We start from the raw sequence: 55,724 nt of genomic DNA on the forward strand, positions 1-55,724 counted from the left end.
CGGCGTCGATCCCGGCCGGCGCGCCTACCGCACCGGCCTGCGCTCGCGCCCCGGCCACCACCGCCGCCACCGCCCCCGTCACCACCGCTGAGGCGCGCTGCGGCGCCCGGCCCGGACGCCTCGCGACCGGGCCGCGCTCAGTCAGCTCAGCCGGAAGCGCAGCTCCCCGAGGCCTTCGAGGCTGGAGACGATCTCGTCCCCGGCCTTCAGCCACGCGCGCTCTGCGCGCGGGATCTTCTCGCCGAAGATCACTCCCTGCGGCGTGCCGGTGTAGAAGATGTCGCCCGGCTTGAGGGTCATCACCTTCGAGGCGAAGCTGATCAGCTGCCGGCAGTTGAAGATCATGTCGTTGGTGTTCCAGTCCTGGCGGATCTTGCCGTTCACCACGGTCGTAAGCTTAAGGTTGTTCGGGTCGGGCACGCGGTCGGCGGTGACGAGATAGGGCCCGAGCGGCGCGAAGCCGTCCGAGGTCTTCCCGATCATGAACTGCGAGGTGAGCGTCTGCAGGTCGCGGGCGCTGAAATCGTTCCCGGTGCTGTAGCCGGCGACGTAGTCGAGCGCCTCCGCCTCCGAAACGTCGCGGCATTCGCGGCCGATCACCATCACCAGCTCGGTCTCGTAATCGAATTCCCGGGCCGCCTGCACCGGCAGCTTGATCGTGCCGCCGTGGTGGTTCAGCGCGTTGTTGTACTTGTTGAACAGCGGTGGATTCTTCGGGATCGGCGTCCCGGTCTCCTCGGCATGGTGCTTGTAGTTGAAGCCCATCATGATGATCTTTTCGGGCCGTGTGACCACCGGCGCGAAGTCGATCTTCGCTTCGTCGAGCATCAGGCGCGGGTCGGGCGCCGCGTCCACCGCGTCGACGAGGGCGCGCAGCATCGGGCCGCGCCCGTTCTGGAGAAGGTCGTCCATGTCGGCGGGGACGGGCAGGCCGAGGGCCGTGCCGGCGGCCGAGACGTCGAGGACGCCCTCCTTCCGCTTCACGCCGAGGCCGTAGCCCGCGCCCCGGCGCAGGTTGATCAGGACCATATCCCGCGGCATCGCGAAGGGCTGGGGCGTCGCACCGCGCGGCCGCTCGGCGGCTTGGGCGCCCCCCGCCATCGCGGCCAGCCCCGCGGCCGTCATCGCCAGGAAATCGCGTCGATCACCGGTCATCGTTTCCTCCTGCGGCAGCGCTGGCCGATCATCGCTGCCGGCCTCACGTGCGCCCCGCCATGAAACCCGGCCGCGCGCGAAACGTCGACTGACAGGAGGGGCCCGGCGTCAACCTGTCCAAACCGTCATGTTCCGCAAACCTTCCCACAAGGCGCGGCGGGCCTAGATCGGCGAACGGTCAAGGTGCCGCCGTCGCGGCGCCGGCCGTACGGACAACAGGAGGAACCCGCCGATGTCCAAACGGACGATTCTCGGCCTCGCCGCCGCCCTGACGCTCGGTAGCCTCGGCGCCGTCACCACGGTGCAGGCCGCTCCCCTCGGCGCCGGCTCGGCCGCGAGCGTCGCCGGCACGGCTCCGATCGAGACGGTGGCGCAGGGCTGCGGTCCCGGCTGGGGTCGTGGCGCCTACGGCCGATGCCGTCCCTTCGCCGGGCCGCCGCGCGGCTATGGTCGCCGCTGCTTCTTCCGGCCGACCCCCTATGGGCCGCGCCGGGTCTGCCGCTGGTAGGCGTTCAGGCCGAACGGTCGCCGAGGCCCCAGGCCTCGGCGATCAGCCCGTAGGAGCGGCGCCGCGCCGCCTGATCGTGGACCACCGACACGATCATGATCTCGTCGGCCTCGGTCTCCGCCGCGGCCGCCAGGAGCTTGGCCCGCAGCGTCGCGGGCGAGCCGACATGCAGCCGCGCGCGGCCCTGCTCCATCCGCATCCGCTCCGAGGCGCTGTAGGGGTAGGTCTCGGCCTCCTCCAGGCTCGGAACCGGCCCGTAGGCGCCGCGCTCCCGGCGCAAGGTCGCGAGCCTGGCGCTCATCGCGAGCCGCTCGGCCTCCGCGTCCGTCTCCGCGCAGACCGCCGCCAGCGCCAGGATCGCGTGGGGCCGCTCACCCCAGCGCGAGGGCTGGAACTGCCGTCGGTAGCTCCGCAGGGCCTCGCCCGCGTCGTGGCTCGCGAAATGCTGCGCGAAGGCGAAGCCGGTTCCGATCTGCGCCGAGAGCGCCGCGCTGTAATCGGACGAGCCGAGCAGGAAGAGCGGCGGCAACGGCACGCCCGCCGGCATCACCGCGATCGTGCGGAAGGGATGGCCTTCGGGGAAGGCGCCCGTCTCCCACAGCATCAGTTCCTGCAGGCGCTCGAGGAAGTCGTCGCCGGCCCGCGGCGCCTCGCGCCGCCTCAAAGCCTGCGCGGTGATCCCATCGGTGCCGGGCGCCCGGCCGAGGCCGAGGTCGATCCGGCCCGGGAACAGCGCCTCGAGAAGCTTGAAGCGTTCGGCCACCATCAGCGGCGCGTGGTTCGGCAGCATGATGCCGCCCGAGCCGACCCGCAGCCGCGTCGTCTCCGCGGCGATCCGTCCGATCATGATCTCCGGCGCCGGGCTGGCGACGGAGGGCAGCGCGTGGTGCTCGGCGAGCCAGTAGCGATGGTAGCCGAGCCCATCCACGTGGCGGGCCAGCGCGAGGCTGTCCTGAAGGGCGTCGGCCGGCGTCGCGCCGGCATTGACGAAGGAGAGGTCGAGGACGGAGAGCGGCAGCATCGTGCTCAGATGAGGATCCCGGGGCCTTTCCGTCAGGGCGTGGCCGGCGCGGGAGCCCTGCGCCCCAGGCGTGACAGGATCTCGGGCACCGTCCCGTGGCCACCTTGCCGGCTCCGAACCGGACGCCTAGGGTCCCGCCGCCGCGCCGCGGCCGACTCTTCTACAAGACTTCCGGAGCATCTCCCCATGGGCTTTCTGGCCGACGCCCTGTCCCGCGTGAAGCCGTCCGCGACCATCGCGATGACGCAGAAGGCGCGCGAGCTGAAAGCCTCCGGCATGGACGTGATCAGCCTGTCCGTCGGCGAGCCGGACTTCGACACGCCGGACCACATCAAGGAGGCGGCGATCGACGCGATCCGCCGCGGCGAGACCAAGTACCCGCCGGTCTCCGGCATCGTGCCCCTGCGCGAGGCCATCGTCCGGAAGTTCAAGCGCGAGAACGGCCTCGACTACAAGCCGAGCCAGACCATCGTCGGCACCGGCGGCAAGCACGTGATCTACAATGCGCTGCTCGCCACCCTGAACCCGGGCGACGAGGTGGTGATTCCCCGTCCCTACTGGGTCTCCTATCCGGAGATGGTGGCGCTCGCCGGCGGCACCGCGGTCTTCGCCGAGACCGACATGGCGAACGCCTTCAAGCTCCAGCCCGAGGAGCTTGAGCGGGTCATCACCCCGAAGACCAAGTGGATCATCCTCAACTCGCCCTCGAATCCCTCGGGCGCCGCCTACAGCCATGCCGAGCTGAAGGCGCTCACCGACGTGCTGATGCGCCATCCGCACGTGTGGGTGCTGACCGACGACATGTACGAGCACCTGACCTACGGCGACTTCGCATTCGTCACGCCGGCCCAGGTGGAGCCCGGCCTCTACGAGCGCACGCTCACGATGAACGGCGTCTCGAAGGCCTATGCCATGACCGGCTGGCGGATCGGCTACGCCGCGGGTCCCGAGCACCTGATCAAGGCCATGGACTTCATCCAGGGCCAGCAGACCTCGGGCGCGACCACCATCGCGCAATGGGCGGCGGTCGCCGCGCTCGACGGCACGCAGGAGCATCTCGCGCGCTTCCGCGCCGCCTTCCAGGAGCGGCGCGATCTCGTCGTCTCGATGCTGAACCAGGCGACGGGCCTCAAATGCCCGATGCCGGAGGGCGCCTTCTACGTCTATCCGTCCTGCGCCGCCCTGATCGGCCGCAAGACCGAGGCTGGCAAGACCATCGAGACGGACGAGGATTTCGTCACCGAGCTGCTGCAGACCGAGGGCGTGGCCGCGGTCCACGGGTCCGCCTTCGGCCTCGGCCCGAACCTGCGCATCTCCTACGCGACCTCGAACACGGCGCTGGAAGAGGCCTGCACCCGCATCCAGCGCTTCTGCGCCTCGCTGCGCTGAGCGAAGCTGGGGCTCCCGGAACACCGGGAGCCGCGCCGGAACGCCGTCAGGTCTCGCACAGTTTCTCCCGGCGTCCAGTCGGGAGAAACATCATGCGGATCGTTGCCACGGCGTCGGCCATCGCACTCATGACGCTCGCGAGCATCGGTGCGGCAGAGGCGAAGGGTTGCATCAAGGGGGCCATCATCGGCGGCGTCGCCGGCCATTACCTGGCCGAGCGCGGGGTCGTCGGTGCCGTCGCAGGCTGCCTCGCCGGCCGCGCGCTCGCCAATCGGCGCGCTCAGCGGGAGATCGATTACGGCTCCCGCGTCCGCGCGCCCGATTCCGGGTACGGTGCGCCGCGCGGCTATCCCCGCCGCGATTACAGCTACTGACGGCCCGGACCGGTTCAGCGGCCGGATGACGGGCTGACCGAGCCCGTCATCACCGGTTCCGGCGCGGCTTGCGCGCGGCGGGCGATGTCCCGCCGGTCGTGATCGAGCTTGTCCGCCGAGATCAGCGCCGCGGCGATCATCGCCCCGAGCGCGAGGGTCACCTTGGCCGCCTGCCAGATCCGTCCGAGCATCGCCGCAACTCTTCAGCCGAACCGGGGCGCCTCCTGCGCCACGGGCGGATTGTGCGGCGCACCCCTTCCCAAAGGTTTACGCGGACAGGTCCAATCCACCGGTCTGTGTCTTTCGCGGAACACCCGCGGCGACGCTCGCAGCCGCGTGCGGTCCCGCGGATTGCTGAATCCCTGAGGCGCAATCAGTCCGCGGCCTGCTCGGCGAGAGCCCGGAACACGAGGGCGTGCCGGCGGGCGAGCGCGTCGATGTCATGGGTGTAGCCGCCGCCGATCACCGCGACGAGCGGGATGCCGCGCGCCCGCGCCTCGGCGACGACCAGGCGGTCGCGCGCCAGGAGGCCGTCGTCGCTGAGGCACAGGCGGCCGAGCCGGTCGTCCCGGTGCGGATCGACCCCGGCATTGTAGAAGACGAGGTCCGGCCGCAACCCGTCGAGGAGCGGCGGCAGCCGCGCGGCGAGCAGGTCGAGATAGGCGGCATCCTCCAGCCCGTCCGCGAGGCCGATATCGAGGTCGCCCGCGATCTTGCGCGTCGGATAGTTCCGCTCGCCGTGGATCGACAGGGTGAACAGGTCGGGGTCGTAGGCGAGGCAATCGGCGGTGCCGTCGCCCTGATGCACGTCGAGATCGACCACGAGGGCGCGGCTGATCGCGCCGTCGGCCCGGAGGGCGCGGGCGGCCACCGCCACGTCGTTGAAGACGCAGAAGCCCGCCCCCTGCTCGCGCCGCGCATGGTGGCTGCCGCCGGCGGTGCTGCCGGCAAGCCCTTCGGAGAGCGCGAGGCGCGCGGCGAGCAGCGTGCCGCCGACCGAGGCGCGGGAGCGGCGCACCACCGTCTCCGACACCGGCAGGCCGATATCGCGCTCGATCGCCCGGGGCACGGCCTGCGCGAGCACCGCCTCGACATAGGCGCGGCTATGGGCCTGGGCGAGGAGGTCGGCGGAGGCCGGCTCCGGCGTCACGAAACCGAGGGGCGCGAGGCCATCCTCGGCGACGATCTCGGCGAGCCGCCCGTATTTCCGCATGGGAAAGCGGTGCCCGTCCGGCAGGCTGGCCTCGTAGGCCGGGTGGAACACGATGGGCGGGATCATACGGGTTCGGCTCGGCGCGGTGCCAGCGTCAACGTCATACGACTGATACAGCGCCACTGTTAGGGGGCTGCGGAACGGCGCGGCGGCAGGTCGCGCCCGCGACCGAAGCCGGGGACAGGGCCGCATGATCGAGGCGAACGCGACCGTGCTGGCCTTGGGTGTCTGCGGCCTCCTGACCCTCGTGAACCTCGTGAGCCTCGGGCTCACCGCCCGGCGCATCGGGCGTGTGCGCGGCCCCTCCGCCTTCTCGGCCGGCGCGCCGGTCTCGCTGGTGCGCCCGGTCTGCGGACTGGAGCCCTTCAGCGAGGAGACGCTCGGCCGCAGCTTCCGCCTCGCCTACCCCGCCTACGAGATCCTCTTCTGCGTGGCGAGCGCGCAGGACCCCGTCCTACCGCTGGTGCGCCGGCTGATCGCGGCGCATCCCCAGGTGCCGGCTCAGGTCATCGTCGGCGACGAGCGCGTGAGCGACAACCCGAAGCTCAACAATTGCGTGCGCGGCTGGGAGGCAGCGCGCCACGACTGGGTCGTGCTCGCCGATTCGAACGTGCTGATGCCGCCCGACTACCTGCAGCAGATGCAGGCGGCCTGGCGGCCCGAGACGGGCCTCGTCTGCTCGACGCCGGTCGGCGCGCGGCCGGGCAGCTTCTGGGCCGAGGTGGAATGCGCCTTCCTCAACACGCTTCAGGCGCGCTGGCAGTATACGGGCGAGACGCTGGGTCTCGGCTTTGCCCAGGGCAAGAGCATGCTCTGGCACCGGCCCTTCCTCGAGGCGCAAGGCGGCATCCGGGCGCTCGCCGCCGAGATCGCCGAGGACGCGGCGGCGACGAAGCTCGTCCGCGCGGCTGGTCGGCGCGTCCACCTCGTGCCGGCGCCGTTCGAGCAGCCGCTCGGGCCCCGCCGCTGGCGCGAGGTCTGGGCCCGGCAACTGCGCTGGGCGCGGCTGCGGCGGGTCACCTTTCCGCTCTTCTTCGCGCCCGAGATCGCGAGCGGCCTGTTGCTCCCCGCCGCGCTGGCCGGATGGCTCGCCGGCACGGCGGAGGCCGGGCTCGGCCTCGCGGCGATGCTCGCGGCGTTCTACGGCGCCGAGTACGCGCTCGCCGCGCGCCTCGGCTGGCACCGCTCCCCGACCCTCCTGCTCGCCTTCCTCGTGCGGGACCTGATGATCCCGCTGCTCTGGGCCCGCGCCTGGATGCGCGATGCGGTGGTTTGGCGCGGCAACGCCATGGACATCCGTCCGAAGCAGACGCGGCGCTTGCCTGTGGAGGCCGGCGCGGCCTAACCCGGCCTCCTCGGTTTCAGGACAGGCAGGCGCGGGTGAAGATCGCCATTCTCGAGACGGGCCGGCCGCCGGCGCGGCTCTCCGGCTTTCCCGGCTACGGGCGGATGTCGGCGGATCTGATCGGACCGGCGCATGCCTGCACGAGCTTCGACGTCCAGGCCGGATCCTGGCCGGACCCGTCCGCCTTCGATGCCGTGCTCGTCACCGGCTCGGCCGCGGGCGTCTACGATCCCCTGCCCTGGATCGCGTCGCTGATCGGGTTCCTGCGTGCGCTGCCGCCCGACAGAAAGCTGATCGGCCTCTGCTTCGGTCACCAGATCATGGCCGAGGCCTATGGCGGCCGGGCGGAGAAGTCCGAGCGGGGCTGGGGCCTCGGCCTGCACCGCTACGACATCCACGCCCCCGCGCCCTTCATGGACGACCCGGCGCCGATCGCGGTTCCGGTGAGCCATCAGGATCAGGTCACGCGGCTGCCGGCGGCGGCGCGGGTGATCGGCGGCAACGCGCATTGTCCGAACGGCGTGCTCGCCTACGCCGACCGCGCCGCGCTCTCGTTCCAGTGCCACCCGGAATTCGCGCCCGACTACGCGCGCGCCCTCGTCCGGGATCACCGCGCGGCGCTGGACGATCCCGGCCTCGCGGACCGCGCGCTCGCGAGCCTCGACGCGCCGCACGACAGCGCCCGCGTGGGCGGCTGGATCCGTCGCTTTCTGGAGATGCCGTAAGGGCGGTGGTGCGGGTAGAGGGAATCGAACCCCCACGCCTTGCGGCTGGCGATTTTGAGTCGCCCGCGTCTACCAGTTCCGCCATACCCGCGCGGCGAGCCTCATCGCACAGGTCGCGCGCCGCCACCAGCCCCTTCGGAGACGCTCGCCCGCGCCTGTCGCGTCCAAGCTGGTCAGCGGCGCGCAGCTGTGCTCAAAGGGCGCGCCCTCCCCACGCACGCGACTGTGGTTCATGATCCGCCGCCTCTACGAGTGGATACTCGCGCTCAGCGGCAAGCCGTCGGCGCCCTGGGCCCTCGGCGCCGTCGCCTTCGCCGAGAGCTCGTTCTTCCCCGTTCCCCCCGACGTGATGCTGGTGCCGATGGCGGTGAGCCGGCCGGACCGGGTCTGGTTCTACGCGACCATCACCACGGTCGCCTCGGTGCTCGGCGGCCTCGTCGGCTACGCGATCGGCGCGCTGCTGTTCGATTCCCTCGGGCAGTGGCTGATCAGGCTCTACGGCTTGCAGAACTCGGCGGCGACCTTCCAGGAGTCCTATGCCGCCTACGGCCACTGGGTGATCCTGCTCAAGGGGCTGACGCCGATCCCCTACAAGCTCGTCACCATCACCTCGGGCTTCGCCCATTACAGCCTGTTCTGGTTCACCGTGCTCTCGGTGGTCACGCGCGGGGCGCGCTTCTTCCTGCTGGCGGCCCTGCTCGGCCGCTACGGCGTCCAGATCCGCGGCGTGCTCGACCGGCACCTCAACGCCGTCGCCGCGATCTCGGTGGCGGTGATCGTCCTCGGCTTCGTCCTGTTCAAGGTGATCCTGTGATCAACGAGACCGCTCTCCTGCGCCTCAAGCGCGCGGCCCTCGCCGTCCTGATCGGCTCCGTGCTGACGGTCGGCGCCGCCCTGGTCCTGGAGCACGGCTACGGCTACGCGCCGTGCAAGCTCTGCCTGACCGAGCGCCTGCCCTACTACGCCGCGATCCCCCTGGCGCTCGGCGGGCTCCTCCTGCCGGAGCGTCTGGCGCGTCTGGCGCTCGGCCTCGCGGCGGCGGGCCTGCTCTACGGGGCCGGTCTCGGCGTCTACCATGCGGGCGCGGAATGGGGCTTCTGGCCGGGCCCGTCCGATTGCGGCGGCGGCACCGGTGCGAATCCGCGCGAGGTCGGCGCCTTCCTCGACGCGCTGCAGAGCGTGAAGGTGGTCGATTGCTCCACCGCGGCGCTGCGCGTGCTCGGGATCTCGCTGGCGGGCTGGAACGCGGTGATCGCCTTCGTGCTCGCCGCCATCGCCGGGACGAGCGCCGTCAAGGGATAGGGCACGCGGCCAGACGCGCTCTCGTTCGCCGAACCGGTCTCCACGTCGTCGGAGAGCGGCCCTAGAGCATTTTCTATGATCCTTGGATCACGGAAAATGCTCTATCTGTTTGATTGTGCCGCATTTTCTTTCGCGGAACCGGCGACCACTTCCGCGGAAAATGCTCTAGTTGCGGTCGTCCGGCAGGACCGGCAGGGGCGCCACGTCGATGCCCTCCTCGATCAGGGCGCGGGCCTCCTCCGCGCTCGCCTGGCCGTAGATCGAGCGCTCCTCGCTCTCGCCGTAATGGATCTTGCGCGCCTCCTCGGGGAAACGCGCGCCGACATGCTCGGAATTCGCCATCACCTGCTCGCGCACCGCACGCAGCAGGGCGCGCATCTGGCGCGCCGGCTCGGCGATCATCGGGACGGGCTGGGGGGTGGGCGGGGCGGCCGCCGGAGCGGGCGCCGCCGCTTCGCCCCGATCGGTGCGCGCCACGCGCGGCGCCATCATCGCCTTCGACACGGCCCTGGACTCGCAGACCGGGCAGGTCACGAGACCGCGGGCGGCCTGCGCGTCGTAGGAGTCGGAGGACGGGAACCAGCTCTCGAAGGTGTGGCCGGCCTCGCAGGCGAGCGCGTAGCGGATCATGATCAGGGTTTCAGATGCTCAGGCGCCGGGTTCGACCGCCGCGGAGGAGATATAGGGGCGCCGCCGCCTCACTGCGACGGCGCGCCGACGCGCTCGACCCGGAACGGCCGGGCATGGGCGAGGGCCGGGATGCGCTGGCGCGCATCCGCGACCTTGGCGAGGTCGATCTCGGCCAGGATGATTCCGGGCTCGTTGCCGCCCGCATCGGCGAGCACCCGGCCCCAGGGGTCGATGATGACCGAATGGCCGAACGTGTCGCGTCCGTCCTCGTGCCGGCCGCCCTGGGCGGCGGAGATCATGAACGAGCCGGTCTCGATGGCGCGCGCCCGCTGAAGCACGTGCCAGTGGGCCTCCCCGGTCTGCTGCGTGAAGCAGGCCGGCGCCGTCAGCACGGCGGCGCCGGCTTCCGCGAGCGCCCGGAACAGGGCCGGGAAGCGCAGATCGTAGCAGATGCCGAGGCCGATCGGGGCGAGCGCCGTCTCGGCCACCACGGCGCAGGCGCCACCGGTATAGGTCGCGGATTCGCGCCAGGACTCGCCGTTGGGCAGGTCGACATCGTAGAGGTGGAGCTTGTCGTAGGAGGCGAGGATCTCGCCGTCGGCGTCGATCAGGAAGGCGCGGTTGGCCACCTTGTCGCCGTTCCGCACGGCGAGGGAGCCGACCTGCACCACGGTGCCCGTCTCCCGCGCCACCTCGCGCAGGGCTGCGAGCACCGGATCATCCGCCTCGGCCGTCACCAGCTCGAACAGGCGGGTGCGGCTGCGCTCGACGAGCGAGGTCATCTCCGGGGTCTGAACATACTGCGCGCCCGCCTTCGCCGCCTCGCGCACGCCGGCCACCGCCGCATCCCGGTTCGCCAGCAGGTCGCGGCCCGAGCGCATCTGCACGCAGGCGGCGACGAAGGCCGAGGTCGGCTCAGGCATCGGCGGCATCCTTCAGCAGCGGGTCGAGCTTGCCGCTGCGGTCGAGGGCGTAGAGGTCGTCGCAGCCGCCGACATGCCTGTCGCCCACGAAGATCTGCGGCACGCTGGTCCGCCCGCCGGCCCACTGGACCATGGTCGCCCGGGCGCCGGCCGTCTTCTCGACGTCGATTTCCTGGAAGGTGACGCCCTTCTCCTTCAGCAGGCTCTTGGCCGCCGAGCAGTAGGGGCACCAGGCGGTGGTATAGATCGTGACAGGCGGCATGGACGCGTCCCGCGGATGGAGCCCGTCATATAGGGCGAGCCCCGCCCTCCCGCCTATGGCACGGACGCCACGGGGCGCCGCTCAGGCGGCGAGGAGCTTCTCGACCTCGTTGACGAGATCGCGCAGGTGGAAGGGCTTCGAGAGGACCTTGGCGTCCTTCGGAGCCTTCGAATCCGGGTTGAGCGCCACCGCCGCGAAGCCCGTGATGAACATGACCTTGATGTCGGGGTCGAGTTCGGTCGCGCGGCGCGCCAGCTCGATCCCGTCCATCTCGGGCATCACGATATCGGTGAGCAGGAGCTCGAACGGCTCCTCGCGCAGGCGGTTGTAGGCCGAGAGCCCGTTATCGAACGAGAGCACGTCGTAGCCGGCATTCTGCAGCGCCTTGGCGAGGAAGCGCCGCATGTCATTGTCGTCTTCCGCCAGCAGGATCTTCATCGGACGGTTCCGAACCCTCGATTCGACGTGTTCATTTCATAAAGGGAGCCGGTGGTAAACAAGAGGTTAGGATGCCGGGTCCGCGCCGGGTGACGGAGCGCACGCGGTGTCCGCCGCCGCCGTCCCGAAGGCCAGTGGACAGGGCCCGATCGGCAGACCAGATTGGGGGGATGCGCAGAGCCGATCCAGGCGGGGCCCCTCGGACGCGATGACAGTATCTGACCAGGACCAGCCGGACGTTCTCGGCTTCTCGCCCCCCTTCGCCATCGACGAGCCGGCCAGCCACACCCTGCCCTTCGTCTTCAATACCGGCCATTCCGGCTCGGTCTATCCGGCGGCCTTCCTCGCCGCCTCGCGCCTGCAACCCCTGGCCCTGCGCCGCTCGGAGGACGCTCATGTGGAGCGCCTGTTCGCGCCGGTCGTCGCGATGGGCGCGCCCCTGCTCAAGGCGCATTTCCCCCGGGCCTATCTCGACGTGAACCGCGAGCCCTACGAGCTCGACCCGCGCATGTTCGACGGGCGCCTGCCGCCCTTCGCCAATACCCGTTCCATGCGGGTCGCCGGGGGTCTCGGAACGGTGCCCCGGGTGGTTGCCGACGGGCAGGAGATCTATGGCGGCCGCCTCGACGTGGAGGAGGCGGTCCTGCGCATCGAGCACCTCTACAAGCCCTATCATCGGGCCCTGCGCGCCCTGATCCAGCGGACCGCGCGCAACTTCGGCCAATGCTTCCTGATCGACTGCCACTCGATGCCGTCCTCGAGCCTCGGCCGCGAGGCCGACCCGAAGGCGGACATCGTTCTCGGCGACCGCTTCGGCACCGCCTGCGCGCCCGACCTGATCGAGCGCTTCGAAGCCGCCTTCCGGGCCTGCGGTCTCGCTGTGGTGCGCAACAGGCCCTATGCCGGCGGTTTCATCACCGAGCATTACGGCGAGCCGAATCTCGGCCGCCACGCGCTGCAGATCGAGATCAACCGCGCCCTCTACATGAACGAGGTGAGCCTCGCCGTGACGAGCGGGTTCGACAGTCTGATCGAGGCGCTGACCGCAGTCGTCGGGACGGTAGCGGAGAGCTACGCCGAACCGGTCCCGCGCAGCATCGCCGCTGAGTAGCGCGCAGCATCGCTGCGGCGTGGTGGCCGCGGACCGGCGCCCTGCGGGCCTGCCGGATCCAAGAAAAAAGGCCACTCCCGAAGGAGCGGCCCGAAGTCTAGGGAGGAAACGCCCAAGAAGGGCTGCGCGACCGCGACGCCATCGCGATCTCGCAATGCACAAAATAAAGTGCGACGCACAAAACGCAAGGGTCTTTGGCGGCGTTTTGCATGCACTCGCTGCATGCGGCAATGGCGCTGGCTGCAGATGCCTGCGTGGCAGCGCCACCAATCCGTCAGGCGCCGTTCAGCAGGCGCGCGATCTCGGCCTTCAGGGGCTCGGCGAGGTCCGGGCGCTCAAGGGCATAGGCGAGGTTGGCCGTGAGGAACCCGATCTTCGAACCGGTATCGTAGGTCCGGCCCTCGTAGTGCATGCCGAAGAACTTCTGCTCGGCCATCAGCTTGATCATCGCGTCGGTGAGCTGGATCTCGCCGCCGGCACCCGTCTCGCCTTTCTCCAGGATCGCGAAGATCTCCGGCTGAAGGATATAGCGGCCCGAGATGATGGAGTTCGAGGGCGCGGTGCCCTGCTTCGGCTTCTCGACCATGCCGGTGATCTCGAAGGTCTGGCCGAAGGTCTTGCCGACGCTGACGATGCCGTATTGGTGGGTCTCCTCCGGCTTCACCTCCTCGGTGGCAATGATGTTGCCGCCGTGCCGCTCGTAGGCGGCGAGCATCTGCTGCATGCAGCCCTTGCTCAGCATGTCCGGCAGGAGGACGGCAAAGGGCTCGTCGCCGACGATCTCGCGGGCGCACCAGACGGCGTGCCCGAGGCCGAGCGGCGCCTGCTGACGGGTGAAGCTGGTCTGGCCGGCCTTCGGCAGGTCCTTCTTCAGCGCCTCGTAGGCCGCCTGCTTGCCGCGCTCCTGCAACGTGCGGTCGAGCTCGTAGGCGATATCGAAATGGTCCTCGATCACCGCCTTGCCGCGGCCGGTGACGAAGATGAAGTGCTCGATCCCGGCCTCCCGGGCCTCGTCGACCACATGCTGGACCACGGGGCGGTCCACCACCGTCAGCATCTCCTTCGGCACCGCCTTGGTGGCCGGCAGGAAGCGGGTTCCGAGCCCCGCCACGGGAAGGACGGCCTTGCGGATGGGTTTCATTGCGCGAACCTAGTCGAGAAGGGGTGTCGCCCGGTGACGGACTGTTCAGCGCTTGAGAGATAGCACGGCTTGGTGAACAACAAGGATGCGGAACAACCCTGACGGGCTTTCTCCGCGAAAAACCGTAGGCCTGAACGGTCGAGCGTCGGCGGCAGGGGAATGCCGCCCGGATGTCGCCGGGGTGCGGAGGGGCTTTGAGGATGTCGGTTCTGGTGACGGGGGGCGCCGGCTACATCGGCAGCCACATGGTCCTCGCCCTGCAGGATGCCGGGCAAAGCGCGGTGGTGCTCGACGACCTCTCGACCGGCTTCGACTGGCTGCTGCCGCCGGAGGTGAAGCTCGTCCTCGGCGATGTCGCGGATGCGGCGCTGGTCGGTCAGGCCATCCGCGAGAACGGCTGCGACGCCCTCGCCCACTTCGCCGCCCGCATCGTCGTCCCGGATTCCGTCGCCGATCCGCTGGGCTACTATCTCGCCAACACCGTGAAGACGCGCGCCCTCATCGAGACGGCGGTGAAGGCGGGCGTGAAGCATGTCATCTTCTCCTCGACGGCGGCGGTCTACGGCGAGCCCGCCACCGTCCCGGTCCCCGAGGATCTGGAGACCAGCCCGATCAACCCCTACGGCCGCTCGAAGCTGATGAGCGAGTGGATGATCGAGGACGCCGCCCGCGCCCACGGCTTCACCTACGTCATCCTCCGCTACTTCAACGTGGCCGGCGCGGATCCGCGCGGCCGCTCCGGCCAGTCGACGCCGAACGCCACCCATCTGATCAAGGTCGCGACCCAGGCGGCGCTCGGCCAGCGCAGCCATCTCGAGGTCTTCGGCACCGATTATCCGACGCCGGACGGGTCCTGTCTGCGCGACTACATCCAGGTCAGCGACCTCGCCGAGGCCCACCGCGTCGCCCTCGACCACCTGCGCTCCGGTGGCGAGAGCCTGACCCTGAATTGCGGCTACGGGCGCGGCTACTCGGTGCTGGAGGTGGTCGACGTGGTCAAGCGCGTCTCCGGCCGCGACTTCGAGGTCCGGCTGAGCCCGCGTCGCGCCGGCGATCCCGCGCGCATCGTTGCCGGCGCCGACCGCATCCGCACGCGTCTCGGCTGGACTCCGCGCCACGACGATCTCGAGGGAATCGTGCGCCAGGCCCTCGACTGGGAGGCGGCGCTGGCCCGGCGCAACCGGCACTGAGATGCGCCCGCTCATCGCGCTGGCCGTCGTCGTCGCTGCCCTCGCCGGGCCGACCGGTCCCGTCGCGGCTGAGCCGGCATCGCGGGCCGCATCCGCGGCCGAGTTCGCCCGCTTCGTCGCCACGCTCCGCCCCGAGGCGGAGGCGCGCGGCGTCTCGCGCGCGACCTTCGAGGCCGCCTTCGCCGGCGTGACCAGTCCGGATCCGGACATCCTCGCCCGGACGAAGCGGCAGGGCGAGTTCGGCCGGCCGGTCTGGGACTACCTCGTCGGCGCCGTCTCGGCGGGCCGGATCGCCCGCGGCCAAGCCCGCGGCCAGGCGCTCGCGGCGACGCTTGCGGCCATCGAGGCCCGCTACCGGGTGCCCGCACCGGTTCTGCTCGCCTTCTGGGGCGTGGAATCCGATTTCGGTGCGAGCGGCGGCAGCGTCCCGACGATCCGCGCCCTCGCGACCCTGGCCCAGGCCCGGCACCGCGGCGACCTGTTCCGCGGGGAACTGCTCGCCGCGCTCCAGATCCTCGAACGCGGCGACATCGCGCCGGACCGGATGAAGGGGAGCTGGGCCGGCGCCATGGGCCAGGTCCAGTTCCTGCCCTCGACCTTCCTGAAACACGCCGTCGACTTCGACGGCGATGGGCACCGCGACATCTGGCGCAGCGACGCCGATGCGCTCGCCTCGATCGCCGCCTACCTGGCGGATCTCGGCTGGAAGCCGGACCTGTCCTGGGGCTATGCGGTGACGCTTCCGGACGGCTTCGACCTGACGCGCTACGCGGGCGACCTGTCCGATTTCACCCGTCGCGGCGTGCGGCGCCTCGATGGCGGCGCCCTCCCCCCGGCGGGCGCGGCGAGCCTGTTCCTGCCCGGCGGGCTCGGGGCGCCGGCCTTCCTGATCACCGACAATTTCGAGGTGATCCGCGCCTACAACACCTCCGATTCCTACGCGCTCGCGGTCGGACATCTCGCCGACCGGCTGGCCGGCGGACCCGCCCTCGCCGCCCCCTGGCCGAGTGCCGCCGCGCGCCTCGATTCGGCGGGCCTGCGCGCGCTGCAGGCGGGGCTGGCCGCGCAAGGGCTCTATGCCGGCGATGTCGATGGCCGCGCCGGACCGAAGCTGCGCGAATCGGTTCGGCGCTACCAGATCCGCGAGAATCTGCCCGCCGACGGCTACGCCACGCCCGCCCTCCTCGCCCGGCTCACCGGTCGGCCGTGACCCGCGCCGTCGCCCCTCCCTTTAGCCGCCCTCGTTTCCCTCCTATGATCGCCGTGTGTCGCGTGAAGGATGGTTCGATGACGCTGGCGAAGCTTGCTGTGCTCCGCAGGGCCCTGCCCGCGCTCGCCTGTGCCGGGCTCGCCCTGCTCGTCGTCCCCGAGCCGGCCCGGGCGCAGTGGGGCGACAGCTACGACCAGCCGCAGGATTACGGCTACCGGCGCCGCTCGCGCGACGCCTATTACCGCGACGATGGCTATCGCCAGCCGCAGCCGCGCCGCTACGCGCCGCCCCAGGAGGCGCCGCGCCAGTTCTACTGGCCCTGGGAGGATCGGCCGCAGCAGGCCGCGCCGCAGCCGCAGCCGACCTATCGGCGGCCCCCCCGGCCCAAGCCGCCGGTCGGCACCGCGGACGGCGCCCGGGAGAACCATCGCCCCGCCGTGAAGCGGCGGGTGCAGCCGCCGCCCGCGACCGAGCCTCAGAAGCCCGCGATCGCCAAGACGGAACCGAGCGTGCGTATTGCCGTCTTCGGGGATTCGCTTGCCGATTCTCTGAGCCGCGGTCTCGACGATGTGTTTGAAGACAATGCGGACGTTGCCGTCATCGACCGCGCCAAGCCCGACAGCGGCCTCGTCCGCCGCGACGTGGTGGACTGGGCCAGCGCTGCCGCGGACTATCTCAAGATAAGCAAAATATCCTATGCTGTAGTCCTGCTTGGCGTGAACGACCGGCAGCCTATCCGCGAGGGCGACCAGAGCTACGAGGCTTTGAGCGACCGCTGGCGTGAGACCTATCGTACCCGCGTCGAGGCATTGGCAAAGGTCTTCCAGGACCAGAAGATACCTCTGATCTGGGTCGGGACGCCGCCCGTACGTAGCGAGAGCCTAACCAAGGATCTCGCCGCCATCAACGACATCGTGCGCGACGCCGTGCAGAAGGCAGGAGGCATCTTTGTCGACGCGTGGCCCGGCTTCGTGGACGACCGTAACCGCTTCGTAATGACGGGTCCCGATTTAGAAGGGCAGGCGGCGAAGCTGCGGACGGCGGACGGGGTGCACTTCACCCGGGCGGGCGCGCGCAAGCTCGCCCATTTCGCCGATGTCGAACTGAAGCGGATGATGGGAAGCGCCGCTCCGGCCACGTCGGAGGCAACTCCCACCGCCGTTGCGCCGATCCAGGCCCCCGGTCTCGACGGGAGCGCGTCTAAGCTTGACGACATCGCTGCAATCGACCGGCAGATCACTGCCATGCTGCCGAGCCTGCCCGAACCGCCCGGCATCCCGGCGCTTCCGGTTAAGCCAGCGGCCGGGCAGGTCGTGCCCCTCGGCCGGGCCGAGATTTCGCCCGGCGGCACGCTTGCGAGCGGACGTCAGCCCGACGGCGACGCTTCGGGCAATGTCGAGCGCACCCTCCAGCGTGGCAGCGCGCCCCTGCCGCAGCCCGGGCGTGCAGACGATTTCCGCTGGCCGCCGGGCTGATTACCTCCCTCAGCGCGGGAGGATGGACGAGCCCATTAGGTTTTCGTCGATCGCTCGTGCCGCCTGACGACCCTCGCGGATCGCCCACACGACAAGGGACTGGCCGCGGCGCATGTCGCCCGCGGCCCAGATCTTCTCGTCCGAGGTGCGGTAGTCGTCCTCGTTGGCCTCGATGTTGCCCCGCTTGGTCATCGCGACGCCCGACTGCTCGATGAGGCCCTTCTCGATCGAACCAGCGAAGCCGATCGCCATAAAGACGAGGTCAGCCGGAAGTACGAACTCGGTTCCGGGAATAGGCTGGCGCTTCGCGTCGACGCGCGCGCAGATGACGCCCGTGACATGGCCCTTCTTGTTGCTTTCCAGGCGCAGAGTTGCGGCCTGGAACTCGCGCTCGGCGCCCTCGGCTTGGCTGGACGAGGTCCGCATCTTGGTCGGCCAATAGGGCCATACGGTCAGCTTGTCCTCGCGCTCCGGCGGGCGCGGCCGGATGTCGAGCTGGGTCACCGAGAGAGCGCCCTGGCGGAAAGCCGTACCTACGCAGTCGGAGGCCGTGTCGCCGCCGCCAATGACGACGACGTTCTTGCCGGCCGCGATGATCGGCAACTCGCCGTTGCCACGCATCGGCTCGTTGCCGACCCGGCGGTTCGACTGGACGAGGTAGGGCATCGCGTAGTGCACGCCCTCGAAGTCCTGGCCGGGGAGCTGAGGGTTACGCGGATCCTCGGCGCCGCCGCAGAAGATCACTGCGTCGAACTCGGCCTTCAGCTCGTTGACCGACTTCGTGACGCCGATATTCTGGTTGTAGTGGAAGACGACGCCCTCGGCCTCCATCTGCTTCACCCGGCGGTCGATGTGCCGCTTCTCCATCTTGAAGTCGGGGATACCGTAGCGCAGCAGGCCACCGGCCTTCGGCTCACGCTCGAAGACGTGCACCTCGTGGCCGACGCGGGCGAGCTGCTGGGCCGCCGCCATACCGGCTGGCCCGGAGCCGACGACGGCCACCCGCTTGCCGGTGCGCTCGCTCGCGGGCTCGGGCTTGACCCAGCCCATGTTCCAGGCTCGGTCGGCGATTGCCTGCTCGATCGTCTTGATGGCTACCGGTTGGTTTTCGAGGTTCAGGGTGCAGGCTTCCTCGCAGGGGGCGGGGCAGACGCGGCCGGTGAACTCGGGGAAGTTGTTGGTGGAATGGAGGTTGCGCGACGCCTCCTCCCAGTCCGACTGGAAGACAAGGTCGTTCCAGTCAGGAATCTGGTTGTGCACCGGGCAGCCGGTCGGGCCGTGGCAGAATGGGATGCCGCAATCCATGCAGCGGGCCGCTTGTTTGGTCAGATCGTGCTCGTCGAGCGGCAGTGTGAATTCGCGGAAATGCCGGATCCGGTCGGCGGCGAGCTGATACTTCTGCTCCTGCCGGTCGAACTCAAGGAAACCCGTGATCTTGCCCATCGATCAGCCCCTGGGCTGGCGCGTCCCGTAACAGCGCTGCCCGCGTCTTCCGTTATCTTGAGAGCGTGACCGGGCGGCAAACCGCCCGGCCTGGCGTTGGTGTCTACTCAGCCGCCACCGGCATCCGCGCCATCTCCATTTCGCGAAGCGCCCGGCGGTACTCCACCGGCATCACCTTCACGAACTTGGTGCGGTAGCTCGCCCACTCGTCCAGGATCGCCTTGGCGCGCGGGCTGCTGGTGTATTTGAGATGGTTGGTGATGAGCTGCGAGAGCCGCTCCTCGTCGTGGCCCGACATGTCGGCGAGGATGTCGACGCGGCCTTTGGTCTCCAGATCGCCGTCCTGGTGGAAGCGGCGCATCAGGTCGTCCTCCTCCTCAACGGGTTCCAGATCCACCATGGAGAGGTTGCAGCGCTTCGAGAACGAGCCGTCCTCGTCGAGCACGTAGGCGATGCCGCCCGACATACCGGCTGCGAAGTTGCGGCCCGTCTCACCGATCGAGACCACGACGCCGCCGGTCATGTACTCGCAGCCATGGTCGCCCATGCCCTCGACCACTGCGATGGCACCTGAGTTACGCACGGCGAAGCGCTCGCCCGCGGCGCCGCGGATGTAGCATTCGCCCGCAATCGCCCCGTAGAGCACTGTGTTGCCCACCATAATGGTACGGCCATCCGGCGACTTAAGCGCTTCGCTCGGGCGGATGATTAGCTTGCCACCCGAGAGACCCTTGCCGACATAGTCATTGCCGTGTCCGGTGAGTTCGATGGTCACGCCGGCTGCCACCCAGGCGCCGAAGCTCTGGCCGGCAGTACCGGAGAGCTTCACTACGATGGTATCATCGGGCAGACCCTCGTGGCCGTGTGCCTTAGCGACGGCACCCGACAGCATCGCTCCTGCCGCGCGGTCGGAGTTACGGATTACGTCCTCGACCACAACCGGCATGCCGGTCTCTATGGCCGATGCCGCCCCCGCAAGCAGCCGTCGGTCGAGCACCGTGTCGATCGGATGGTGCTGGCGCTCGACGTGGCGTATCGCCACCTCGGAGCTGACCTCCGGCCGGTGGAACAGCTTGGTAAAGTCGAGGCCGCGCGCCTTCCAGTGATCGATAGCCTCCTTCTTGTCGAGGAGATCCGAGCGGCCGATAAGATCGTCGAGCTTGGTGAAGCCCATGCCGGCCATTAGCTCTCGCAGCTCCTCGGCAACGAAGAAGAAGTAGTTCACCACGTGCTCGGGTGTGCCTTTGAAGCGCTTGCGTAGCACCGGATCCTGCGTCGCCACGCCGACAGGGCAGGTGTTCAGGTGGCACTTGCGCATCATGATGCACCCCGACGCGATCAGCGGCGCGGTCGAGAAACCGAACTGGTCGGCTCCGAGCAGGGCGGCGATGAGGACGTCGCGGCCGGTTCTGATGCCGCCATCCGCCTGCAGGGCGACGCGGCCGCGCAAGTGGTTAAGCACCAGCGTCTGTTGCGTTTCCGCGAGGCCTGTCTCCCAAGGTCCGCCGGCATGCTTGATGGATGTCAGGGGGGCCGCACCGGTGCCGCCGTCGAAACCCGAGATCGTGATGTGGTCGGCCCGCGCCTTGGCGACGCCCGCCGCCACGGTGCCGACGCCGACCTCCGAGACGAGCTTCACCGAGACGTCGGCCGCCGGGTTCACGTTCTTCAGGTCGAAGATCAGCTGGGCGAGATCCTCGATCGAGTAGATGTCGTGGTGGGGCGGCGGCGAGATCAGGCCGACGCCCGGGGTGGCGTAGCGGACCTTGGCGATCTTGGCGTCGACCTTGTGGCCGGGCAGCTGGCCGCCCTCGCCGGGCTTGGCGCCCTGCGCGACCTTGATCTGCATCATGTCGGCGTTGACGAGGTACTCCGTCGTGACGCCGAAGCGGCCCGAGGCCACCTGCTTGATGGCCGAGCGGCGCGAGCGCCCATCCGGCAGGGGCTTGAAGCGCTCGACCTCCTCGCCGCCCTCGCCCGAGTTCGAGCGGCCGCCGAACGAGTTCAGCGCGATGGCGAGCGTCTCGTGCGCCTCCTTCGAGATGGAGCCGTAGGACATGGCGCCCGTGGCGAAGCGCTTCACGATCTCCGCCGCCGGCTCGACCGCGTCGATCGCGACGGGCTGCCGGCCAAGCTCCTCCGCGGTCTTGATCCGGAAGAGCCCGCGCAGGGTCTTCAGGTGGCTCTCCTGCTCGTTCACGAGCCGCGCGTATTCGCGGTAGCGCTCGGGCAGGTTGAGGCGCACGGCGTGCTGCAGCGTCGCCACCGAGTCCGGGGTCCAGGTATGGGTCTCGCCCCGCAGCCTGTAGGCGTATTCGCCGCCGACATCGAGGGCGTTGCGGTAGATCGGCGCGTCGCCGAAGGCGTCGCGGTGACGGCGCACCGTCTCCTCGGCGACCTCGGCCATGCCGACGCCCTCGATCATCGTCGCCGTGCCGAAGAAGTCCTTCTCGACGAAGGACGAGTTCAGGCCGATCGCGTCGAAGATCTGCGCGCCGCAATAGGACTGGTAGGTGGAAATGCCCATCTTGGACATCACCTTCAGCAGACCCTTATCGATCGACTTGATGTAGCGGTAGATGATCTCGTCATCGACGAGGTCCGGCGGGAACTCGTCCTTCATCGCAAGCAGCGTCTCGAAGGCGAGATAGGGGTTCACCGCCTCGGCGCCGTAGCCGGCGAGGCAGGCGAAGTGGTGCACCTCGCGCGGCTCGCCCGATTCGACCACGAGGCCGACCGAAGTGCGCAGTCCCTTCCGGATCAGGTAGTTGTGCACGGCCGCCGTGGCGAGCAGCGCCGGGATCGGGATCCGGTCCGGACCCACCGCGCGGTCGGTCAGGATGATGATGTTGTAGCCGCCGCGCACCGCCGCCTCGGCGCGGTCGCAGAGGCGGTCGAGCGCCCCCTCCATCGCCGCCGCGCCGGATTCGGCTGGGAAGGTGATGTCGAGCGTCCGGGTGTCGAAGCGGTCCTCGAAATGCGAGATCGAGCGGATCTTCTCCAGGTCGCTGTTCGTCAGGATCGGCTGGCGCACCTCGAGCCTCTTGCGACGCGAGGCCCCCTCCATGTCGAGCAGGTTCGGCCGCGGCCCGATGAACGAGACGAGGCTCATCACGGCCTCCTCACGGATCGGGTCGATCGGCGGGTTCGTCACCTGCGCGAAGTTCTGCTTGAAATAGTTGTAGAGCGGCTTCGGCTTGTCGGAGAGCGCGGGCAGCGGCGTGTCCGTGCCCATCGAGCCGACCGCCTCCTGGCCGGTCACGGCCATGGGCTGCATCAGGAGCTTGAGGTCCTCCTGGGTGTAGCCGAAGGCCTGCTGACGATCGAGCAGGCTCACGTCCGAGCGTGACTCGCGCGGCTGCACCGGACGCAGATCCTCCAGCACGATCTGGCTGTTCTTCAGCCACTCGGCATAGGGATTGGCGGCGGCGAGCTCGCCCTTGATCTCCTCGTCGGAGACGATGCGGCCCTTGGCGAGGTCGATGAGCAGCATGCGTCCGGGCTGAAGACGCCACGACTCGACGATCTTCTCGTCCGGGATCGGCAGGGTGCCGAGCTCGGAGGCGAGCACCACCAAGCCGTCATCGGTGACGATGTAGCGGGCCGGCCGCAGGCCGTTGCGGTCGAGCGTCGCGCCGATCTGGCGGCCGTCGGTGAAGGCGACGGCGGCAGGGCCGTCCCACGGCTCCATCAGGGCGGCGTGATACTCGTAGAAGGCGCGCCGCTCCTCGCTCATCAGCGGGTTGCCGGCCCAGGCCTCGGGGATGAGCATCATCATGGCGTGGGCCAGCGGGTAGCCGCCCATCACCAGGAACTCGAGCGCGTTGTCGAAGCAGGCCGTGTCGGACTGCCCCTCGTAGGAGATCGGCCAGAGCTTCGAGATGTCGTTGCCGAACAGGTCCGAATCGACGCTGGCCTGGCGCGCGGCCATCCAGTTCACGTTGCCGCGCAGCGTGTTGATCTCGCCGTTATGCGCGACCATCCGGTAGGGGTGCGACAGGCGCCAGGTCGGGAAGGTGTTGGTGGCGAAGCGCTGGTGCACGAGGGCGAGCGCCGAGACGAAACGCTCGTCCTTGAGGTCGAGATAGTAGCCGCCGAGCTGGGTCACCAGCACCATGCCCTTGTAGACGATGGTGCGGCTCGACACCGAGACCGGGTAGAACTCCATCAGGCGCTTGTCCTCGCGACCGGCCGCGTAGACCTTGCCGGAGATCACCTTGCGCGCCACGTAGACGCGGCGCTCGAAGGCATCGTCGTCGGTGATGCTGGCGGGACGGCCGATGAAGACCTGACGATGATGCGGCTCGGATTCGAGCACGGCCTTGCCGAGATCGGCCGAATCGACCGGCACGTCGCGCCAGCCGAGCAGCGACAGGCCCTCGTCGGCGAGCGACTTCGCGATGATGTCCTCGATGATCTGGCGCGGCTCGTCCGCCTTGGGCAGGAAGAGCTGGCCGATGGCGTACTGGCCGGCCGGCGGCAGCTCGAAGCCGAGGCGCGAGCACTCCTCCGCGAAGAAGGCGTGCGGGATCTGGGTGAGGATGCCGCAGCCGTCGCCCATCTTCGGATCGGCGCCGACGGCCCCACGATGGTCGAGATTCTCCAGGATCTTGAGACCCTGCTCGACGATCGAATGGCTGCGGCGGTCGCGCATGTCGGCGATGAAGCCGACGCCGCAGGCGTCGCGCTCGCGGCCCGGATGATAGGCGCCCTGCGCCGCCGGCAGGGCCGGATCGCGCACGATCAGCGGCGCGGGGCCGCCACGCGGCGCCGGGGCGGAATTCGCGTTGCCGGAAGCTGCCATGCCCGACTCTTTCCTCACGTTCACCACGACCATCCGCGCCGCCACGCTCGGCGTGCGAGCATGTTTCGTGCCCGTCCATCAACCGATGCCGGGCTGTCAATTCGTCTCATCGGGTGAGGCCGGGTCTTCCCCAGGGGGAAGCGCCCGCCGCCCGCGGGCTCGCCGCCGGCCCTTGATGTCAGCTGGCGCGGGCCTGGACCGCCGCTTCGGCGATCGGCAGCCGTCGTTTTTTAGACGCCGCCGCGCGCATCGGGCGAGATCCCTGCCTTGGAAATGGGCGGCCGGATCGGCTGCCCCTGCTGACGTAAATGGGACAGGCGTACTGTCCTAATGCTGGAAAGTGACAGATTTCAAGGTTTCCAGCAAGAGGCGTTCCGCAGCGCCGGGCGGCGACCTCCGGACGCGGCCGCCGCGCCGAGGCCGGGCCGATGGCTGGCCCGCTCTCCGGCCCGGCCAAGTCCCCGCAATCTCGCCAGAATCATGCCGTCTAACCCGAGCTGCCGAGCACAAGCGGCATGCGGGCAATGCACCTGCCGGCGCGGTTCCGGACCAGCGTATCGGGTTCCGGAACCGCGCCTTCCGCGGGCATCGGCGGAGCGAGACATCTCGGGACACGCATGAACACAGGCAGGCAGGCGAGCCGGCGAATCGCGCGAGAGGCCGTCACCAGGGCGCATCCGCGGGCACGGCATCTCCGCGCGGCTGCCGCCGCCGCCCTTCTGGCCGGTCTGGCCCAGATCGGCCTCGCCGGGGCGAGCCGGGCGCAGGGCGTCTTCGACGACGACATCCTGCCGCCGCGGGCGGTGGCCTGGCGGCTCGCCGACCGCGGCTTCACCGGAATCGGTCGCCCCCGCTTCGACGGACGCGCCTACGTGGTCGAGGCGTTCAGTCCGGCTGGGGCGCGCCTGCGCCTCTTCGTCGATCCCGAGGACGGCGAGATCCTGTCGCGGCAGCGGCTCGACGCGCCGGTCGAGATGGCCCGCCCGCGCCCGGCCGCGCCGGGCTACGGCTGGACCGAGGAGGACGAGATGCGCGGACGCGGCCGGGTCGCCGAGCGCCTGGTGCCGCCCGCCGATATTCCGAATGCCGCGCGCGTCGGCGTCTCTCCGCCGCGCGGCCTCGCGCCGGCCACGCTGCCCGCTCCGGCCACCGTCCCGGAGCCCGGCCGCCGCGATGCCGGACCCGCCGCCAACCCCGGGGGCAATCCCTACGGGCTGAACCCCGATGCCGGCAGGGGCACGCCCGCGCCGCGCAAGGTCGCGCGCGTGGCGCCCGCCCCCGACCTGCGCCCGGCCGAGGCCAAGCCCCCGCTCCGCAACGCCCCGGAGGCGCCGAAGCCCGCCGCTGCGCGCAAATCCCCGGTGGATGCCAAGGCCGATGCCCCGAAGGCGCCGGAGGCGGCCAAGCCTGCCGAGGCGAAGCTCCCGGAGGCGCGGCCTACCGAGACGGAACCCGTGGAAGCAAAGGCCGCCGAGGCGAAGCCAGCCGCGCAGGAATGGAAGGACCCGCCCGAGGGACGGCGCAACGTCCGCGTCATCGGCGGCGCCACCGTCGTGCCCGGCACCGTCGAGAAGGACGGCGCTACGGCGCAGTGATCCGGCAACGCCCGCTCAACGGAGAGCGGACCTCTCCGCGCCCGTTCGGCAGCGCGATCGCATCGGGACGCCCTGTCGCCGAGCTGGGGCGAAGCGGGCTCTCTGTGAGGCTCAGGCCCCTCTCCCGAACGGAAGAGGAGGCCTGAGCCTCGCTTGCAACCGAACGATGATCGGGGGCGGCGCCGCGGCGCAGTCGCCGTCCTGGGGCTTCTCGAACGGATCGCGCGGGCACGTTTCACGCAAGCCGATCCTCTTCCCGGACTCGTCCTGTGGTGCCGGCGCGGAGCGGAGGCCTCCAGGGATCGCGGAGCCTGCTTGAGGCCTCCTCCGAGGCTCGGCTGGCGCCTCGCGCCTCAGGATGAGGGGCATCAGTGGGACGAGCCGAGTCTCCGCCTGAGAATCGGCGAATCCGGTCCGATCGAGCCTCAGGCGGTCAGGCGCTCGCCCCCGCAGAAGCTCGTCAGCGTGTCGGAGCGGGCGATGGCGCAGAGCGTCATGCCGTGCATGCGCGCCCGCGCCAGGGCGAGGGAGGTCGGCGCCGAGATCGCGACGATCACCGCCGCGCCGAGACGCGCGGTCTTCTCCACCATCTCGAACGAGCATCGGCTGGTGATCACGGCGAAGCCGGAGGCCGGGTCCCGACCCTCCCGGATCAGGGCGCCGATCAGCTTGTCCAGGGCGTTGTGGCGGCCGACATCCTCGCGCACGGCCACGAGCGCGCCGTCGAGATCCGCCCAGGCGGCGGCGTGGACCGCCCGGGTCTCCCGGTTGAGCGTCTGGGCGTCCGACAGGGCCGCGAGCGCGCGGGCGATGGCCCGGAGCGAGACGCGCAGGTCCGGCGCGCCGCGGGTCTCGGCGGTGGGCAGGGCGGCGAGGTCGTCGATGCCGCAGACCCCGCAGCCGGTGCGCCCGCTGATCGCGCGCTTGCGGGCGAGGTGCTCGCGCAGCCGGCCCGGCACGAGGTCGACGAGAACGCGCAGGCCCTCCTCGGCCTCCTCGACGGCGACGCCGCGGATCTCGTCGGCGGATTCGACGATGCCCTCGGTCAGGCTGAAGCCGTAGGCGAAATCGGCGAGGTCCGCCGGGGTCGTCATCATCACGGCGTAGGGGACGCTGCCGTAGACGAGGTTCACCGGCATCTCGACGGCCAGCGCGCGGGCCTCCTCACGCGGCGGCGCCTCGTCGTAGGCGAGGATCCGGGTCGGCACGCGGATCGCCGTGGGCGGCCCGTTCGGCCGGTCGGATCTGTCTGGGTCGGTCGCGGGCATCGGTGGCTTGCCGGGTGCGCGGGAAGGTGCGGGCGAACCCTTGATATAGCAGCGGCGCGGCGATCACGCCCGCGGGGCCGCGACGTTGCGCCGCCGGACCGTCGCTTTCCTGCCGCTTGCAGGCCGAGAAAGCGCGCCATGCGACGCTTGTACGGTTGCGCCTTGCACGTCCATGTGATCTGACACCGCGATCGGAAAGCCCTGGCCCGACGGCCGGCCTTCCGCGGGGTCGGCCGCGTCAGAAAGCCCACGTCGATGGGTCGCGGCGCGGTCAGAATAACAGTCTCCAAGGGGAGCAGGCGAGAGACACATGCGGACGGCGCGGACGAAAACACCATTCTTGTCAGGGGTGGCCGCGTTCGGCGCCCTCCTCGTCACGTCGGCACAGACGCTCGCCGCCGGTATCGGACAGCCGGTGCCGTGGCAGATGGACCGTCAGGTGGCGGTCACCGAGAATGCCCGGGACATCCACAATTTCGAGATCGGCCTGCACTGGCTCTCGCTCGCCATCTCGCTCTTCGTGCTGGCCCTGATCCTGTGGTGCGTGTTCCGCTTCAGCGAGAAGCGGAACCCGACGCCCTCGAAGACCACCCACAACACCGCCATCGAGGTGGCCTGGACGATCGTCCCGGTCCTCATCCTGGTCGCCGTGGCGATCCCCTCCTTCCGCCTGCTGCGCACGCAGCTCTCCGACCCGAAGGCCGACGTGACGGTCAAGGTGATCGGTCACGCCTGGTACTGGTCCTACGAGTACCCGCAGACCGACCAGGGCGGCGGCTTCACCTTCGATGCCAACCTGGACGAGGACAAGCAGCCGAAGCTGCTGGCCACCGACAACGACATGGTCGTCCCGGTGAACAAGATCGTGAAGATCCAGGTCACCTCGACCGACGTGCTGCATTCCTGGGCGCTGCCGTCCTTCGGCTTCAAGATCGACGCCGTGTCGGGCCGCCTGAACCAGTTCTGGTTCAAGGCCGAGCGGGAGGGCACCTATCACGGCCAGTGCTCGGAGCTCTGCGGCCAGCGCCACGCCTACATGCCGATCACGGTGCGCGTGGTCAGCGACGAGGCCTACGCGCAGTGGCTGACCGAGGCCAAGACGAAGTACGCCCGCATCGACGACGGCGCGAAGTTCGCCGACGCCCGCTGACGGACAAGCCTGCGCGGGGCCGCGGGGCCCCGCCCTTTCGCGAGATCAGACAGACCTAACGCCTAAGGTTCTCATCCATGGCCACAGCCGCAGCACATGCGGGGCATGACGCCCACCACGACCACAAGCCAAGCTTCTTCGCCCGCTGGTTCCTGTCCACGAACCACAAGGACATCGGCACCCTCTACCTGCTCTTCGCCTTCTGCGCGGGCATGGTGGGCGCGTTCCTCTCGTTCGGCATCCGGATGGAGATGGAGGAGCCGGGGCTCCAGTACTTCTCCAACCCGCAGACCTACAACGTGTTCGTCACCGGGCACGGCCTCATCATGGTGTTCTTCATGGTGATGCCGGCCCTCATCGGCGGCTTCGGCAACTGGTTCGTGCCGCTGATGATCGGCGCGCCGGACATGGCGTTCCCGCGCATGAACAATATCTCGTTCTGGCTGACGGTGGCGGGCTTCATGAGCCTCGTCTGCTCCCTCTTCGTCGAGGGCGCGCCGGGCGCATCGGGCGCGGGCACGGGCTGGACCGTCTATCCGCCGCTCTCGGCCGCCGGCCATCCCGGCCCCGCCGTCGACTTCGCGATCTTCGCCCTGCACCTCTCGGGCGCGGGCTCGATCCTCGGCGCGATCAACTTCATCACCACGATCCTGAACATGCGCGCCCCCGGCATGACGCTGCACAAGATGCCGCTCTTCGCCTGGGCCGAGCTCGTCACCGCCTTCCTGCTGCTCCTCTCGCTCCCGGTTCTCGCCGGCGCGATCACGATGCTGCTCACCGACCGCAACTTCGGCACCACCTTCTTCGACCCGGCCGGCGGCGGCGACCCGATCCTGTGGCAGCACCTGTTCTGGTTCTTCGGTCACCCCGAAGTCTACATCATGATCCTGCCGGCCTTCGGCATCGTGTCGCACATCATCGCCACCTTCTCGCGCAAGCCGGTCTTCGGCTACCTCGCGATGGCCTACGCGATGGTCGCGATCGGCGTCGTCGGCTTCGTCGTGTGGGCCCACCACATGTACACGGTCGGTCTCTCGCTGCAGACGCAGTCCTACTTCGTCTTCGCGACCATGGTGATCGCGGTCCCCACCGGCGTGAAGATCTTCTCCTGGATCGCCACGATGTGGGGCGGCTCGATCCGCTTCACCGCCGCGATGCACTGGGCGGTCGGCTTCATCTTCCTCTTCACCGTCGGCGGCGTGACCGGCGTGGTGCTGGCGAACTCGGCCGTCGACAAGTACCTGCACGACACCTACTACGTCGTCGCGCACTTCCACTACGTGCTCTCGCTCGGCGCCGTGTTCATCATCTTTGCCGGGATCTACTACTGGTTCCCGAAGATGACCGGCCACATGATCCCCGAATGGGCCGGCAAGCTGCACTTCTGGCTGGCCTTCATCGGCGCGAACGTCCTGTTCTTCCCGATGCACTTCCTCGGTCTCGCCGGCATGCCGCGCCGCTACGCCGACTATCCGGAGGCCTTCGCCGGCTGGCACAAGGTCTCGACCTATGGCGGCCACATCTTCGCGCTCGGCATGTTCGTCTTCGTGATCGGCGTGATCCTGGCCTTCCGCTCGAAGGAGCGGGCCGCGGACAACCCGTGGGGCGAGGGTGCGACGACGCTGGAATGGACCCTGTCCTCGCCGCCGCCCTTCCACCAGTTCGAGACGCTGCCCCGCATCGTCGACGAGCCGGGCCACCACTGAAGCCTGCGGGCCCGGGGATCGCCCCGGGCCCGGCGGGGACCGCCCTGACGCGGTCCCCGCCCTTCCCCGGAGGCCGCAAGCAGCGGCCTCCCGGAAAGGGCGAACCAGCCGGGTGCGAGCAGGGGCAGGAGCCCCCAAGCACCTGGAATCATTCCGATTCGCCTCTTGCGCCGCCCTGCGGGGCGGACGGCCCGAGCCAGTGATGCCGATGACGAGTCTGACGAACGCCATCCCCGCGCAGCCCGCCCCCCTCGCCCCCGCCGTGGGCGGCGACGTGCCGGACTACTTCGCCCTGCTGAAGCCGCGCGTGATGGTGCTCGTCATCTTCACCGCGCTCGTCGGCATGGTGGTGTCGCACGGCCACGTCTCGCCGGTGATCGCGGCGATCTCGCTCCTGATGATCGCCGTGGGCGCCGGCGCCTCGGGCTGCCTCAACATGTGGTGGGATGCCGATATCGACGCGGTGATGACCCGCACCGCCAAGCGCCCGATCCCGGACGGGCGCATCCGCCCCGAGGAGGCCCTCGCCTTCGGCCTCGTCCTGTCGGTCGGCTCGGTGCTGATCCTCGGCCTCGCGGCGAACTGGCTCGCCGCCGGGCTCCTCGCCTTCACCATCGTGTTCTACGCGGTGATCTACTCGATGTGGCTGAAGCGCGCGACCGCGCAGAACATCGTCATCGGCGGCGCCGCCGGCGCCCTCCCCCCGGTGATCGGGCAGGCGGTGGTCTCGGGCAGCGTCGGCATCGAGTCGCTGGTGCTCTTCGCCATCATCTTCATCTGGACCCCGCCGCATTTCTGGGCGCTCGCCCTGGTCAAGGCCGGCGAATACGCCAAGGCCGGGATCCCGATGATGCCGAACGTCGCCGGCCCCGCCTCCACGCGCCGCCAGATCGTCTACTACACCCTGCTCCTCGCCCCCCTCGGCCTCGCTCCGGTCGCGCTCGGCTTCGGCGGCCTGATCTACGCGGTGGTCGGCGTGCTCGGCGGCATCGGCATGCTCGCCTTCAGCATCCAGGTTCTGCGCAACCGCGAGGGCGAGGCCGAGAAGCGCGCGGCGATGGGCATGTTCGCCTTCTCGATCCTCTACCTGTTCCTGCTCTTCGCCGCCCTGCTCGCCGAGCAGGGCCTGGGCCTGTACCGGCCGCTGGTGGCCTGATTGATCGTGATGCAAGATCCCAAGGTCGAGTACCGTCCCCTGACCCCCGAGGAGGAGGCGCGCCGCCGCAAGCGCTCCGTGGCGATCGCCCTCGCCCTCGGCGCGATGGTGCTCCTGTTCTTCGTGCTGACCATCGCCAAGCTCGGACCGCAGGTCCTGAGCCGTCCGCTCTGATCCGATGACGCAGACGCCCCCCAATCCCGCCCGGAACGCGAGCCGCACGGCGCTGGCCTGCGCTGGCTTCGCCTTCGGCATGCTCGGCCTCGCCTTCGCCTCGGCGCCGCTCTACGACGCCTTCTGCAAGGCGACGGGGTATGACGGCACGCCGCGCCAGGGCGCCGCTCCGGCGGCGGTCGCGGCGCAGGCGGGCGACGCGATGCTCGTCCATTTCGACACGAACGTCGCGCCGGGGCTGCCCTGGAAGTTCCGTGCCGAGACCCGCGGCGTCGAAGCGAAGCTCGGCGAGACGCAGACCGTCTTCTTCAAGGTGCGCAACACGGCCTCGGTGCCGACCACCGGCATCGCCACCTTCAACGTGCAGCCCGGCCTGATGGGCGGCTACTTCGTGAAGGTCGAGTGCTTCTGCTTCAAGGAGCAGACGCTGCAGCCGGGTGAGACCATCGACGTGCCGGTCGTCTTCTACGTCGACCCGGCGCTGCGCACCGATTCGAACACCGCGCATCTCTCCGAGATGACGCTGTCCTACACCTACTTCGCCTCGAAGAACGGCCAGCCGGTCACCGCCGCGCTGACTCAGCAGGGCGACGGGACGGGACGGCGGGATTTCTGAAGGGCCAAGCGTGACAACAGCCGCACCCGTCCAGTATGGGTGCGCGAGACGGGCTCGACGGGGCGGATAGGCCCCGCGACGGATGGGGATAGGGGCCTGCCGGCGGCGACGACGGCGGCCCGGAAGGGGTCAGGAGAAACGTTCAGATGGCCGAGGCGCACGCCAAGAATCACGACTACCACATCCTGAATCCCAGCCCGTGGCCGCTGCTCGGCGCCATGTCGGGCTTCGTGATGACGACGGGCGCCGTCTTCTGGATGAAGAGCCTGCAGTTCGGCACGCTGACGCCCGGCCCCTACGTCTTCGGCGCGGGCCTGCTCGGCGTGCTCTACACCATGTTCTCCTGGTGGCGGGACGTGGTGCACGAGGCCAATTCCGGCGACCATACCCGCGTGGTGCAGCTTCACCACCGCTACGGCATGATGATGTTCATCGCCTCCGAGGTGATGTTCTTCGTGGCGTGGTTCTGGGCCTATTTCGAGGCGGCGCTCTACACCGCCGACCCGATCCAGGTCTCGCGCGTCGAGTTCACCGGCGGCGTCTGGCCGCCCAAGGGCATCGAGGCCTTCGATCCCTGGCACCTGCCGCTGCTCAACACGCTGATCCTGCTCACGTCTGGCACGACCATCACCTGGGCGCACCATGCCCTGCTGCATGGCGACCGGAAGGGCCTGAAATACGGCCTGTGGCTGACCGTGATCCTCGGCGTCCTGTTCACCGCCTGCCAGGCCTACGAGTACCACCACGCCGCCTTCGGCTTCTCGGGCAGCATCTACTCGTCGACCTTCTTCATGGCGACGGGCTTCCACGGCGCCCACGTTATCATCGGCACGATCTTCCTCGCGATCTGCCTGTACCGGGCCTATCTCGGCCAGTTCACCATCCAGCAGCATCTCGGCTTCGAGTTCGCGGCTTGGTACTGGCACTTCGTCGACGTGGTGTGGCTGTTCCTGTTCGCCGCGATCTACGTCTGGGGCTCGGGCGTCGGCCACGGCGCCCACTGACCGGGGCGCCCTCCGCCTGTTGCATGGCGGCAATGCCAAGGGCGGCTTCGGCCGCCCTTTTTCGTGCGCGATCGTCCCCGACCGACCATATGGCGGGAGCGGGGGCAGCCGAAGGATGGATATGTTGGACCACCGTTACCAGACGCCGGACCCGATCCCGACGGGCCTGCGCGGGCGCTGCCCGCGTTGCGGCGAGGGCCATCTGTTCAAGGGCTTCCTTAGCCTGCGTCCGTCCTGCGAGGACTGTCAGCTCGACTATGCGAGCTTCGATTCGGCGGACGGGCCGGCCTTCTTCGTGATGTCGATCGTCGGCGTCGTCGTGGTCGGTCTCGCCCTCTGGATGGAGATCACCTACGAGCCGCCGATCTGGGTCCATGCCCTCGTCGCGGCCAGCCTCTCGATCGGGCTCAGCTTGGCGCTCGTCCGGCCGTTGAAGGGCATGCTGATCGCCCTGCAATATGCCAACAAGGCCGAGCAGGGGCGTTTCGAGCGGTGAGTCCGGACGCTGCCGGGACGGTCCGGCCCGAAGGCTGGCGCGGCCTCCTCGCGCCCGGCCTGTCGGCCCTGGTGGCGCTGGCCATCCTTCTCGGCCTCGGGACGTGGCAGATCGCGCGCAAGTCCGAAAAGGAGGCGTTGATCGGCCGCATTATCGAGCGCTCCCGCGCCGCGCCGGTTGCGCCTCCCGAGCCCGCCGCCTGGGACCCGGCCCGCGACGAGTTCCGGCACGTGCGCGCCGCCGGCCGGTTCGAGAACGACGCGGAGACCCTGGTCCACGGCCTCGCGCCGGGGGACACGCCCGGCCGCGCCCTGCAGGGCTATTACGTCATCACGCCGTTCCGGCGCGCGGAGGGCGGGACGGTCCTGGTCAATCGCGGATTCGTGCCGACCGAGCTGAAGGCACAGGAAGACCGCCGCGACGGCCTTGTCTCGGGCGACACCACGGTCACCGGGATCCTGCGCGCCAGCGAGGCCCGCGCGATGTTCGTGCCTGCCCCCGATCCGAAGCGCGGCGAGTGGTTCAACCGGGACATCGCGGGCATCGCTGAGGCACGCGGGCTCGGCGACGTAGCACCCTATCTGATCGAGGCGGATGCGGTCCCCGGCGCGAAGACCTGGCCGAGGGGCGGGCAGCTCCGCGTCGACCTGCCGAACAACCATCTCCAATACGCCTTCACGTGGTTCGGGATCGCCGCCTGCCTCGTCGGCGTCTTCACGGTCTTCGCCTGGCGTCGCCTGCACGGCCTGACCTGAATGGCACCGGATCCGGGTTCCGCCTGATCCAGGCGGAACCCGGATCGGCAAGCCTGGGCGGCGCTCGCGCGACGTCGACATCCGCGATCCCGAAGGGATCGGCCGGCTCAGGTCGTGGGGATCGGATCAGACGCTTGCCGTCGGTGTCCGGCGCCATACACTGGTTTCGTCGCGGCTCCGGTCCCGCGGCGGAGTGATCCCGATGCGCGCGCGCCTCGCTCTTCTCTTCGTCCTCATGGCCGGTCCGGTCCTCGCCGATGACGGCGCCCGCGAGGCGGCCCGCGCCGCGATCAGCCGGCAGGCCGAGGCCCTTGCCCGGGACGATGCCGAGGCCGCCTATGCGCAGGCCGCCCCCGCCATCCGCGGTCTGTTCCCCACGGCGGAGATCTTCATCGGCATGGTGCGGTCGAACTACCGGCCGATCTACCGCCACCGCAGCTTCGTCTTCGGGCCGGTGCAGGAGCGGGGCGAGGCCGGCCTCTCGCAGGAGGTCGCGATCCAGGACGAGTACGGTGTCGATTGGACCGCCGATTATTCGGTCGAGCGACAGGCGGATGGTGCCTGGCGGATTACCGGCTGCCGCCTCTCGAAGGCACCCGGAACGAATCTCTAGAGCACGCGCCGATTGGATTGCCCCGCAATCCAATCGGATCACGCGTTCTCTATCACTGGGTTAGAGACGGATTCACCGATCAGGTTGAAGCAACCTGATCGGATCCGGCTCTAGGCGGCGCCGGAGCCCGGAACGCCGAGGGCGGGCAGGTGCCGCACCATCCGGCTGTGGTGCCGGCGCAACAGCGCGAATCGAAGGTGCCGGCCCGAGCGGCGCGCACGGATCGACGGCTTTCGTATCGCGTTTGCGTCGCGTGACCCCATGGAGGCCGCAGCCGAAAATGGCATTCGACGCCGAGTTCCCGAATGTCGGCCGGATCCGCAAGGCGGCGGCCGGACAGGTTCCGGATCGACGCAGTGACGTCGGAGCGGCTCCGGACGCACGTCCCGTCCGAGCCCGCACCGGGGAGCGCCGCGCACCGGTCGACGGACGGATCTGGTATATCGAGGACACGCCGGATGCGGTTCTGCATCGGCTGAGCCGCCGCGACGGCCGGGCTGGACCGCGGCCCTGATCCGGTCGCCCGCGGGTTTCGACACGGCCGCGGGCATCGTGTAGAGGGAGCGCCTTCCCCGGAGGCCCTTGTGCTGCACGTCTCGACCCGCGGCGACGCCGCGCCGCTCTCGTTCTCGGATGCCCTTCTCGCCGGCCTCGCCCGCGACGGCGGCCTCTACCTGCCCGAGAGCTGGCCGGTGATTCCGAAAGGCGAGATCGCCGCGCTCGCGGGCGCCCGCTACGCCGATGCGGCCAAGCGCGTGCTGCGCCCCCTGGTCGACGGCGAGATCGCCGATGCCGATCTCGATGCGATGATCGAGGCGGCCTATGCCGGCTTCCGCCACGACGCCGTCTGCCCGCTGACCCAGCTCGGCGACAACCTGTTCCTGCTCGAACTCTTCCACGGCCCGACGCTCGCCTTCAAGGATGTGGCGATGCAGCTCCTCGGGCGGCTGATGGACCACGTGCTGCGCAAGCGCGGCGCCCGCGCCACCATCGTGGGCGCCACCTCGGGCGATACCGGCTCCGCCGCGGTCGAGGCCTTCCGCGGGCTCGATCAGGTCGACATCTTCATCCTCTATCCGCACGGCCGGGTCTCCGAGGTCCAGCGCCGGCAGATGACCTCGGTCGATGCGGGCAACGTGCACGCGCTCGCGGTCGACGGCACGTTCGACGATTGCCAGAACATCGTCAAAGCCCTGTTCCAGCACGCCGATTTCGCCGATGCTGTGCGGCTCTCGGGCGTCAACTCGATCAACTGGGCCCGCGTCGCCGCGCAGGTGGTCTATTACTTCACCAGCGCCGTGGCGCTCGGCGCGCCCCACCGGCCGGTCTCCTTCGCGGTGCCGACCGGCAATTTCGGCGACATCCTCGCCGGCTGGGTCGCCAAGCGCATGGGGCTGCCCGTCGAGCGGCTGATGATCGGCACCAACGCCAACGACATCCTGGTGCGCACCCTGGAGCACGGTGCCTACGAGCTGCAGGGCGTCGTGCCGACGACCTCGCCGTCGATGGACATCCAGATCTCCTCGAATTTCGAGCGCCTCCTGTTCGAGGCGCTCGGGCGCGACGCGGCCTCGATCCGCCGGCTGATGGCCGGACTGAAGCAGTCGGGCGGCTTCCGCCTGGACGAGGCTGTGCTCGCCACCGTCCGGTCCGAGTTCGACGCGGTCGCCGTGCCCGAGCCGGACGTGATGGACGAGATCCGCGCGACCCATGCGGGGACCGGGATCGTGCTCGATCCGCACAGCGCCATCGGCGTCCGCGCCGCGCGGCGGCTGCTGGAGAAGGACCCGCGCACGCCGGTGGTGGCCCTCGCCACCGCCCATCCGGCGAAGTTTCCCGACGCGGTCGCCCAGGCGACCGGCGGCGGCCGTCCCGCCCTGCCGCCGCACCTCGCCGACCTGATGGAGCGGCCCGAGCGCGTCACCCGCGTGGCGAACGACCAGGCCGCGATCGAGACGCTGATCCGCGCGCGGGCTCGAATCACGAGGGGCGCATGAACCAGCATTTCGCCACGCACGGCGCCTCGCCCTCCCTGCGCGTCACCCGGCTCGACAACGGGCTGACGGTGGCGACCGAGGCGATGCCCGGCGTCGCCACCGCGACGCTCGGCGTCTGGGTCGGCGCCGGCTCCCGGCACGAGCGGGCCGAAGAGAGCGGCCTCAGCCACCTCATCGAGCACATGGCCTTCAAGGGCACGCGCACGCGCTCGGCCCGGGCCATCGCCGAGGACATCGAGAATGTCGGCGGCGAGATCAACGCCGCGACCTCGGCCGAGGGCACCAGCTACACCGCGCGGGTGCTCGGCGAGGATGTCGGCGTCGCCCTCGACGTGATCGGCGACATCCTCACGCACTCCGTCTTCGATGCGGGCGAGCTCGCCCGCGAGAAGAGCGTGATCCTCCAGGAATACGCCGCCGTCGAGGATACGCCCGACGACGTGGTCTACGACGCCTTCATCGAGTCGGCCTTCCCGGGCCAGCCGATCGGCCGGCCGATCCTCGGGCGGCCGGACACGATCAAGAGCTTCGACGAGCCGGCGATCCGCGCCTATCTCGCCCGCGAATACACGGCCGACCGCTTCGTGGTGGCCGCGGCCGGCGCCGTCGAGCACGAGGCGATCGTCGCGGCGGCCGGGCGGCATTTCGGCGCCATGCCCGCCGCCACCGCCCCCGAGGCCGTGCCGGGCGTCTATGGCGGCGGCGAGCGGCGCATGCCGCGCAAGCTCGAGCAGGCGAACCTCGTCCTCGGCCTGCCGGGCCTCTCCTTCCGCGACGACGGCTACTACGCCCTCCACATGTTCGCGCAGGTGCTCGGCGGCGGCCTGACCTCGCGGCTCTGGCAGGAGGTCCGCGAGACCCGCGGCCTCGCCTACGAGATCCAGGCCTTCCACTGGCCCTTCTCCGATTGCGGCCTGTTCGGCATCGGCGCCGGGACCTCGGGCGGCGACCTCGCCGAGCTCACCGACGTGACCCTCGACGCCCTGGTCCGCGCGACGCGGGACATCGCGTCCGAGGAGATCGCCCGGGCCAAGGCGCAGCTCAAGCTGTCCCTGCTCGGCGCCCTGGAGACGCCGGGCGGGCGCATCGAGCGCAACGCCCGCCAGATCCTCGCCTGGGGCCGCGTCATCCCCGCCGCCGACGTGATCGCGAAGGTCGACGCCGTCACGGTCGAGGCGGTGCGCGAGGCGGGCGCGCGCCTGCTCGCCGGCCCGCCGACGCTCGCCGCGATCGGCCCGATCAGCAAGCTGCCGCCCCTCGACCGCATCGCCGGGCGCCTGCGCGCCGCCTGATCCGGCGGCGTCAACTTGATTTGGCCGCAAACGGGGACGATGCCCCGGACAAGCGGCCGGCAGGAAGCGGTGGGCGCCCGCATGCCCGTCGGATCCGCCGGGTTGCTCCCCATCGGGGGCGCCTTTACCACTGCCTTGCACCTGAGCCGTTCACGCGCTCGAACGCCCGGCCGGAACCCTCCTCCGTTGCGCATCCTCGCCTTCTTCCTCGCCTGTCTCGTCTGCGGCCTGGTGGCGAGCCGGCCCGCGGACGCGGTCGAGGCGGTGCGGGTCACCCTCGACAGCCCGGTCATCGACCTGACGCCCGCGATCGAGCGCTACCGCTCGGACGGCGACCTCATCCAGATCTCGACCGCGCCCGGCAAGGACGGCATCGTCCGCCGCATCGTGGTCAAGGCGCGCGACGCCGGGGCGCGGCCGGACTGGATGGTCTTCGCCCTCACCAACGACACCGACGAGCAGATCGACCGCATCCTGGTGGCGCCGCATTTCCGGCTGGTCGATTCCGGCGTGGTCTGGCCCGATCTCGGCGGCTCGCGCATCGCCGCGATCACCGCGAGCCAGGGCATTCGCCCCGAGCGCGACGAGAACCCGGAAGCCGACCAGTTCGTCATCACCCTCGATCCCGGCACCACCGTCACCTACGTGGCGGAGCTGCGCGGCCCCAACATCCCGCAGGTCCATCTCTGGGACCAGGACGCCTACCGCAAGAAGGCCGCCGGCCTGACGCTCTACAAGGGCATCATCATCGGCATCGCCGGGCTGCTCGCCCTGTTCCTGACCATCGTCTTCGTGGTGAAGGGGGCGATCATCTTCCCCGCCGCGGCGGCGCTCGCCTGGGCGGTGCTCGCCTATGCCTGCATCGATTTCGGCTTCCTGCAGCGGGTCTTCACCGTCACGGAACTGGCCGAGCGGGTCTACCGCGCCTCCGCCGAGGCGGTGCTCGGCGCGACGCTCCTGGTCTTCCTGTTCGCCTATCTGAACCTCTCCCGCTGGCACGTGCGCTACAGCCACGTCGCCTTCTTCTGGCTGGCCTTCCTCGCGGGCCTCGTCGGGCTCGCGGTGTTCGATCCGCCGGTGGCGGCGGGCGTCGCGCGGATCTCCATCGCGGCGGTCGCCGGGGTCGGGCTGCTGCTCATCGTCTATCTCGCGGCCCATAACGGCTACGACCGGGCGATCCTGCTGGTGCCGACCTGGACCCTCCTCGTCGTCTGGGTGGCGGCCGCGGGCTTCGCGGTGACCGGCCAGATCGGCAGCGAACTGGTCCAGCCGGCCCTGATCGGCGGCCTCGTCCTCATCGTCATGCTGATCGGCTTCACGGTGATGCAGCACGCCTTCGCGGGCGGCGGCCTCTCGCACGCCCTGGTCTCGGATACCGAGCGCCGCGCCCTCGCCCTCACCGGGGCTGGCGACGTGGTGTTCGACTGGGACGTGCCGGGCGACCGGGTCTTCGCCGGCCAGGAGATCGAGAGCCAGCTCGGCCTCGCCCGCGGCGCCCTCGAGGGGCCGGCGGCGAACTGGCTGCAGCTCCTCCACCCCTTCGACGTGGAGCGCTACTCGGCCGCCCTCGACACGGTGATCGAGGAGCGGCGCGGGCGCATCGTCCACGATTTCCGCCTGCGCGCGTCGAGCGGGGCCTATTACTGGTACCGGCTCAAGGCGCGTCCGGTGATCGGCTCGGACGGCGAGGTGGTCCGCGTGGTCGGCACCATCGCCGACGTCACCGAGTTGAAGACCGCCGAGGAGCGCCTCCTGCACGACGCCGTGCACGACAGCCTCACCGGCCTGCCGAACCGCGAGCTGTTCGGCGACCGCCTCGACGCGGCGCTCGCCTTCGCGAGCCAGGACGCCCGCCTGAAGCCCACCGTGATCGTCCTCGACATCGACCGCTTCAAGGGCATCAACGACGCGATCGGGCTCTCGGCCGGCGACTCGATCCTGCTCACGCTCTCGCGCCGTCTCGGCCGCCTCCTGCGCCCGCAGGACACCCTCGCCCGGGTCGCCGGCGACGAGTTCGCCGTGATCCTGCTCTCCGAGCGCGACCCCGACCGGGTGCTCGCCTTCGTCGAGATGATCCGGCGCGCCATCGCCACGCCGATCACCTATGCCGACCGCGAGATCTTCCTCACCGTCTCGATCGGTCTCGCCCTCTACGAGACCGGTGCGCAGGTGAAGCGGGACGACGTCTTCAAGAACGCCGAGACCGCGATGATTCAGGCCAAGCGCGGCGGTGGCGATCGCATCGAGGTCTTCCGCGCCCATATGCGCGCCGAGCGCTCGGACCGCCTGATGCTCGAAGGGGATCTGCGCCGCGCGCTCGAGCGCAACGAGATCAAGGTCCTGTTTCAGCCGATCGTGCGGCTCGAGGACCGCACCGTCGCAGGCTTCCAGACGGTTCTGCGCTGGGACCATCCCAAGCTCGGGCGCATCCCGGCATCGACCTTCATGCCGGTTGCCGAGGAGAGCGGCTTCATCGTCAATCTCGGGATCTTCGCCCTGGAGCGCACGGCGCTGGAACTCGCGGCCTGGCAGCGGGCGCTGGAGGTGGAGCCGCCGATCTTCGCCTCGGTCGACGTCTCCTCGCGCCGCCTGCTGCGCCACGACCTGCTGCACGACGTGAAGACCGTGCTGGCGCGCTCGGGCGTCCTGCCGGGCTCGCTCAAGCTCCAGCTCTCCGAGGGGCTCGTGATGGAGAACCCGGAATACGCGGCCCAGATGCTGACCCGCATCCGCGACCTCGGCGCCGGCCTCTGCCTCTCGGATTTCGGCACCGGCTACTCGGCCCTGTCCTATCTGCAACGCTTTCCGTTCGACACGATCAAGGTCGATCAGTCCTTCGTCCGCCAGATGGCGACCGGCAAGACGGCGATCTTGCGCTCCATCGTGAAGATGGCGACCGAGCTGAACCTCGCCATCGTCGCGGAGGGGACGGAATCCGAGGCGGATGCGCAGGCGCTGATGGAGCTCGGCTGCGAGTACGCGGAAGGCACGGCCTTCGGCGAGCCGATGACCGTGCTCCAGGCCCGCCAGCTCGTCGGCGCTGCGCCCGAGGCCGCCTGAGGCCCGTCCGAAGCGGCGGCTTGTCCCAGTGTTCCTGATTGTTGTCCTTGCGTCCACGCTGCCCCGGAGCGTGTTGAGGCTGCACGCACCCTGCCCTAGCGAGCGAGGCGAGGGCCGGTTGCGGGAGACATCGTGTCACTGCGCTCGGCCCCGCTCAGGGGGTCAACGATGAAAGCGCTGCTGTTCTCCGCTCAGGGCCGTATCGGCCGCGGGCAATTCTGGAAGGGAGCTGTGCTCTCGACGCTCGCGATGCTCGTCGTCCTGACGGTCGCGAACCTGATCCTGGCCCAGTTCGTCTCGAACGAGGCGTCCGATGACGGCGCGTTCAAGGTGACAGGCGCCGCTGCGATTCCGATGCTGATCGTCAACTTTGCCGTGATCGGTCTCTTCGCCTGGGCCTCGATCTGCCTCGGCATCAAGCGCTTCCACGACCGCGGCAAGCCCGGCATCTGGATCCTGATCAGCTTCGTGCCGATCATCGGTGGCGTCTGGTACCTGATCGAGACCGGCTTTCTGAAGGGCACGGATGGCCCGAACGCCTACGGGCCCGACCCGCTCGGCAGCCCCGTCCCTGCTGGCAGCCTCGCTGCTATGCGCTGATCCGCAACCGGCTCGACCCAATCCGCGACGCCCGGTGCCGCCCAAAGGCGCCGGGCGTCGGCGTTGCCGAGCCTCTCTGCGCGGGATCGATCGATCATCATGCGGAGATGCGGCGGCCCCACCGAACCCGCTTCGGATGCGGCTCAGAGCCTGTTTGAGCGGATCGAGCCGGTGTTCACGCCGCTGATCCCCTCCTCGACCTCATCCTGAGGTGCTGGAGCGAAGCGGAGGCCTCCTTCGAGGCTCGGCTGAGGCCTCGCACCTCAGGATGAGGTGGTTTGATGGGATGAGCAGACTCTCCGCATGAGGGTCAGTCGGTTCAACTCAAACAGGCTCCGAGACGTGGATCAGTTCGGGTGAAGACCCCGGGCCATCCCCTCGAGCAGTCGCTCGAGACGCGGAGTTTCCGCAATCGGTCGCACGCCTCCGTTGACGATCGATTTAAGTCCGCCTTAACCATGTCGCGGCATCGTCTTGTGCATGGTGGGTCGGGGCGCGCGCCGGATGGTGCGCCGCCCGCGCGGGGGAGAATGGGCATGGCCGAGGCGGTGCGGCGGTTCGAGAGCCGGAGCAATCCCGACGTCGTGCGTCGGCTGATCGCCCGCCCGATCCGCCTGGAACACAGCCGGCTCGTCCCGCCGCAGCCCGAGCCCGAGCTGCTCCCCGAAGCCCAGGCCGAGACGCAACCCGCGATCTCCGAGACGGAGGCAGAGACCATCGTTTCGGTCGGCGCGGAACGCGACGTCGAGCTGCTCGAAGCCGAGCTCGCCTTGCTGAAGGCGGTGCTGCAGGCCGAGCGCGAAGAGACGGCCCAGCTCCGTGCCCGGCTTTCCGGGCCCGGCACCGAGGCCGAGATGGATGTGCGCGCCATCCGCGAGCGCTGGGCGGCCCTCGTCGACCACCTGCTGCTGTCCCGCCGCTGACCGGCCGCATCCCGTGACCAGGAGACGCCCATGAGCGCGCGCTGCTCGCTCATCGTCAACGGCAAGTCCGTGCGCGTCTCGACCGGGGACACCCCCGTGGAGGCGGCGCTTGCCGAGGGCATGATCGGATCGGTCCAGGCCCTTCACGGGGCCGGGCTGCTCGGCCAGGGGCCAGGCGTCGCTCCGCGCCGGACCAAGGGACGGCGCGGCCGAGCCGACGCCTTGAAGCTCGCCACTTCCACCGCCGCACCCATCGTCGCGGCGGAGCCGCGCCACGTTCCGACCGCGACGCGCAAGGGCACCCTCACCGCCCTGCGCGTGCTGAGCCCCCACGTGGTCGAGGCGGTCGTCACGCTGGAGAAGCGGATCGTGCTGGAGCCGGGCCATCAGGTCGCCTGCAGCATCGAGGATCTCAGCCCCGTCACGCTCTGTCCGACTTTGCGCGTCGATGGGTCGGCGGAGCTGAACGAGGCCGTCTTCCACTGCCCCCGCGACGAGGACGGAACCTCGCTGTTCGAGGCGGTCGGGCTCGAGGTCGCGGTCAAGCTCAAGGGGCCGATCGGGCGCGGCCAGTACCGGCCGGGCGGCGGGCGCCTCGTTCTCGTCGCCGCCGAGACGGGCTTCGGCGCGATCTGGTCGATCGCCCATGCCGCCCGCTACATCGAGCCGGCCCGCGAGATGACCGTCATCGTCGGCGCGCGCGACGCCCGGGATCTCTACATGCGCGAGAGCCTGGACTGGCTGCGCCGCACCGGCGTCGGCCGAATCGTGATGGTGGCCGACCGCGGCCGCCAGCGGCCTCCGGATGTGCGGCCCGGCCCGCTCACCGCGCACCTGCCCTCCCTGCGCGCCACCGACGTCGTGCATGTCGCCGGCTCGGCCGCGACCGTCGGCGCCGTTCAGGTCCTGGCCGCCTCGGTCGGTGCGCGCTGCTACCCGATCCCGGTCGAGGGGTTCGATCCGGCCTGATCGGGCCGCGCGGGCTCGCCGATTTCAGATCCGCTCCGATCAATCGGCCGGCCGCCAGATCCATTGCTGCCCGCTGATGCCGCGCAGCGCGAAGGCGCCGACGGATTCGAGGGGCGCGCCGCAGCGCGCCGCGAAGGCGTCCGAGACGAGGAGCGGTTGCCCGATCTCGCCGCAGAGAGCCTCGATCCGGCTGGCCTCGTTCACCGCCCCTCCGATCACCGTGAAGTCGAGCCGCCGACCGGTCCCGACATTGCCGTAGACCAGCGGGCCGAAATGCAGGGCGAGATCGGCCTCCAGGACCGGCAGGCCCGCCTGGGCGCGGCGCCGGTTGAGCGCCTCGTTGCCGGACAGCGCCTGACGCGCGGCGGCGAGGGCGGACTCGCAGACGGGGCACGGTGCGCGGTCCGGATCCTCGACCGGGAAAATCGCGAGGAAGCCGTCTCCGAGGAACTTCAGGATCTCGCCGCCCTGTGCCCGGACGGGCTCGCCGAGCGCGTCGAGATGCTCGTCGAGCCACGCCACCACGCGTAGCGGGTCCTCACGGTCGGCGAGCGCCGTGAAGCCGCGCAGATCCGTGAGCAGGATCGCGGCCGAGACCGTCCGGCCCTGTCCGCGCCGCACCTCGCCGCCGAGCACCCGCGCCGCAGTCATCGGGCCGAGATAGATCGAGAGGGAGTCGCGCAGGCTCTGCGCGAGGCTGAACTTGCACATGGCGAGAGCCAGCGCCGGGCGCAGGGTCGCGAAGGCGGCGAGCGCATCCTCGGAAAAACCGCCCGGCCGGTCCGTGGCGAAGGACAGCGCCACACCGAACACTGCCGTGCCCGAGGTGAAGGCCGGGAGATGCAGGACATAGTCGGTCCCGCCCTGCGCGCGGAGCTCGCCGAGCAGCGTCAGGTTCGGATCGGGTTCCTGTCCGTCGAGGCGGCAGCGCAGGGCATCGCCCCCGCTTTCCAGGAGCGCGTGGATCGGCGAGCGGGCGAACCGCGCATCGCCATCCGGGCCGTGCTCGGTCGATTCCCGGACGATCCCGCGTCCGCGGCGCCAGACGAGGCTGACCGCGCGGAAGGTCGGATCGATCGCCGGCATCGCCACGCTGACCCGCCAGAGCGGGATCCCGGCATCGAGCAAGGCGTGGAAGGCCGTCTCAAGGACGCCGTCGGCCCGATCGGCAACCGCCGCGCCGGCGACGAGCCGGTCGGCGATCGCCGCGATGGTCGGATCCGTCGAGGCCACCGAACGCGGTGCGCAGCCCTCAGGCGACGCGCACGCGCCAGATCTCCTCGGCGTATTCGCGCATGGAGCGGTCGGAGGAGAACCACGCCATCCGCGCGGTGTTGTGGATCGCCCGCTTCCACCAGGCCGCCGGGTCGTTCCAGGCCGCGTCGATCTCGCGCTGGGCGCGCCAGTAATCGTCGAAATCGACCGTGAGCAGGTACTGGTCGCGGTGGCGCAGGTCGTCGGTGAGCGGGCGGAAGCGGTTCGGCTCCTCGGGGGAGAACCGGCCGGAGGCGATCATGTCGAGCGCCGCGGCCAGCCGCGGCGAGTTCCAGATCGCGTCACGGGCGTAGTGCGGCTCGGCCGCGCGGGCCTGCACGCCGGCCGCGTCGAGGCCGAAGATGAAGATGTTCTCCGCACCCACATGGTCGCGGATCTCGATATTGGCGCCGTCGAGCGTCCCCACCGTCAGGGCACCGTTCAGGGCGAACTTCATGTTGCCGGTGCCCGAGGCCTCCATGCCCGCGGTCGAGATCTGCTCGGAGAGATCGGCGGCGGGGATGATCGCCTCGGCGAGGCTCACCGAGTAGTTCGGCAGGAACACGACCTTCAGGCGGTCGGCCACCTCCGGATCGTCGTTGACAGCGCGCGCCACGTCGCAGGCGAGCTTGATGATGAGCTTGGCCTGCGTGTAGCTCGGCGCCGCCTTGCCGCCGAAGATCTTGACCCGCGGGGTCCAGTCCTTGTGCGGCTCGGCCTTGATCGCCTGATAGAGCGCCACCGTCTCGATCACGTTGAGGAGCTGGCGCTTGTACTCGTGGATGCGCTTGATCTGCACGTCGAACAGCGCGGATGGATCGACGCTCACACCGGCGCGGTCGTAGATGATCTCGGCCAGCGCCTCCTTGCGGCCGCGGCGCACCGCGGCGTAGCGCTCCACGAAGGACGCGTCCTGCGCGAGGGCATCGAGCCCCTTCAGCAGCTCGGGGTTGTCGAGGACGTCCGCGCCCACCGCCTCGACGGCGAGCCGGGTCAGGCCGGGATTGGCGTTGTGGAACCAGCGGCGGAAGGTGATGCCGTTGGTCTTGTTGACGATCTTGTCCGGATCGAGGGCGTGCAGATCCGCGAAGACGGTCTTGCGCATCAGCTCGGTATGAAGGGCCGAGACGCCGTTGACGCGGCGCGAGCCGTGGAAGGCGAGATGGCCCATGCGCACGCGCCGTCCATGCGACTCGTCGATGAGCGAGACGGATGCGAGATGCGCGGCGTCGGACCGGCCGTTCTTGGCCTGCTCCTCGAGGTGCATCCAGTTGATCAGGTAGATGATCTGCATGTGGCGCGGCAGCAGCCGCTCCATCAGCTCCACCGGCCAGGTCTCCAGCGCCTCGGGCAGGAGCGTATGGTTGGTGTAGTTCAGCGTGTTGGTGGTGACGTGCCACGCATCGTCCCAGGTCAGGCCGTGATCCTCCAGGAGGATGCGCATCAGCTCGGGCACGGCGATGGCCGGGTGCGTGTCGTTGAGCTGGATCGCGGCGTGGTCGGGCAGCGAGCGCACATCGCCGCGCTCGGCGACGTGGCGGCGGACGAGATCCTGCAGCGAGGCCGAGGTGAAGAAGTATTCCTGGCGCAGGCGCAGCTCCTGCCCGGCGCTGGTGGAATCGCTCGGGTAGAGCACCCGCGAGATCGCCTCGGCGCGCATGCGGTTCGCCACCGCGCCGACATGGTCGCCGCCGTTGAACTGGGCGAGATCCACGGGCTGCTCGGCCTCGGCCTTCCACAGGCGCAGCGTGTTGACGGTGCGGCCCTTCCAGCCGACCACCGGCACGTCGTGGGCGACCGCCTTCACCGTCTCGGCGGGCTGCCAGTTGCGGCGGATCACGCCCTCGCTGACCATAGACATGGTGACATGGCCGCCGAAGCCGATCGTGTAGGTCGCATCGGGACGGGCGAACTCCCAGGGGTTGCCCTCCGCGAGCCAGGTCTCCGGCGCTTCCCGCTGCCAGCCGTTCTCGAAGGACTGGCGGAACAGGCCGTGGTCGTAGCGGATGCCGTAGCCGTAGGCCGGGAGGCCGATCGAGGCCATGCTCTCCATGAAGCAGGCCGCGAGGCGGCCGAGGCCGCCATTGCCGAGGGCCGCGTCCGGCTCGGCGCCCTCGACGGTGCCGAGGTCGACGCCGAGATCCTTCAGCGCGGCGCGCGTGGTCTCGACCAGGCCGAGATTGTTCATCGCGTCGGACAGGAGCCGGCCGATCAGGAATTCGAGGGACAGGTAGTAGACGCGCTTGTTCGGCACCGTCCGGTTCGAGGCGGCGCAGGCGGCCACGATCCGGTCGCGCAGGGCGAGCGCGGTCGCCGCGAACCAGTCGCGCTCGCGCGCCGTCTCGGGCGACTTGCCGATCGCGAAGGCGAGCTTCGCGCGGATCGCCTCGCGCAGATCGGCCACCGCGTCGCCGGATACGGGGAGGGCTGGCACGGCCGACGTCGCCGGCCGCGCGGCGGTCGTCGCGTCATGCTCGGGAGCTTCCTTGCCGGAAGCCCGGGTAAGGACGTCGTTCAGCACCTTACTAACCCCCATCTTGGTCGCCGCCGCACATGCCGCAGGCCTGAAACCGTCTTCCGCTTCTGTCGGCGGCGACCGGCTCGGATCAGTCCGGACGCCGTATCGTGTTCCGGGCTTGCGGCCATTGCGAGGCGAGTCTGAGGCACATGCCCGATCTGCAAGCGATGTGCCGGATCTGACGGCCTGTCCTGCGACACGCCTGCGCCGCGGCAGTATCGAGGCTCAGGGTCACACGATGTGGTTGAAGCAATGCTGAACGTGGCCAAAGGATCCCGCAGCATGCTTTTGGAAGGGTTACGGGTCGCCGCACCGAGCCCCGCCCCTACCTCCCGCGCGGGGAAGCTCGAGGACAGCGCATGGCCGAGACCGTCTGGTGGAAACGCGGCACCGTCTATCAGGTCTATCCGCGCTCGTTCCAGGATACGAACGGCGACGGCGTCGGCGATCTCGCCGGGATCACGCAGCGGCTCGACTATCTGGCCTGGCTCGGCGTCGACGCGGTCTGGATCTCGCCGGTCTATCCCTCGCCGATGGCCGATTACGGCTACGACGTGGCCGATTACTGCGGCATCGATCCGCTCTTCGGCACGCTCGCGGATTTCGACGCCCTGGTGGCGGAGGCGCACCGGCGCAAGCTCAAGGTGATCCTCGACTTCGTCCCCAACCACACCTCGATCGCCCATCCCTGGTTCGCCGAGGCCCGGGCCTCTCGCGAGAGCCCGCGCCGCGACTGGTACATCTGGCGCGATCCCGCGCCCGACGGCGGTCCGCCGAACAACTGGCTGAGCAATTTCGGCGGGCCGGCCTGGACCCTCGATCCGGCGACCGGACAATACTATTACCACGCCTTCCTGCGCGAGCAGCCCGACCTGAACTGGCGCAACCCGGCCGTGCGGGCGGCGATGTACGACGCCATGCGCTTCTGGCTGGAGCGCGGCGTCGACGGGTTCCGGGTCGACGTGATCTGGCACCTGATCAAGGACGACGACTTCCGCAACAATCCGGCCAATCCCGACTTCGCGGCGCACCTGCCCGAGATCAACCGCTTCACGCAGGTCTATTCCGCCGACCGGCCCGAGGTGCTCGACGTGATCGCCGAGATGCGGGCCGTGATGCGCGCCTATGGCGAGCGGGTGCTGATCGGCGAGATCTATCTGCCGATGGAGCGGCTGATGGCCTATTACGGCCCCGACCTCTCGGGCGCCGACATGCCCTTCAACTTCCAGCTCATCCAGACGCCCTGGCGCGCCGACGCGGTCGCCGAGCTCGTCGAGAACTACGAGGCCGCCCTGCCGGAGGGCGGCTGGCCCAACTGGGTGCTCGGAAACCACGACCAGCCCCGGATCGCCGCCCGCATCGGCGAGCGGCAGGCCCGGATCGCGGCCATGCTTCTCCTCACCTTACGTGGCACGCCGACCCTGTATTACGGCGACGAACTCGGCCTCGGCCGCGTGCCGATCCCGCCGGACCGGGTCCGCGATCCCTGGGAGCAGAACGAGCCGGGTCACGGCCGCGATCCGGAACGCACGCCCATGCAGTGGGACGGCGGGCCCCAGGCCGGCTTCAGTTCGGTCGAGCCCTGGCTGCCGCTCTCGCCGGATGCCGAGACGCGCAATGTCGAGGCGCTCCAGGACGTGCCGGGCTCGATGCTCACGCTCTACCGCCGCCTGCTGGCGCTGCGCCGTGAGCATGCTGCCTTGTCGACGGGCAGCTACCGCACCGTGGCGACGCAGCCCGAGGAGGTCTTCGCCTACGAGCGCGCGGCCGAGGGCCGCGTGCTGCGCGTCGTGCTGAATTTCGGCGAGGGCGCGCACGAGATTCCCCTGCCCGAGGAGACCGCCTGGGTCGTGCTCCTGTCGAGCAACGCCGGCCGGGCGGGAGAGCGCGCCACAGGCCGTATCGTGCTCGCCGGGGCCGAAGGCGTGATCCTGCTGGCCGTCTGAATGCGACGCCCGTTGCATCGCGGCGACGGCAGCGGTGCGTTAACCAATTTCGTGGCGTGATTTGTGCAACGCAACGGAACCGGCACGGTACAGGGGCGTTGGCATGACGATCTTGGCCGCGGGCGCCTCAGCCCGTCCCGGGCGAATTGCCCGCAATGAGAACGCTGCAATGGCATTCTGGGGTTGTTCGGACGGCGAGAGCCGTGTGCCGCTGCACGAGCACGACCCCAGATACGATTCCGAATTGGACCAGCGCACCTCCCTGCAGCCGCGAGTCCTGTTCGCGACGCCCGAGATGGCCGACTTCGTGAAGACGGGCGGCCTCGGCGAGGTGGCGGGCGCCCTGCCCCGGGCGTTGCGCCGGAATTTCGACGTGCGCGTGCTGATCCCCGGCTACCGGCAGGTGCGCGCCGCCTATCCCGATATCCCGATCGTTGGTCGCCTCGACGGCTTCGCCCAGGTGCCGGCCTGCGATCTCGGCCTTGTCGAGACCGAAGACGGGCTGTCGATCTACGTCCTCCTGAATGCCGACCTGTTCGAGCGGGAGGGGACGCCCTACGGCGATGCCGGCGGCGATTTCTGCGACAACGACCTGCGCTTCGCGCGCCTCAGCCTCGCGGCGGCGGAGATCGCCCTCGGCCGGGATCCGGCCTGGCGGGCAGACCTCCTGCATCTCAACGATTGGCAGGCGGCCCTCGCCCCCGCCTATCTCGCTTGGCGCGGGATCCGGGTCCCGAGCGTTCTGACGATCCACAATCTCGCCTATCAGGGCCTGTTCCCGCAGGGGAACCTCGGCCGCCTCGGCGTGCCGGACCACGCCTTCCAGATGAACGGCGTCGAGTTCTACGGCCAGCTCTCCTTCCTCAAGGCCGGTCTGTTCTACAGCTCCTTCGTGACCACGGTCAGCGAGACCTATGCCCGCGAGATCCAGACGCCCGAGATGGGCTGCGGTCTCGACGGGCTCCTGCGCACCCGCGCCGCGCAGGGGCGGCTCGCCGGCATCCTCAACGGCATCGATGAGAGCTGGGACCCGCGGACCGACCCGCATCTCGCCACCCGCTTCGAGATGGACGACTGGAAGGGCAAGCGCGCGAATGCCGAGGCCGTCCGCCAGCATTTCGGGCTCTCCGTCTCGCGCGGACCGCTCTTCGCGATCGTCTCCCGCCTGGTGCACCAGAAGGGCATCGATCTCTCGATCCAGGCGGCCGAGACCATCGTCGCCGAGGGCGGCCAGATGGTGGTGATCGGTCAGGGCGAGGGTCGGTTCGAGAACGCCTTGCGCAGCCTCGCCCGCAAGCATCCGGACTCGGTCGGCGTGCAGGTCGGCTTCGCCGAGGACCAGGCGCGCCGCATGTTCGCGGGCAGCGATTTCCTGCTGATGCCCTCGCGCTTCGAGCCCTGCGGGCTGGCGCAGATGTATGCCCAGCGATTCGGCTCGTTGCCGATCGTGCGCCGCACCGGCGGTCTGGCCGACACGGTCGAGGACGGCGTGACCGGCTTCACCTTCGCGGACGGCGCCGATACCGGGTTCGTCGGCGCGGTCCGCCGGGCCCTCGACACGTTCGGCCAGAAGAAGCGGCTCAACGCCATGCGGCGGCAGGCGATGTCGCGCGACTTCGGCTGGGGCGGGGCGGCGGAGCACTACGCCGCCCTCTACGCCCGCGCCTTCGGCAACAACGCCGCGCAGCGCTGGCGCGCGGCCTGACGATCAGAGCAGCGCGCGGACCAGGTCCCTGAACCGGTCGCCGCGCTGCTCGAAGGACCGGAACTGGTCGTAGGAGGCGCAGGCCGGGGAGAGCAGCACCACCGGCTCGGGCGCGGCCGAGGCGTCCGCTCCCTCCGCCGCGGCCGCCACCGCACGCTCGATCGTCTCGCAGCGCGTATAGGGCACCGCCCCCTCCAGCGTGGCCGCGAAGGCGTCGGAGGCCGCGCCGATCAGATAGGCGTGGGCGATCCGCTCGAAATACGGGACGAGCGGGAAGATCCCGCCATCCTTGGCCTTGCCGCCGAGGATCCAGTGGATGTCGCGGAAGGCGGTGAGGGCCTTCTCGGTGGAATCGGCGTTGGTCGCCTTGGAATCGTTGACGAAGAGCACCCGGCCACGCCGGCCGACCTCCTCCATCCGATGCGGCAGGCCGGGGAAGGAGCGCAGGCCCGCCTGGATCTCCTCCGCGTCGAGGCCGAGCGCGCGGGCGACCGCGACGGCCACCGCCGCGTTCTGCCAGTTGTGCGCGCCGCGCAAGGATCCGATCCCCGAGACATCCGCGAGGCGGCTCCCGTCGGGATCGAACACCGCGGCATCGCGGGCGATGAGGGCGTCTGCCGCGATTACCGCCTCGCGCGGCACATGCACGCGCACGAGACGCTCGGCCCGGCGCTCGGCGATCTCGCGGCTGAGCCGGTCGTCGATGCCGACCACGGCGAGGTCAGAGCCCTGAATCAGCCGCTCCTTGATGGCGGCGTACTGCTCCAGCGTGCCGTGCCGGTCGAGATGGTCGGGGGTGATGTTGAGCAGGACACCGACGCTCGGATTCAGCGAGGGCGTCAGATCGATCTGGAACGAGGACATCTCGATCACGTGGATCCGTGCCGCCGCGGGCGGCTCCAGCGAGAGGATCGCGGTCCCGATATTGCCGCCCATCTGCACGTCGCGGCCCGACGCGCGCAGGATATGGGCGATCAGCGCCGTGGTGGTGGACTTGCCGTTGGTGCCGGTGATCGCGACGAACGGGCTGCCCGGCGCGACCTTCGCGCGCTCGCGGCAGAACAGCTCGATATCGCCGACGATCTCGACGCCGGCCCCCTGGGCGAGGCCCACCGTCCAGTGCGGCGCCGGATGGGTCAGCGGCACGCCGGGTGCCAGGACGAGAGCGGCGAGGTCCGACCAGTCGGCGCCGCGCAGGTCCTGCGTCTCGATGCCCGCGGCCTCGGCGCGGGCGACGCTGTCCGGGTTGTCGTCCCAGGCCAGCACCCGCGCCCCGCCGGCCTTCAGCGCGAGCGCGGTGGCGAGCCCGGATCCGCCCAGCCCGAACAGGGCGACGCGGCTGTCCGCGAAGGTGGTGATGGGGGTCATACGCGCACCTTGAGATGGCCGCACGGTCAAGCGCGGCCGCCTCTCCTAACCTCCGCCGCGCGGTCGAGGAAGAGCGCCCTTAGAGCTGCTCCCGATCGCGCTGCAATCGAGAACGGCTCACGGTCCTCGTTTTGACGCGCTCTCCTTCGCCGAACCGGTGTCCAACTTCGGCTTACGAGCGCTCCAGAGCCGGATCCGATCAGGTTGCTTCAACCTGATCGGTGAATCCGTCTCTAACCCGTTGATAGAGAACGCGTGATCCGATTGGATTGCGGGGCGATCCAATCGGCGCGTGCTCTAGCGCAGCTTCAATGTGGCGAGGCCCGCGAGCGCCAGGATCACCGCGATGATCCAGAACCGGATCACCACCTGCGGCTCCTTCCAGCCCTTCTGCTCGAAATGGTGATGGATCGGCGCCATCCGGAAGACACGCTTGCCCGTGAGCTTGAAGGAGGCGACCTGGATGATGACCGACATCATCTCCAGGACGAACAGGCCGCCGACGATCGCCAGCACGATCTCGTGCTTGGTGGCGACCGCGATCGCGCCGAGCAGGCCGCCGAGCGACAGCGAACCGGTATCGCCCATGAAGATCTGCGCCGGCGGCGCGTTGAACCAGAGGAAGCCGAGGCCCGCCCCGATCACCGCGCCGCAGACCACGGCGAGTTCGCCCGTGTCGCGCACGTAGTTCACCTGCAGGTAGCTCGCGGTGAAGGAGTTGCCCACGAGATAGGCGATCACGCCGAAGGTGCCGCAGGCGATCATCACCGGCACGATGGCGAGGCCGTCGAGGCCGTCGGTCATGTTCACGGCATTGCCCGCGCCCACGATCACGAAGGCGCCGAACAGCACGTAGAACCAGCCGAGATTGAGCAGCGCGTCCTTGAAGACCGGGAAGGCGAGCTGGTTCTGCAGGGCTGAGGGCGACCAGTAGGAGATGGCGATGCAGGCGCCGACCGCGATCAGGGCCTCCAGGGCGAGCCGGAACTTGCCCGAGAAGCCCTTGTGCGACTGCTTCGTGACCTTGAGGTAGTCGTCGTAGAAGCCGATCGCGCCGAAGCCGAGGGTCACGGTGAGCACGATCCAGACGTAGTAGCTGCGCGGATTGGCCCAGAACAGGATCGCGACCACGGCGCCGGCCAGGATCATCAGGCCGCCCATGGTCGGGGTGCCGCGCTTGGTCAGAAGGTGGGCCTGCGGCCCGTCCTCGCGGATCGGCTGGCCCTTGCCCTGGCGCAGGCGCAGCAGCGAGATGATCCAGGGCCCGAACCAGAACACGAACAGGCCCGCCGTGAACAGCGCGCCGCCGGTGCGGAAGGTGATGTAGCGGAAGACGTTGAGCGCCGAGAGCGTGCCGCTCAGTTCCGACAGGAGATACAGCATCCGTTCAGCCGAGCCTGCTCGTTCGGATTGGGAAGGAGATGCGGTGAGGCCGGCCGGGAGGCGGGTGGCCGTCACTCAAGGGGCGGCCGCACGGGCCGAATCGCGCTGCGTTGCGGCATCCGCGTAGCGGGCTTTCAGCGCCTCGACAATCCGGCCCATGCGGATGCTGTTCGAGCCCTTCACCATCACGGCGTCGCCGGCGCGCAGCAGCTTGGCCAGCGGCTCGATCAGGTCCGCGGATTCGGCCGCGGCGATGCCGCGCCGGCTCACCGGGAGCGCCTCGAAGAGATGGCGCATCCGCGCCCCCGCGGTGAAGACGAGATCGATGCCGTTGGTCTCGACCGCCTCGGCGAGGCCGCGATGCTGGTCCTCGCTGGTGGGCCCGAGTTCGAGCATGTCGCCCAGCACCGCGATGCGGCGCCCGCGCGCGCCGGTCTCGATTCCGGCGAGCGTGGCGAGGCTCGCCCGCATCGAGGCCGGGTTGGCGTTGTAGCTCTCGTCCACGAGGAAGGCCTCGCCTGCCTCGAAGCGCAAGGCCGTGCGCTCGCCGCGGCCGGCCGGCGGGCGAAGCGCGGCGAGCGACAGGGCGGCGCGGGCGAGGTCGGCCCCGAGTGCGTGGATCACCGCCATCACGCCGAGCGAGTTCATCGCCGTGTGCCGGCCAGCGGTGCCGAGCTGGTAGGTGACGGGCTGGCCCATCACCACCGCATCGACCACCGAGAGGTCCGGGCGCAGCACGATCCGGAGCGCGCGGACATCGGCCTCCGCATGCTCGCCGAAGGTGATGACGCGGCCCGCCTGCGAGGCCTGGGCATGGGCCAGCAGCCGGGGGAAGTTCGGGTTGTCGCGGTTGATCACGGCGACGCCGCCGGGCCTCAGCCCGGAGAAGATCTCGCCCTTCGCGTCGGCGATCGCCGAGAGCGAGGGGAAATGCTCGATATGCACCGGCTCGACCGTGGTGATCAGCGCCACGTCGGGCCTGACCTGGGCCGCGAGCGGCAGGATCTCGTGCGCGTGGTTCATGCCGATCTCGAACACGCCGAAGCGCGTCGCCGCGGGCATGCGCGCGAGAGTCAGGGGCACGCCCCAGTGGTTGTTGTAGGAGGCGACGGAGGCGTGGGTCTCGCCTTGCGCGCCCAGCACGTGGCGCAGGGCCTCCTTGGTGCCGGTCTTGCCGACGGAGCCGGTGACCGCGACGATGGCGGCCTGCGTCCGGTCCCGCGCCGCCTGGCCGATCGCCCGCATGGCGTCGAGCACCGGATCGGCCCCCTCGCCCGGGACGGCGAGGACCGGTCCCGTGCCGGCGAAGGTCTCGGCCCGGTCCTGCGCGACCACGGCCGCGCCGGCTCCGCGGCCGAGGGCGTCGGCAACGAAATCGTGGCCGTCGCGGGCCTCGCCCCGGATCGCGAAGAACAGGTCGCCCGGCTGCAGGGTGCGGGTGTCGATGGAGGCGCCGGAGATCGCGTGCGGCGCGCCGACGAGCCGCCCACCGGTGGCGGCCTCCAGGGCTTGCGGGGTCCAGAGATCCATCATCGTCGTTCGATCCGTTTCCGCGCCGTCCCTCCCCCCACGGATCTCGGGCCTGCCCGAGATCCGCTTGCCCGTGCTCAAGTCGGGCAGGCCCGGCTTGGGATGAGCGAGGGTGGCCCGCGAAGCGGGTCGGGAGAGGGGAGCCCGACGTCAGGTGGAGGGCGACGTCGATGACGAGCCCCGGCCTGCACCGTCGCACCCCTCTCCCGACCCCTGCTGACACAGGGGCCACCCTCCCCCGCAGAGGGGGAGGGAAAACCTCTAGTCCCTTTCCGCGATCGCGGCGCGCAGCACCGCGTGATCCGAGAACGGCAGGGTCCGATCGCCCACGATCTGGCCGGTTTCATGGCCCTTGCCCGCCACCACCAGCACATCGCCGGGGCCGAGCCCGCGCACCGCGGCACGGATCGCCTCGGCGCGGTCGGCGATCTCGGTGGCGCCGGGCGCCGCGGCCAGGATCGCCGCGCGGATGGCGTCGGGCGCCTCGCTGCGCGGATTGTCGTCGGTGACGATGACCGTGTCGGCGAGCCGGGCGGCGATGGCGCCCATCAGCGGGCGCTTGCCGCGGTCGCGGTCGCCGCCGCAGCCGAACACGCAGACGAGGCGCCCGGCGGCGAAGGGGCGGAGCGCCGTGAGCACGCTCTCCAGCGCCTCCGGCTTGTGGGCGTAGTCCACCAGGCAGAGGCCGCCCCGGGCCTCGCCGATCCGCTCCATCCGGCCCGGCACGCCGGTCAGATGCTCGAGAGCCGCGAAGACCCCGTCCGGATCGGCGAGGCCGGCCGGCGTGGCGAGGACGAGGCCGGCGGCGACGAGGGCGTTTTCCACCTGGAAGGCGCCGACGAGCGGCAGCCGGACACGGTGCTGGCCGTAGGCGCCGTCGAGGTCGAGAGCTTGCGCGAAGCCCTCGGTCGCGGCGGCGGCGAGCCGGATCGCGCGGCCCGCCCGGCCGGTCGTCCGCACCGGCCGCCCGGCGGCCTGCGCCACGGC

General features: G+C 70.0%; 47 protein-coding genes and 1 tRNA gene. 29 read left to right on the forward strand and 19 right to left on the reverse strand.

Annotation, left to right across the window (positions count from 1 at the left end):
* Window positions 1–141: 141 nt before the first annotated feature.
* Entirely contained in the window at window positions 142–1,155 is a 1,014-nt protein-coding gene (locus tag MET9862_RS12250) for a fumarylacetoacetate hydrolase family protein (protein WP_142583239.1), read from the reverse strand.
* A gap of 232 nt (window positions 1,156–1,387) precedes the next feature.
* Between MET9862_RS12250 and MET9862_RS12255 the strand changes: the two genes are divergently transcribed.
* A complete protein-coding gene (locus tag MET9862_RS12255; protein WP_142583240.1) occupies window positions 1,388–1,663 on the forward strand; it encodes a GCG_CRPN prefix-to-repeats domain-containing protein in 276 nt (91 codons plus the stop codon).
* Between the two features lie 4 nt (window positions 1,664–1,667).
* Here MET9862_RS12255 and MET9862_RS12260 read toward each other — a convergent pair whose 3' ends face one another.
* The gene (locus MET9862_RS12260) at window positions 1,668–2,684 is read right to left on the reverse strand and encodes an LLM class flavin-dependent oxidoreductase (RefSeq protein WP_142583241.1); all 1,017 of its coding nucleotides are present in this window, start codon (window positions 2,682–2,684) and stop codon (window positions 1,668–1,670) included.
* A gap of 186 nt (window positions 2,685–2,870) precedes the next feature.
* Here MET9862_RS12260 and MET9862_RS12265 point away from each other — a divergent pair, with 186 nt between their 5' ends.
* The gene (locus tag MET9862_RS12265; protein ID WP_142583242.1) at window positions 2,871–4,073 is read left to right on the forward strand and encodes a pyridoxal phosphate-dependent aminotransferase; all 1,203 of its coding nucleotides are present in this window, start codon (window positions 2,871–2,873) and stop codon (window positions 4,071–4,073) included.
* A 92-nt stretch (window positions 4,074–4,165) separates the two neighbouring features.
* Entirely contained in the window at window positions 4,166–4,447 is a 282-nt protein-coding gene (locus MET9862_RS12270) for a hypothetical protein (RefSeq protein ID WP_142583243.1), read from the forward strand.
* 14 nt (window positions 4,448–4,461) lie between these two features.
* Here the strand turns inward: MET9862_RS12270 and MET9862_RS29330 are convergent, their stop codons facing one another.
* Window positions 4,462–4,638 carry a hypothetical protein gene (locus MET9862_RS29330; RefSeq protein ID WP_185156840.1) on the reverse strand — a complete coding sequence of 59 codons (177 nt, stop codon included), beginning with the start codon at window positions 4,636–4,638 and terminating at the stop codon, window positions 4,462–4,464.
* 182 nt (window positions 4,639–4,820) lie between these two features.
* Window positions 4,821–5,726, reverse strand: coding sequence for a histone deacetylase family protein (locus MET9862_RS12275; RefSeq protein ID WP_185156841.1), 906 nt, complete (start codon window positions 5,724–5,726; stop codon window positions 4,821–4,823).
* A 124-nt stretch (window positions 5,727–5,850) separates the two neighbouring features.
* On the opposite strand from MET9862_RS12275, the gene MET9862_RS12280 reads away from it, so the two are divergent.
* The gene (locus tag MET9862_RS12280) at window positions 5,851–7,005 is read left to right on the forward strand and encodes a ceramide glucosyltransferase (protein WP_142583244.1); all 1,155 of its coding nucleotides are present in this window, start codon (window positions 5,851–5,853) and stop codon (window positions 7,003–7,005) included.
* Between the two features lie 35 nt (window positions 7,006–7,040).
* Window positions 7,041–7,730 (forward strand): glutamine amidotransferase-related protein, encoded by a 690-nt coding sequence (locus tag MET9862_RS12285; RefSeq protein WP_142583245.1) that lies wholly within the window; start codon window positions 7,041–7,043, stop codon window positions 7,728–7,730.
* A 6-nt stretch (window positions 7,731–7,736) separates the two neighbouring features.
* On the opposite strand, the gene MET9862_RS12290 is transcribed toward MET9862_RS12285, so the two are convergent.
* Window positions 7,737–7,821 (reverse strand) — tRNA-Leu (locus MET9862_RS12290).
* A 141-nt stretch (window positions 7,822–7,962) separates the two neighbouring features.
* Here MET9862_RS12290 and MET9862_RS12295 point away from each other — a divergent pair.
* Window positions 7,963–8,544 (forward strand): YqaA family protein, encoded by a 582-nt coding sequence (locus MET9862_RS12295; protein ID WP_142583246.1) that lies wholly within the window; start codon window positions 7,963–7,965, stop codon window positions 8,542–8,544.
* Complete coding sequence (locus MET9862_RS12300) at window positions 8,544–9,032, forward strand: disulfide bond formation protein B (RefSeq protein WP_185156844.1); 489 nt, start codon at window positions 8,544–8,546, stop codon at window positions 9,030–9,032. Before MET9862_RS12295 ends, MET9862_RS12300 begins: the two co-directional genes overlap by 1 nt.
* A 165-nt stretch (window positions 9,033–9,197) precedes the next feature.
* On the opposite strand, the gene MET9862_RS12305 is transcribed toward MET9862_RS12300, so the two are convergent.
* The 4 genes from MET9862_RS12305 to cpdR all read right to left on the reverse strand — a co-directional run bounded on the left by MET9862_RS12305 (window position 9,198) and on the right by cpdR (window position 11,285).
* Complete coding sequence (locus MET9862_RS12305; protein ID WP_142583248.1) at window positions 9,198–9,662, reverse strand: DUF1178 family protein; 465 nt, start codon at window positions 9,660–9,662, stop codon at window positions 9,198–9,200.
* 68 nt (window positions 9,663–9,730) lie between these two features.
* The gene (locus tag MET9862_RS12310) at window positions 9,731–10,585 is read right to left on the reverse strand and encodes a carbon-nitrogen hydrolase family protein (protein ID WP_142583249.1); all 855 of its coding nucleotides are present in this window, start codon (window positions 10,583–10,585) and stop codon (window positions 9,731–9,733) included.
* Window positions 10,578–10,847, reverse strand: coding sequence for a glutaredoxin 3 (gene grxC / locus MET9862_RS12315; RefSeq protein ID WP_142583250.1), 270 nt, complete (start codon window positions 10,845–10,847; stop codon window positions 10,578–10,580). Before grxC ends, MET9862_RS12310 begins: the two co-directional genes overlap by 8 nt.
* Before the next feature lie 81 nt (window positions 10,848–10,928).
* Window positions 10,929–11,285, reverse strand: a complete 357-nt coding sequence (cpdR, locus tag MET9862_RS12320; protein ID WP_003603128.1) for a cell cycle two-component system response regulator CpdR — start codon at window positions 11,283–11,285, stop codon at window positions 10,929–10,931.
* Between the two features lie 208 nt (window positions 11,286–11,493).
* Between cpdR and MET9862_RS12325 the strand changes: the two genes are divergently transcribed.
* Window positions 11,494–12,396 carry an N-formylglutamate amidohydrolase gene (locus MET9862_RS12325; RefSeq protein ID WP_142583251.1) on the forward strand — a complete coding sequence of 301 codons (903 nt, stop codon included), beginning with the start codon at window positions 11,494–11,496 and terminating at the stop codon, window positions 12,394–12,396.
* 274 nt (window positions 12,397–12,670) lie between these two features.
* Here the strand turns inward: MET9862_RS12325 and MET9862_RS12330 are convergent, their stop codons facing one another.
* Window positions 12,671–13,537, reverse strand: coding sequence for a UTP--glucose-1-phosphate uridylyltransferase (locus MET9862_RS12330; RefSeq protein WP_142583252.1), 867 nt, complete (start codon window positions 13,535–13,537; stop codon window positions 12,671–12,673).
* A 200-nt stretch (window positions 13,538–13,737) separates the two neighbouring features.
* Here MET9862_RS12330 and galE point away from each other — a divergent pair, with 200 nt between their 5' ends.
* From galE to MET9862_RS12345, 3 genes are all read left to right on the forward strand, one after another.
* Window positions 13,738–14,727: a UDP-glucose 4-epimerase GalE gene (gene galE / locus MET9862_RS12335; protein ID WP_142583253.1), complete on the forward strand. Its 990-nt coding sequence runs from the start codon at window positions 13,738–13,740 to the stop codon at window positions 14,725–14,727.
* Window position 14,728: 1 nt separating this feature from the next.
* Window positions 14,729–15,937 carry a lytic murein transglycosylase gene (locus MET9862_RS12340; protein WP_142583254.1) on the forward strand — a complete coding sequence of 403 codons (1,209 nt, stop codon included), beginning with the start codon at window positions 14,729–14,731 and terminating at the stop codon, window positions 15,935–15,937.
* 77 nt (window positions 15,938–16,014) lie between these two features.
* Entirely contained in the window at window positions 16,015–17,412 is a 1,398-nt protein-coding gene (locus tag MET9862_RS12345; RefSeq protein ID WP_142583255.1) for an SGNH/GDSL hydrolase family protein, read from the forward strand.
* Between the two features lie 9 nt (window positions 17,413–17,421).
* Here the strand turns inward: MET9862_RS12345 and MET9862_RS12350 are convergent, their stop codons facing one another.
* Window positions 17,422–18,855 (reverse strand): glutamate synthase subunit beta, encoded by a 1,434-nt coding sequence (locus MET9862_RS12350; RefSeq protein ID WP_142583256.1) that lies wholly within the window; start codon window positions 18,853–18,855, stop codon window positions 17,422–17,424.
* Window positions 18,856–18,958: 103 nt separating this feature from the next.
* Window positions 18,959–23,659 (reverse strand): glutamate synthase large subunit, encoded by a 4,701-nt coding sequence (gltB, locus tag MET9862_RS12355; RefSeq protein WP_142583257.1) that lies wholly within the window; start codon window positions 23,657–23,659, stop codon window positions 18,959–18,961.
* A 617-nt stretch (window positions 23,660–24,276) separates the two neighbouring features.
* Here gltB and MET9862_RS12360 point away from each other — a divergent pair.
* A complete protein-coding gene (locus MET9862_RS12360; protein ID WP_142583258.1) occupies window positions 24,277–25,254 on the forward strand; it encodes a PepSY domain-containing protein in 978 nt (325 codons plus the stop codon).
* Window positions 25,255–25,679: 425 nt separating this feature from the next.
* Here the strand turns inward: MET9862_RS12360 and fdhD are convergent, their stop codons facing one another.
* Window positions 25,680–26,522 carry a formate dehydrogenase accessory sulfurtransferase FdhD gene (gene fdhD / locus MET9862_RS12365; protein WP_142583259.1) on the reverse strand — a complete coding sequence of 281 codons (843 nt, stop codon included), beginning with the start codon at window positions 26,520–26,522 and terminating at the stop codon, window positions 25,680–25,682.
* 310 nt (window positions 26,523–26,832) lie between these two features.
* Between fdhD and coxB the strand changes: the two genes are divergently transcribed.
* The 15 genes from coxB (at window position 26,833) to MET9862_RS12435 (ending at window position 43,033) form a co-directional block, all read left to right on the forward strand.
* Entirely contained in the window at window positions 26,833–27,672 is an 840-nt protein-coding gene (coxB, locus tag MET9862_RS12370) for a cytochrome c oxidase subunit II (protein ID WP_142583260.1), read from the forward strand.
* Window positions 27,673–27,749: 77 nt separating this feature from the next.
* Window positions 27,750–29,378 carry a cytochrome c oxidase subunit I gene (gene ctaD / locus MET9862_RS12375; protein WP_142583261.1) on the forward strand — a complete coding sequence of 543 codons (1,629 nt, stop codon included), beginning with the start codon at window positions 27,750–27,752 and terminating at the stop codon, window positions 29,376–29,378.
* Window positions 29,379–29,586: 208 nt separating this feature from the next.
* A complete protein-coding gene (locus MET9862_RS12380; RefSeq protein WP_142583281.1) occupies window positions 29,587–30,534 on the forward strand; it encodes a heme o synthase in 948 nt (315 codons plus the stop codon).
* Window positions 30,535–30,543: 9 nt separating this feature from the next.
* The gene (locus MET9862_RS29335; RefSeq protein WP_185156842.1) at window positions 30,544–30,708 is read left to right on the forward strand and encodes a cytochrome c oxidase system small membrane protein; all 165 of its coding nucleotides are present in this window, start codon (window positions 30,544–30,546) and stop codon (window positions 30,706–30,708) included.
* A 4-nt stretch (window positions 30,709–30,712) separates the two neighbouring features.
* Entirely contained in the window at window positions 30,713–31,324 is a 612-nt protein-coding gene (locus MET9862_RS12385; RefSeq protein ID WP_142583262.1) for a cytochrome c oxidase assembly protein, read from the forward strand.
* A 146-nt stretch (window positions 31,325–31,470) separates the two neighbouring features.
* Window positions 31,471–32,328: a cytochrome c oxidase subunit 3 gene (locus MET9862_RS12390; protein WP_142583263.1), complete on the forward strand. Its 858-nt coding sequence runs from the start codon at window positions 31,471–31,473 to the stop codon at window positions 32,326–32,328.
* Between the two features lie 121 nt (window positions 32,329–32,449).
* Window positions 32,450–32,824 carry a DUF983 domain-containing protein gene (locus MET9862_RS12395; protein WP_142583264.1) on the forward strand — a complete coding sequence of 125 codons (375 nt, stop codon included), beginning with the start codon at window positions 32,450–32,452 and terminating at the stop codon, window positions 32,822–32,824.
* Window positions 32,821–33,579, forward strand: coding sequence for an SURF1 family protein (locus MET9862_RS12400; protein WP_142583265.1), 759 nt, complete (start codon window positions 32,821–32,823; stop codon window positions 33,577–33,579). Before MET9862_RS12395 ends, MET9862_RS12400 begins: the two co-directional genes overlap by 4 nt.
* A 202-nt stretch (window positions 33,580–33,781) precedes the next feature.
* Complete coding sequence (locus MET9862_RS12405; RefSeq protein ID WP_142583266.1) at window positions 33,782–34,192, forward strand: DUF4864 domain-containing protein; 411 nt, start codon at window positions 33,782–33,784, stop codon at window positions 34,190–34,192.
* A 584-nt stretch (window positions 34,193–34,776) separates the two neighbouring features.
* Complete coding sequence (thrC, locus tag MET9862_RS12410) at window positions 34,777–36,189, forward strand: threonine synthase (protein ID WP_142583267.1); 1,413 nt, start codon at window positions 34,777–34,779, stop codon at window positions 36,187–36,189.
* On the forward strand, window positions 36,186–37,481 hold the full coding sequence (locus tag MET9862_RS12415) for a M16 family metallopeptidase (protein ID WP_142583268.1): 1,296 nt from the start codon (window positions 36,186–36,188) through the stop codon (window positions 37,479–37,481). The genes thrC and MET9862_RS12415 overlap by 4 nt, the downstream gene beginning before the upstream one ends.
* Before the next feature lie 186 nt (window positions 37,482–37,667).
* Window positions 37,668–40,541, forward strand: a complete 2,874-nt coding sequence (locus MET9862_RS12420) for an EAL domain-containing protein (protein WP_142583269.1) — start codon at window positions 37,668–37,670, stop codon at window positions 40,539–40,541.
* 168 nt (window positions 40,542–40,709) lie between these two features.
* Entirely contained in the window at window positions 40,710–41,141 is a 432-nt protein-coding gene (locus MET9862_RS12425) for a DUF805 domain-containing protein (RefSeq protein WP_142583270.1), read from the forward strand.
* A gap of 356 nt (window positions 41,142–41,497) precedes the next feature.
* The gene (locus tag MET9862_RS12430) at window positions 41,498–42,064 is read left to right on the forward strand and encodes a hypothetical protein (RefSeq protein WP_142583271.1); all 567 of its coding nucleotides are present in this window, start codon (window positions 41,498–41,500) and stop codon (window positions 42,062–42,064) included.
* 30 nt (window positions 42,065–42,094) lie between these two features.
* A complete protein-coding gene (locus tag MET9862_RS12435; protein ID WP_142583272.1) occupies window positions 42,095–43,033 on the forward strand; it encodes a ferredoxin reductase domain-containing protein in 939 nt (312 codons plus the stop codon).
* Between the two features lie 39 nt (window positions 43,034–43,072).
* Here the strand turns inward: MET9862_RS12435 and MET9862_RS12440 are convergent, their stop codons facing one another.
* Window positions 43,073–44,266: an adenylate/guanylate cyclase domain-containing protein gene (locus tag MET9862_RS12440; protein ID WP_142583273.1), complete on the reverse strand. Its 1,194-nt coding sequence runs from the start codon at window positions 44,264–44,266 to the stop codon at window positions 43,073–43,075.
* Between the two features lie 19 nt (window positions 44,267–44,285).
* Complete coding sequence (locus MET9862_RS12445) at window positions 44,286–46,808, reverse strand: glycogen/starch/alpha-glucan phosphorylase (RefSeq protein WP_438616611.1); 2,523 nt, start codon at window positions 46,806–46,808, stop codon at window positions 44,286–44,288.
* 356 nt (window positions 46,809–47,164) lie between these two features.
* Between MET9862_RS12445 and MET9862_RS12450 the strand changes: the two genes are divergently transcribed.
* Complete coding sequence (locus MET9862_RS12450) at window positions 47,165–48,751, forward strand: alpha-amylase family glycosyl hydrolase (RefSeq protein ID WP_142583275.1); 1,587 nt, start codon at window positions 47,165–47,167, stop codon at window positions 48,749–48,751.
* Window positions 48,752–48,920: 169 nt separating this feature from the next.
* Entirely contained in the window at window positions 48,921–50,456 is a 1,536-nt protein-coding gene (gene glgA, locus MET9862_RS12455; protein ID WP_142583276.1) for a glycogen synthase GlgA, read from the forward strand.
* Window positions 50,457–50,459: 3 nt separating this feature from the next.
* On the opposite strand, the gene murD is transcribed toward glgA, so the two are convergent.
* The 4 genes from murD to MET9862_RS12480 form a co-directional block, all read right to left on the reverse strand.
* Window positions 50,460–51,824 (reverse strand): UDP-N-acetylmuramoyl-L-alanine--D-glutamate ligase, encoded by a 1,365-nt coding sequence (gene murD, locus MET9862_RS12460; RefSeq protein WP_142583277.1) that lies wholly within the window; start codon window positions 51,822–51,824, stop codon window positions 50,460–50,462.
* A 297-nt stretch (window positions 51,825–52,121) separates the two neighbouring features.
* A complete protein-coding gene (gene mraY, locus MET9862_RS12465; RefSeq protein WP_142583278.1) occupies window positions 52,122–53,207 on the reverse strand; it encodes a phospho-N-acetylmuramoyl-pentapeptide-transferase in 1,086 nt (361 codons plus the stop codon).
* Window positions 53,208–53,282: 75 nt separating this feature from the next.
* Window positions 53,283–54,740: a UDP-N-acetylmuramoylalanyl-D-glutamyl-2,6-diaminopimelate--D-alanyl-D-alanine ligase gene (locus tag MET9862_RS12470; protein WP_142583279.1), complete on the reverse strand. Its 1,458-nt coding sequence runs from the start codon at window positions 54,738–54,740 to the stop codon at window positions 53,283–53,285.
* Window positions 54,741–54,998: 258 nt separating this feature from the next.
* Window positions 54,999–55,724, reverse strand: a 726-nt coding sequence (locus MET9862_RS12480; protein ID WP_280178965.1) for a Mur ligase family protein, incomplete at its 5' end; no start/stop codon positions are given.

The organism is Methylobacterium symbioticum, assembly GCF_902141845.1.
GTDB lineage: Bacteria > Pseudomonadota > Alphaproteobacteria > Rhizobiales > Beijerinckiaceae > Methylobacterium > Methylobacterium symbioticum.

Coding starts and splice junctions, on each gene's coding strand:
- MET9862_RS12250 (WP_142583239.1), bottom strand. CDS start 1,155: ATGACCGGTGATCGACGCGATTTCCTGGCGATGACGGCCGCGGGGCTG.
- MET9862_RS12255 (WP_142583240.1), top strand. CDS start 1,388: ATGTCCAAACGGACGATTCTCGGCCTCGCCGCCGCCCTGACGCTCGGT.
- MET9862_RS12260 (WP_142583241.1), bottom strand. CDS start 2,684: ATGCTGCCGCTCTCCGTCCTCGACCTCTCCTTCGTCAATGCCGGCGCG.
- MET9862_RS12265 (WP_142583242.1), top strand. CDS start 2,871: ATGGGCTTTCTGGCCGACGCCCTGTCCCGCGTGAAGCCGTCCGCGACC.
- MET9862_RS12270 (WP_142583243.1), top strand. CDS start 4,166: ATGCGGATCGTTGCCACGGCGTCGGCCATCGCACTCATGACGCTCGCG.
- MET9862_RS29330 (WP_185156840.1), bottom strand. CDS start 4,638: ATGCTCGGACGGATCTGGCAGGCGGCCAAGGTGACCCTCGCGCTCGGG.
- MET9862_RS12275 (WP_185156841.1), bottom strand. CDS start 5,726: ATGATCCCGCCCATCGTGTTCCACCCGGCCTACGAGGCCAGCCTGCCG.
- MET9862_RS12280 (WP_142583244.1), top strand. CDS start 5,851: ATGATCGAGGCGAACGCGACCGTGCTGGCCTTGGGTGTCTGCGGCCTC.
- MET9862_RS12295 (WP_142583246.1), top strand. CDS start 7,963: ATGATCCGCCGCCTCTACGAGTGGATACTCGCGCTCAGCGGCAAGCCG.
- MET9862_RS12305 (WP_142583248.1), bottom strand. CDS start 9,662: ATGATCCGCTACGCGCTCGCCTGCGAGGCCGGCCACACCTTCGAGAGC.
- MET9862_RS12310 (WP_142583249.1), bottom strand. CDS start 10,585: ATGCCTGAGCCGACCTCGGCCTTCGTCGCCGCCTGCGTGCAGATGCGC.
- grxC (WP_142583250.1), bottom strand. CDS start 10,847: ATGCCGCCTGTCACGATCTATACCACCGCCTGGTGCCCCTACTGCTCG.
- cpdR (WP_003603128.1), bottom strand. CDS start 11,285: ATGAAGATCCTGCTGGCGGAAGACGACAATGACATGCGGCGCTTCCTC.
- MET9862_RS12325 (WP_142583251.1), top strand. CDS start 11,494: ATGACAGTATCTGACCAGGACCAGCCGGACGTTCTCGGCTTCTCGCCC.
- MET9862_RS12330 (WP_142583252.1), bottom strand. CDS start 13,537: ATGAAACCCATCCGCAAGGCCGTCCTTCCCGTGGCGGGGCTCGGAACC.
- galE (WP_142583253.1), top strand. CDS start 13,738: ATGTCGGTTCTGGTGACGGGGGGCGCCGGCTACATCGGCAGCCACATG.
- MET9862_RS12340 (WP_142583254.1), top strand. CDS start 14,729: ATGCGCCCGCTCATCGCGCTGGCCGTCGTCGTCGCTGCCCTCGCCGGG.
- MET9862_RS12345 (WP_142583255.1), top strand. CDS start 16,015: ATGACGCTGGCGAAGCTTGCTGTGCTCCGCAGGGCCCTGCCCGCGCTC.
- MET9862_RS12350 (WP_142583256.1), bottom strand. CDS start 18,855: ATGGGCAAGATCACGGGTTTCCTTGAGTTCGACCGGCAGGAGCAGAAG.
- gltB (WP_142583257.1), bottom strand. CDS start 23,659: ATGGCAGCTTCCGGCAACGCGAATTCCGCCCCGGCGCCGCGTGGCGGC.
- MET9862_RS12360 (WP_142583258.1), top strand. CDS start 24,277: ATGAACACAGGCAGGCAGGCGAGCCGGCGAATCGCGCGAGAGGCCGTC.
- fdhD (WP_142583259.1), bottom strand. CDS start 26,522: ATGCCCGCGACCGACCCAGACAGATCCGACCGGCCGAACGGGCCGCCC.
- coxB (WP_142583260.1), top strand. CDS start 26,833: ATGCGGACGGCGCGGACGAAAACACCATTCTTGTCAGGGGTGGCCGCG.
- ctaD (WP_142583261.1), top strand. CDS start 27,750: ATGGCCACAGCCGCAGCACATGCGGGGCATGACGCCCACCACGACCAC.
- MET9862_RS12380 (WP_142583281.1), top strand. CDS start 29,587: ATGACGAGTCTGACGAACGCCATCCCCGCGCAGCCCGCCCCCCTCGCC.
- MET9862_RS29335 (WP_185156842.1), top strand. CDS start 30,544: ATGCAAGATCCCAAGGTCGAGTACCGTCCCCTGACCCCCGAGGAGGAG.
- MET9862_RS12385 (WP_142583262.1), top strand. CDS start 30,713: ATGACGCAGACGCCCCCCAATCCCGCCCGGAACGCGAGCCGCACGGCG.
- MET9862_RS12390 (WP_142583263.1), top strand. CDS start 31,471: ATGGCCGAGGCGCACGCCAAGAATCACGACTACCACATCCTGAATCCC.
- MET9862_RS12395 (WP_142583264.1), top strand. CDS start 32,450: ATGTTGGACCACCGTTACCAGACGCCGGACCCGATCCCGACGGGCCTG.
- MET9862_RS12405 (WP_142583266.1), top strand. CDS start 33,782: ATGCGCGCGCGCCTCGCTCTTCTCTTCGTCCTCATGGCCGGTCCGGTC.
- MET9862_RS12415 (WP_142583268.1), top strand. CDS start 36,186: ATGAACCAGCATTTCGCCACGCACGGCGCCTCGCCCTCCCTGCGCGTC.
- MET9862_RS12425 (WP_142583270.1), top strand. CDS start 40,710: ATGAAAGCGCTGCTGTTCTCCGCTCAGGGCCGTATCGGCCGCGGGCAA.
- MET9862_RS12435 (WP_142583272.1), top strand. CDS start 42,095: ATGAGCGCGCGCTGCTCGCTCATCGTCAACGGCAAGTCCGTGCGCGTC.
- MET9862_RS12450 (WP_142583275.1), top strand. CDS start 47,165: ATGGCCGAGACCGTCTGGTGGAAACGCGGCACCGTCTATCAGGTCTAT.
- glgA (WP_142583276.1), top strand. CDS start 48,921: ATGGCATTCTGGGGTTGTTCGGACGGCGAGAGCCGTGTGCCGCTGCAC.
- murD (WP_142583277.1), bottom strand. CDS start 51,824: ATGACCCCCATCACCACCTTCGCGGACAGCCGCGTCGCCCTGTTCGGG.
- mraY (WP_142583278.1), bottom strand. CDS start 53,207: ATGCTGTATCTCCTGTCGGAACTGAGCGGCACGCTCTCGGCGCTCAAC.
- MET9862_RS12470 (WP_142583279.1), bottom strand. CDS start 54,740: ATGATGGATCTCTGGACCCCGCAAGCCCTGGAGGCCGCCACCGGTGGG.